The sequence below is a fragment of the bacterium genome (assembly GCA_016708315.1).
Taxonomy (GTDB): domain Bacteria; phylum Zixibacteria; class MSB-5A5; order CAIYYT01; family CAIYYT01; genus JADJGC01.
On the sequence record JADJGC010000024.1, the window covers coordinates 173014 to 230684 of the forward strand.

At 52.0% G+C, this 57671-nt stretch carries 44 protein-coding genes and 1 pseudogene (2 of these 45 only partly in view); 15 read left to right on the forward strand and 30 right to left on the reverse strand.

The genetic code is table 11. From position 1 onward, the window contains the following. The 13 genes from IPH59_16890 to IPH59_16950 all read right to left on the reverse strand — a co-directional run. Positions 1-1259: the 5' end (the start) of a TonB-dependent receptor gene (locus tag IPH59_16890; GenBank protein MBK7093363.1), read on the reverse strand. 2125 nt of this gene lie to the left of the window's left edge; 1259 of the gene's 3384 nt are visible here — the first part of the coding sequence; its start codon is at positions 1257-1259; its stop codon lies beyond the left edge, outside the window. 368 nt (positions 1260-1627) lie between these two features. Beyond that, the gene (locus IPH59_16895) at positions 1628-2344 is read right to left on the reverse strand and encodes a lipoate--protein ligase family protein (protein MBK7093364.1); all 717 of its coding nucleotides are present in this window, start codon (positions 2342-2344) and stop codon (positions 1628-1630) included. A gap of 291 nt (positions 2345-2635) precedes the next feature. After that, positions 2636-5554, reverse strand: coding sequence for a sigma 54-interacting transcriptional regulator (locus IPH59_16900; protein ID MBK7093365.1), 2919 nt, complete (start codon positions 5552-5554; stop codon positions 2636-2638). A 767-nt stretch (positions 5555-6321) separates the two neighbouring features. Next, positions 6322-7107, reverse strand: a complete 786-nt coding sequence (locus IPH59_16905; protein ID MBK7093366.1) for an electron transfer flavoprotein subunit beta/FixA family protein — start codon at positions 7105-7107, stop codon at positions 6322-6324. A gap of 14 nt (positions 7108-7121) precedes the next feature. Further along, positions 7122-7883 (reverse strand): ribonuclease III, encoded by a 762-nt coding sequence (rnc, locus tag IPH59_16910; protein MBK7093367.1) that lies wholly within the window; start codon positions 7881-7883, stop codon positions 7122-7124. Between the two features lie 3 nt (positions 7884-7886). Then, on the reverse strand, positions 7887-9134 hold the full coding sequence (gene fabF, locus IPH59_16915) for a beta-ketoacyl-ACP synthase II (protein MBK7093368.1): 1248 nt from the start codon (positions 9132-9134) through the stop codon (positions 7887-7889). A 37-nt stretch (positions 9135-9171) separates the two neighbouring features. Then, positions 9172-9414, reverse strand: coding sequence for an acyl carrier protein (gene acpP / locus IPH59_16920; GenBank protein ID MBK7093369.1), 243 nt, complete (start codon positions 9412-9414; stop codon positions 9172-9174). A gap of 42 nt (positions 9415-9456) precedes the next feature. Next, complete coding sequence (fabG, locus tag IPH59_16925) at positions 9457-10194, reverse strand: 3-oxoacyl-[acyl-carrier-protein] reductase (protein MBK7093370.1); 738 nt, start codon at positions 10192-10194, stop codon at positions 9457-9459. After that, positions 10191-11135, reverse strand: a complete 945-nt coding sequence (gene fabD, locus IPH59_16930) for an ACP S-malonyltransferase (GenBank protein ID MBK7093371.1) — start codon at positions 11133-11135, stop codon at positions 10191-10193. The genes fabG and fabD overlap by 4 nt, the downstream gene beginning before the upstream one ends. Before the next feature lie 3 nt (positions 11136-11138). After that, a complete protein-coding gene (locus tag IPH59_16935) occupies positions 11139-12122 on the reverse strand; it encodes a ketoacyl-ACP synthase III (protein MBK7093372.1) in 984 nt (327 codons plus the stop codon). 10 nt (positions 12123-12132) lie between these two features. Continuing rightward, entirely contained in the window at positions 12133-13161 is a 1029-nt protein-coding gene (gene plsX, locus IPH59_16940) for a phosphate acyltransferase PlsX (protein MBK7093373.1), read from the reverse strand. Between the two features lie 8 nt (positions 13162-13169). Continuing rightward, positions 13170-13352, reverse strand: coding sequence for a 50S ribosomal protein L32 (gene rpmF, locus IPH59_16945; protein ID MBK7093374.1), 183 nt, complete (start codon positions 13350-13352; stop codon positions 13170-13172). A gap of 31 nt (positions 13353-13383) precedes the next feature. Beyond that, entirely contained in the window at positions 13384-13902 is a 519-nt protein-coding gene (locus IPH59_16950; protein MBK7093375.1) for a DUF177 domain-containing protein, read from the reverse strand. A gap of 209 nt (positions 13903-14111) precedes the next feature. On the opposite strand from IPH59_16950, the gene IPH59_16955 reads away from it, so the two are divergent. Both IPH59_16955 and IPH59_16960 read left to right on the forward strand, forming a co-directional pair. Then, positions 14112-16136, forward strand: coding sequence for a right-handed parallel beta-helix repeat-containing protein (locus IPH59_16955; protein MBK7093376.1), 2025 nt, complete (start codon positions 14112-14114; stop codon positions 16134-16136). Positions 16137-16644: 508 nt separating this feature from the next. Continuing rightward, positions 16645-17433 (forward strand): DUF4388 domain-containing protein, encoded by a 789-nt coding sequence (locus tag IPH59_16960; protein ID MBK7093377.1) that lies wholly within the window; start codon positions 16645-16647, stop codon positions 17431-17433. Positions 17434-17538: 105 nt separating this feature from the next. Here the strand turns inward: IPH59_16960 and IPH59_16965 are convergent, their stop codons facing one another. The 4 genes and pseudogenes from IPH59_16965 to IPH59_16980 form a co-directional block, all read right to left on the reverse strand. After that, positions 17539-18741: an acetate kinase gene (locus IPH59_16965; protein ID MBK7093378.1), complete on the reverse strand. Its 1203-nt coding sequence runs from the start codon at positions 18739-18741 to the stop codon at positions 17539-17541. A 2-nt stretch (positions 18742-18743) separates the two neighbouring features. After that, a complete protein-coding gene (locus IPH59_16970) occupies positions 18744-19622 on the reverse strand; it encodes a 3-hydroxybutyryl-CoA dehydrogenase (GenBank protein MBK7093379.1) in 879 nt (292 codons plus the stop codon). A gap of 60 nt (positions 19623-19682) precedes the next feature. Beyond that, positions 19683-21512 (reverse strand): annotated as a pseudogene (locus IPH59_16975) (cation-translocating P-type ATPase). A gap of 238 nt (positions 21513-21750) precedes the next feature. Continuing rightward, positions 21751-21939: a hypothetical protein gene (locus IPH59_16980; GenBank protein ID MBK7093380.1), complete on the reverse strand. Its 189-nt coding sequence runs from the start codon at positions 21937-21939 to the stop codon at positions 21751-21753. Between the two features lie 889 nt (positions 21940-22828). Between IPH59_16980 and IPH59_16985 the strand changes: the two genes are divergently transcribed. The 5 genes from IPH59_16985 to IPH59_17005 all read left to right on the forward strand — a co-directional run bounded on the left by IPH59_16985 (position 22829) and on the right by IPH59_17005 (position 30535). Continuing rightward, positions 22829-23560, forward strand: a complete 732-nt coding sequence (locus tag IPH59_16985; protein ID MBK7093381.1) for a hypothetical protein — start codon at positions 22829-22831, stop codon at positions 23558-23560. Continuing rightward, complete coding sequence (locus IPH59_16990; GenBank protein ID MBK7093382.1) at positions 23514-24230, forward strand: Ig-like domain-containing protein; 717 nt, start codon at positions 23514-23516, stop codon at positions 24228-24230. Before IPH59_16985 ends, IPH59_16990 begins: the two co-directional genes overlap by 47 nt. Beyond that, on the forward strand, positions 24227-28024 hold the full coding sequence (locus IPH59_16995) for an alpha-2-macroglobulin family protein (protein MBK7093383.1): 3798 nt from the start codon (positions 24227-24229) through the stop codon (positions 28022-28024). The genes IPH59_16990 and IPH59_16995 overlap by 4 nt, the downstream gene beginning before the upstream one ends. A 152-nt stretch (positions 28025-28176) precedes the next feature. Beyond that, positions 28177-28911 (forward strand): transglycosylase domain-containing protein, encoded by a 735-nt coding sequence (locus IPH59_17000; protein ID MBK7093384.1) that lies wholly within the window; start codon positions 28177-28179, stop codon positions 28909-28911. Continuing rightward, the gene (locus tag IPH59_17005; protein MBK7093385.1) at positions 28889-30535 is read left to right on the forward strand and encodes a hypothetical protein; all 1647 of its coding nucleotides are present in this window, start codon (positions 28889-28891) and stop codon (positions 30533-30535) included. Before IPH59_17000 ends, IPH59_17005 begins: the two co-directional genes overlap by 23 nt. Positions 30536-30752: 217 nt before the next feature. On the opposite strand, the gene IPH59_17010 is transcribed toward IPH59_17005, so the two are convergent. From IPH59_17010 to IPH59_17065, 12 genes are all read right to left on the reverse strand, one after another. Next, positions 30753-31895, reverse strand: coding sequence for a hypothetical protein (locus IPH59_17010; protein ID MBK7093386.1), 1143 nt, complete (start codon positions 31893-31895; stop codon positions 30753-30755). A gap of 16 nt (positions 31896-31911) precedes the next feature. Further along, positions 31912-33165, reverse strand: a complete 1254-nt coding sequence (gene hybB, locus IPH59_17015) for a Ni/Fe-hydrogenase cytochrome b subunit (GenBank protein MBK7093387.1) — start codon at positions 33163-33165, stop codon at positions 31912-31914. Continuing rightward, the gene (locus tag IPH59_17020) at positions 33152-34057 is read right to left on the reverse strand and encodes a 4Fe-4S dicluster domain-containing protein (GenBank protein MBK7093388.1); all 906 of its coding nucleotides are present in this window, start codon (positions 34055-34057) and stop codon (positions 33152-33154) included. The genes hybB and IPH59_17020 overlap by 14 nt, the downstream gene beginning before the upstream one ends. Before the next feature lie 379 nt (positions 34058-34436). Beyond that, a complete protein-coding gene (locus IPH59_17025; GenBank protein MBK7093389.1) occupies positions 34437-37772 on the reverse strand; it encodes a hypothetical protein in 3336 nt (1111 codons plus the stop codon). A 241-nt stretch (positions 37773-38013) separates the two neighbouring features. Next, positions 38014-40971 carry a TonB-dependent receptor gene (locus IPH59_17030; GenBank protein MBK7093390.1) on the reverse strand — a complete coding sequence of 986 codons (2958 nt, stop codon included), beginning with the start codon at positions 40969-40971 and terminating at the stop codon, positions 38014-38016. Between the two features lie 285 nt (positions 40972-41256). Next, positions 41257-41748: a response regulator gene (locus IPH59_17035; protein ID MBK7093391.1), complete on the reverse strand. Its 492-nt coding sequence runs from the start codon at positions 41746-41748 to the stop codon at positions 41257-41259. A gap of 16 nt (positions 41749-41764) precedes the next feature. Next, complete coding sequence (locus IPH59_17040; protein MBK7093392.1) at positions 41765-42931, reverse strand: fused response regulator/phosphatase; 1167 nt, start codon at positions 42929-42931, stop codon at positions 41765-41767. Positions 42932-43046: 115 nt separating this feature from the next. After that, positions 43047-43493, reverse strand: a complete 447-nt coding sequence (locus tag IPH59_17045; GenBank protein ID MBK7093393.1) for a cyclic nucleotide-binding domain-containing protein — start codon at positions 43491-43493, stop codon at positions 43047-43049. Between the two features lie 90 nt (positions 43494-43583). Then, positions 43584-44828: a HEAT repeat domain-containing protein gene (locus tag IPH59_17050; protein MBK7093394.1), complete on the reverse strand. Its 1245-nt coding sequence runs from the start codon at positions 44826-44828 to the stop codon at positions 43584-43586. Next, positions 44812-46332: a hypothetical protein gene (locus IPH59_17055; protein MBK7093395.1), complete on the reverse strand. Its 1521-nt coding sequence runs from the start codon at positions 46330-46332 to the stop codon at positions 44812-44814. The genes IPH59_17050 and IPH59_17055 overlap by 17 nt, the downstream gene beginning before the upstream one ends. 49 nt (positions 46333-46381) lie before the next feature. Beyond that, positions 46382-47263, reverse strand: coding sequence for a hypothetical protein (locus IPH59_17060; protein ID MBK7093396.1), 882 nt, complete (start codon positions 47261-47263; stop codon positions 46382-46384). After that, complete coding sequence (locus IPH59_17065; protein ID MBK7093397.1) at positions 47202-48695, reverse strand: response regulator; 1494 nt, start codon at positions 48693-48695, stop codon at positions 47202-47204. The genes IPH59_17060 and IPH59_17065 overlap by 62 nt, the downstream gene beginning before the upstream one ends. Positions 48696-48872: 177 nt before the next feature. On the opposite strand from IPH59_17065, the gene IPH59_17070 reads away from it, so the two are divergent. The 7 genes from IPH59_17070 (at position 48873) to IPH59_17100 (ending at position 57373) form a co-directional block, all read left to right on the forward strand. Further along, positions 48873-50171, forward strand: coding sequence for a BamA/TamA family outer membrane protein (locus IPH59_17070; protein MBK7093398.1), 1299 nt, complete (start codon positions 48873-48875; stop codon positions 50169-50171). Beyond that, complete coding sequence (locus IPH59_17075; protein ID MBK7093399.1) at positions 50165-51889, forward strand: hypothetical protein; 1725 nt, start codon at positions 50165-50167, stop codon at positions 51887-51889. The genes IPH59_17070 and IPH59_17075 overlap by 7 nt, the downstream gene beginning before the upstream one ends. Positions 51890-51901: 12 nt before the next feature. Further along, positions 51902-52762: a phosphatase PAP2 family protein gene (locus IPH59_17080; GenBank protein MBK7093400.1), complete on the forward strand. Its 861-nt coding sequence runs from the start codon at positions 51902-51904 to the stop codon at positions 52760-52762. A gap of 115 nt (positions 52763-52877) precedes the next feature. Beyond that, positions 52878-54182: a HAMP domain-containing histidine kinase gene (locus IPH59_17085; protein MBK7093401.1), complete on the forward strand. Its 1305-nt coding sequence runs from the start codon at positions 52878-52880 to the stop codon at positions 54180-54182. Then, positions 54179-54886 (forward strand): response regulator transcription factor, encoded by a 708-nt coding sequence (locus IPH59_17090; protein MBK7093402.1) that lies wholly within the window; start codon positions 54179-54181, stop codon positions 54884-54886. Before IPH59_17085 ends, IPH59_17090 begins: the two co-directional genes overlap by 4 nt. Positions 54887-55348: 462 nt before the next feature. After that, positions 55349-55834 (forward strand): hypothetical protein, encoded by a 486-nt coding sequence (locus IPH59_17095; GenBank protein ID MBK7093403.1) that lies wholly within the window; start codon positions 55349-55351, stop codon positions 55832-55834. Between the two features lie 417 nt (positions 55835-56251). Further along, positions 56252-57373 (forward strand): NHL repeat-containing protein, encoded by a 1122-nt coding sequence (locus IPH59_17100; protein MBK7093404.1) that lies wholly within the window; start codon positions 56252-56254, stop codon positions 57371-57373. 36 nt (positions 57374-57409) lie between these two features. Here IPH59_17100 and IPH59_17105 read toward each other — a convergent pair whose 3' ends face one another. Further along, positions 57410-57586: a hypothetical protein gene (locus tag IPH59_17105; GenBank protein ID MBK7093405.1), complete on the reverse strand. Its 177-nt coding sequence runs from the start codon at positions 57584-57586 to the stop codon at positions 57410-57412. A gap of 5 nt (positions 57587-57591) precedes the next feature. On the opposite strand from IPH59_17105, the gene IPH59_17110 reads away from it, so the two are divergent. Then, positions 57592-57671, forward strand: the start of a protein-coding gene (locus IPH59_17110; protein ID MBK7093406.1) for a hypothetical protein. Its footprint extends 787 nt past the window's final position; only the first 80 of its 867 coding nucleotides appear in the window; the start codon lies at positions 57592-57594; its stop codon lies off the right edge, out of view.

The window sequence follows — 57671 nt, forward strand, 5'->3', positions numbered from 1 at the left end:
ATTTCAGTGTAGTTACGATTATAGCGAGACAGCGTAATCGTGTAGAAGGTTGACTTGTCGATCTGGTGGGTCAACTGCGCGGAATAAGTTGCCGACTCTTCATTAACGACCGGCGCATAGGACGGGACGTTGATGTGGGTCCAGGCAAACGTGGTGTTGTTATCCCACGAACCACGGAAGCGCAAATTCAAACGAATATTGGCGCTAGCTTCATAGCGAACGTTGACCTGGGCTTCATACGAATTCTGCATTCTATCTTCCAAGTCGAACAGACCAAGGATCGAGCGAGTCTTGAATCCACGCTGAGTAGTCGGCGTGAAGTAATCCTTGTAGCTGATGTAACCGTCAGTTTTTTCAGCAGCTGCTTGAATAGAATAGAACACCTTGTCGGCAAACCAATTGATGCCCAGCTTTGGAAGCAGGCGATTGGCAAGAATTGGATCGGGGCCGGAAAGATTGAATTCGCCGCGATCGTAGTTGTTGGAGTTCTTATTCAGGATGCTGGTTCCGAAGTCATCGGTGAAGTATTCGAATTCGGCCTTGGTAACATCCGAACCGGCCTTGGTGGTGATGTTAACGATACCGGAGGTAGCGTTGCCGTACTCGGCATCGAAACCGCCCTTGATGATCTGAAGATCTTCAACGACGTTGTTCGAGATATTCATGGCCTGGTCAACAGCGCCACGGCCACCCAACGGATCTTTAACAGCGACACCGTCAACGACGTAGGTGACTTCGTTGGAACGGCCGCCACGGAAGTGGATTTCGCCGAAACGCTCGACAACACCGACCTGCGCTTTGAGCAGTTCGGATACGGTCGCTACCGGCATGTTCTTAATGCTCTCCGCCGTGATCTGGCGAAGGTTGGCAGTTTCGGTCACGCGAAGCAGGTCGCGATCGGCAGTGACGATCTGAGCTTCTGTTTCGACAATGGACTCTTCCATTGCGAAGTCTACAGGAATCGTCGCATCGACGCGAATTTCGACTTTCTCAGTACGCACCGAAATCCAGCCGGTGAGGGTAGCGGTGATCGAGTACATTCCCGGGGGAACGTTAATGATCAAGTATTCGCCGTTAGGATCGGCCTGGGCACCCATGGTGGTACCGTCGATCTGAACCACAGCAAACGGCACGGGTTCTTTGGTCTTCTTGTTAGTGATCTTGCCTTTAACTCTACCAGTCGAGCCGGCGAAAACGCTGGCTGCGGTAAAGAGGCCAATCACCATTAAGACCAATGCGCTCTTAAAAACGTTAGCCATCCGCATGGACCTACCTCCTTCTCGCTTGGAAGCGAGATTATCTTGAAACATGATTGTATTTCTCATAATGAAAGATTAAAACCGCAACTTTCCGGTTACAAAAACGTAAACTCTATTGTCGCCCGATGAGAACTTGTGTTGGCGGACATTAATGCTGTCGATCTCCCAAAGTGCCTGTAAGGCATTTGCCTAACAAGGCTTTCTGAATTCCAAAACAATCCCTGAATAAAGCATTTTGGGCCGCTAACAGTCAAGTGAAATTTGGCTCCTCTTCATTGCTTTTGTTTCCCAAGTAAAAGACTCTCAACCCCTTATTTTGTTTAATCATTTCCGCGAGTTTTTTGGTGATTGCCCATAGCCTGGACTGATCATTCGTCGTCGAATGACACGGCGAAGCTGTCTCGAATTGCCTGTTCGAAGGCTGAAACGACGTCATTGATGACCGGTCGACTCTGAGTTTCGAGTTCGATCGAGGTGATTTGGCTTGAGTCGAGACGGTGACCTTCGGGCCAAAGGGAGCAGAGATCGGATTCGTTCCAGTTGTCGAAGATGCGGACAGAACCGTGCTGAAGAAAGAAGTCGCCGGTACGAAACTGAGCGCTGCCGCAGATTTTGCGTCCGCGGACTGTAACTTCAAACGGGTTAAGCATTGCAAAACATGGATTTAGGTTGCTCCGGGCCGGAGTACCGGTTTGCGGCAATTCGGTTGTATTGATACCGAGCGACGCAAGCATTGCGGCTATGGACTGGGCAATGGCGCGGTATGTGCTCGTAAGCGAGAAGAACGCGGGATGACTTTTGCGATTGGCGATGATTGCATAGCAGATGTCGCCCTTGTGGAGAAGCGCTCTTCCACCGGTCGGCCGGGTTACCAGTCCGTAGTTGAGGCGTTGAATTTGATCGGGGATGACGACTTCTTCGGCAGTTTGATTGGTGCCGAGACTAATTGTCGGTCGGTCCCAGCAGTAGAAGCGGAGTGTCGGAGTTTCGGATTTGCCGGATTGGAGGTCATCGAGCAACTGGCGGTCGAGCGACATATTGTGTTCGCCGGTGAAAGTTCCAAATGGAAGGTAGCGCCAGTGCATTGGGGGAAGTTAGTGAAAAGGGTTGTTGGGGCAAGGGGCAAGAGAGTAAGGCGTTAGTTGTGGACGGCTGCCGCGCACAGAAGGAATTGGCAGGTTCCAAGGTTCCACCGACCGCTCCGGGGGTAAGTGAGCGACTGAACTGAACGTGAGGGCGCAGAGAAGAAGGTTCGACTGAAGTCGAAGCCCACAAAAGCTGGATTCCCGCTTTCGCGGGAATGACGGAACTAAAAATGAGGGCACAGAGAAAATGATGCGACTGAAAATGGTTTGACTGAAGTCGAACTCACAAGACTATTCTTGGGCGAGATGATATTGTTTCATCTTGAGGCGCAAGGTCGATTCGGGAATCGCGAGAAGTTCGGCGGCGTGTTTCTTGACCCACTTGGAATTGCGCAGAGCTTTGAGAATGTACTCGCGTTCGAGGCGGCCGAGGTGTTCGTACAGAGAGAAGCTGCCATTTTGAGTTGAATGGTCGGGTGACTCGCTGCGAGTTTGCTCAGTGATTCGGCGAGAAATCATGTAGCTGGAGATGACTTTGCGGTCGCCCGAAAGCAGGACCAGTTTCTTAAGTTCGTTTTCAAGTTCGCGAACGTTGCCGGGCCAATCGAAGTCGGCTAAGCAGTTGAATGCTTCGGGTTCGATTTTGACCTCGGCATCAAGTTTGGCGAGGAAATGCTTTATGAGCAAAGGAATGTCCTCGCGGCGTTCACGCAATGGCGGAAGACGGAAAGCAAATGTCGAGAGACGGTAGTACAAGTCCTGGCGGAATTGTCCGAGGTCCATCAGTTCGCGCAGGTCTTTATTGGTCGCAGAAATGACGCGGACGTCGACTTTGCGCGGGAAGGTTTCGCCCAAGCGAACGACTTCTTTTTCTTCGATGACGCGAAGCAGTTTAACCTGGATTGAAAGCGGCATGTCGCCGATTTCATCGAGGAAGAACGTGCCGCCATCGGCCTCTTCGAACAATCCGACCTTCTCCCCTTCGGCGCCGGTGAAGGCACCACGCTTGTAACCGAACAATTCGGATTCAAGCAGCGTTTCGGGAAGAGCGGCGCAATTGACGGAGATGAAACGACGGTCTTTGCGGTTCGAATTATAGTGAATGGCTTTTGCCAAGAGGTCTTTGCCGGTACCGGTTTCGCCTTCGATCTGAATTGAGATTGGCGAATCCTTGACTTGCATCACGCGATCGAGAATATCAAGAACATCGTGACTGGCCGTGATGATATTGGGGAAAGCGAGTTGTTTCTGGAGTTGATCCTTGAGGCGTCGATTGTCCTGAGTGAGGCGACGCTTCTGTTCTTCGGAAGACTTGAATCCAAGAATATCTGAGAAGGCGATGGCAAAATCAAGATTGGCTTTGGTGAAGCCGGACGCTGCCGGATCATCTTTGTCAATGTAGACCAAGCCGGAGACTTCTTCGGACAATTGGATCGGCAGTGAAATAAAGGCGCCGACACTTTCGGAGTTGAGCATCAAATAGTCGAACATCCGCTTGCGATCGCCGCCAAGATGAGTGACAAGCAATGGACGATCAAGCGGCAAGGAACCGCCGCGGCCATTGGCAAGTGATTTGGCGACCTTAGCAAGAGTCGTCGGTTCAAAGTCGATTGAAGCTAAAGTCTCGAACGAATGCTGATGGGTGTCATACGAGAAGATGAAAGCGCGATGACCGCCGATTTTGTTGCGGAGGACTTTGAGAGTGTCTTCAAGGCTTCCGCTCTTGAGACTGCCGTATTCTGCTGCAGTCAGGAATGAGCTGAAAAAGCTGTATTCGTTATCATTGGAAAGACCGGCATCAACCATATCGTCTTCGATGGCGAGACGCATGATGCGGCATTCTTCGATGGAGCGGTCATCCTGATATTTCGCAGAGAGCGATTCGCAATGCGCAAGATATTTGAGAGCTTCGTCATAATTGCGCGATTCGAATTCAAGTTGGCACAACTGGAAATGAGCATGAATTTTGAGCCAAGTGATTGGCAACTGATTCGCGAGACGAACGGATTGATTAAGGTATGACAGCGCCTTCTTATGAAATTCTGGCGACTTCAGAAGGGCTTTGCCGGCGGTGAAGTAAGCATAGGCAAGCTCGCGCAGTTCACCGGTTAGTTCGAGAGTCGCGACGGCTTCTTCGAAAAGCGCCACAGCCTGTACATATCTGCCGTTAGCGGCTTCAAGAGCGCCGAGGATTTTCTTGCAAGACGCGGTTTCGACAACTTCGCCGACGTGGTTAGCAACTTCAAGTCCGCGATTGGCGTGATCTAAAGCGAGTGCATAGTTTCCTGAGAAATATTCGAGTTCAGCGAGACGACGTTCGGTCTGGCTGATAATGGCACTTTCGGGAGCGATACGATTGCCGATTTCCAGAGCATAGGCGTAGTGTTGGCGCGCCATACGGCTGTCGCCCATTGCGTGCAATAACTCACCCATGTATTCGTGGTAAATCGAGCGTTCGCGCAATAGGTCATGCTTGCGAATCACATCGTAGGATTGCTCAAGAACACTGCGCGCCTCGGTGAATTCCTCGCGAAGATAGAGAACGTATCCGAGTGAAAGCAGATTCTTGGCAAGAGACGGCCCGCCGTCTGTGTGGCGGCAAAATTCGACACACTCGACCAAGGTCGCGTGAGCTTGATTCCATTCACCAAGGAGAATCTGGATACGAGCGCGGTTACCACGAGCACGGACGAGTGCCGTTTCGGAAACAGATTCGGTCTTCTTGAGATAGTCGATAGATTCGGAGAGAAACTTGTCGGACTGCTTGAACTCACCGCGGATGAAATAGATCTGTGCGAGTTTGTTGTAACAGCTGGTCAATTCGCTGTCGTTGTCGATTCGGCGGAAAGAACTGATGGCGTCGCGAATAAAGGCCTCGCCGGAACCAAGGTCGCCGAGCGCGACATAAAGTTTGCCGATGAGCGCCTGGATGCGGCCAATGATCAAGTTCTCAGCTGTATTGGAGACTATCGAGTAGGCTCTGCGTGCGAGTGAAAGGACTTCCAACGGCGGTTTTTGATGAATCTCAATCGCGGCTTGGAGGTAGTAGTATTCTCCGGCAATGACAGAGTTAGGCTCTTGCGCAATTATGGGCGCAAGTGTCCCTATTTCTAACTTGGCTTCAACAAACTTGTTTTCGCTGATTAGCGATTGGATAAACTTAAGTTTGTCAGCCGTCTCCGTAAGTGCATTACCGATTCTGCTACTCATTAAAAGACTAACTTAGTTTAAAAGGTTATTTTCTTTTGCTATCGTACGGGAATCGAGTCTTAGAATCTTTCCCCGTAGGTGGCTTAACGCTCACTTCACTCTTCTCACTGTAACCAATCAACACTCTCTTTACCTCAATGAAGAACAACCGTGTCCAGTTCCCAATGCTTGAGATAATAGTTGGAGTGGTGGTCTCGGCTGGCTCATTGCCTACATTAGGATGAGAGCCGACTGTCGTCGTGGTATCGCCCTTCATGTCATCCCAAGGATGATCCACGGCTTGTAGTGGTTTAGTAAGGAAGAATGATATTGAGGCGGTTATCACCACTGTGATAAGCAATCTAAGCAGGTTCATACCTACTGCCTCCGAAAAACTGTTATTAACAATCCTGAGGTCAAAGGCGTACAGGGGACAAAGGTAAGCACGTCTTTGGCTGTGCTTAAAGCTAACCCGAAGCGAGTTGTTTGTCAAGCATTTTTTGCGTTTAGTTGTCGCAATCGGAGAGAACCTGTTCAACGTATTGTGTTGTAATGTGTTAACGTTATGGCGCAGGACCTGCGCTTTGGCGAATTGACATTATATAGAAATCTGCGGCAGGAAACGAAAAGGTCAGGCAAGAAAAGGCTGTCCTGGAAGTTTGATTCAGAAATATCTGACCACAATGTGTAGTATTTGAGGTGCTACTATCCCACCGCAAGCGGTGGGGCACCTGTCTCTAACTTGACTTGTGGGACAGCCTTAGAGTGCCTGACCTACCTAACATGTGTTAGATCACTTGTGATTCGCGCAATTTGTTGAAAAGCTTGTCGGCGATCTCCTGCGGGGTAGCGCCGGTAATCATCTCGCCTTTCGGACGAGCCGGAGGATTGGCGGCTTTGACTGTCTTGCTGGAAGAGGTCATTGCTGGAAGGCTCATATCGACACCGAGATCGGAAGCGGAATACACTGCGACAGTTTTCTTCTTGGCATTCATCTTCCCTTTCAAAGAGGGCAAACGCGGCTCGTTGATTTCCTTTACAACGGAAATCACGACCGGAGTCGGAGCTGTGACTTTGTCGAAACCGTCATCGGTCATGCGTTCGACAACGATCTTGCCATCCCCTATCGACTCGATCTTGCGGACATACATGACAGCGGGCCAGTCGAGCACGCCACCAACGGCTGCACCGAGAGAGGAAGAATCATAGTCGACGGCTTGTTTGCCGAAGATGACCAAGTCGGCCGATCCGATCTTATTGATGCCAGCAGCGAGTACGAGCGCCGCGGCGGTGGTATCAAGGTCGGCGAATTTGTCATCCATAAGATGAACGGCTTCGTCGGCGCCAAGCGCCAAGCCTTCACGAAGTGCATAGTCGGATTCCTTGCCGCCGAGAGAAATCACCCAGACGGTACCGCCGAGTTTTTCTTTGAGGCGAAGAGCTTCTTCGATGGCGTAGGCATCGAATGGATTAATCATGCCGGGGCTTTGCGGCAGGCTGAGGGTTCCGGCATTGGCATCGACGCTGACGAGGGCGATTTCCGGGACTTGCTTCACACATACAATGATGTTCATCTATATCCTCCGAATTATTTGTCTTCTTCAAGTGAACTGAGTGCGCTCTCAGCGGCACGCTGTTCAGCGCTTTTTTTGGAGTCGCCGCGACCGGTGCCGAGCCGTTTGCCGGAGACGAAAACTTCGACAGTGAAAACTTTGCGGTGATCGGGACCGTCTTCGTCGCTGACGGTGTATTTTGGCATACCGCCGCCACTGGCTTGCAGCTTCTCGAGCAGTTCGCCTTTGTAGTTTCGCAGTGAAAGAATTTCGCTGGTCTTGGCGAAGTTGAACGAGACCACACGCTTGATGACTTGCGCAGTGGCTTCGAGACCGCCGTCGAGATATACGGCGCCAAACAATGCTTCGAGGCAATCGGCAACGATGGATTGGCGAGTACGACCGCCGGCGCGTTCTTCGTCTGCCGACATCAGAATGTATTTGCCGAGATCGATTTGCATGCCGGTGTGGGAGAGGACCTTCTTGTTAACGAGCAGTGATTTGTTCTTGGTCAAGAAGCCTTCGCTCATATCGGGATACTTTTGGAATAGCTCTTCGGCAACGACGAGGCCGAGGACGGAATCGCCGAGGAACTCGAGGCGTTCGTAGGAGCGCAGATTGCGAGAGTCATCGGCGCGCAGATAAGAGCGATGAGTGAGTGCTTTGGTCAGGTAGTAATTGTCTTTGAAAACGTAGCCGATTTCGTTCTGAAGCTGCATTTGCGCATCGGCACTCAGGGTCGCCTTGGCTGACTTTTTCGGTTTCTTACCGAAGAGTCGGGCGAGAAATTGCAGCATCAGTTACCTCGCGGCGTTATCGTACCTGGCAAGAATGAGGGTGATATTGTGTCCGCCAAATCCGAAGGAGTTGCTGATACCGTACCTAATGGGAACGTTGCGGCCGCCTTCTTTGCAGTAATCGAGATCGCATTGAGGATCTTGATTCTGGATATTCATAGTGCGGTGGACGTAGCCCTCTTCCAATGATAGCGCAGTAGTTGCGGCTTCGATAGCTCCGGCACCGCCGAGCATATGACCGACCATTGACTTGGTAGAGTTCACCAGCAGTTTTTTGGCGTGTTCGCCAAAGACGCGCTTGACGGCCATGGTTTCGGCGATATCACCGAGCGGAGTTGACGTGCCGTGAGTGTTGACGTAGTCAACCTGTTCCGGCTTCAGATTAGCATCCTTGAGTGCGGCAATCATGGCACGGGCGGCGCCATCGCCATCCGGAGCAGGAGCGGTGATGTGATGAGCATCAGCCGACATTCCGGCGCCGACGACTTCGGCATAGATGTGTGCGCCACGACGTTTGGCGTGTTCTTCTTCTTCGAGGACAATAATCGCTGCGCCCTCGCCCATGACGAATCCATCGCGATCGACGTCAAATGGACGCGAAGCGGTATGCGGGTCGTCATTGCGGGTTGAAAGTGCTCTTGAGGAGCAGAATCCGGCAAAGGACATTTCGGTGATTGAAGCTTCGGAACCGCCGGTGACGACGACATCCGACTCGCCGCGCTGGATGATGCGCAGGGCATCGGCAATCGCGTGAGCAGATGAAGCGCAGGCACTGACAGTTGAGTAATTGGGACCTTTGAATCCGAAACGAAGCGAGACCAAACCGGGCACCATATCGATGATCATCATCGGGATGAAGAACGGCGAAACCTTGCCGGGTCCCTTATCGCGGAAGGTCCAACACTGGTCTTCGAAAGTGGCGATGCCGCCGATACCGGAACCGGTAACGACGCCGACGCGTTCTTTATCGATAGTGTTGAGGTCGAGTTTTGAGTCATCGACCGCCATTTGAGCGGCGGCGATGGAGTATTGCTGAACGAGATCGCTGCGACGGACCTCTTTTTTGTCCATCCATTTGGTGGCATCGAAGTTCGTGACTTGTGCCGCGAAGTGGCAGTCAAATCGCGAGATGTCGAAGCGATCGATGGCCGACACTCCGGATTTTCCAGATTTGATGCCGGCCCAAAACTCTTCAGTGGAATTGCCCAAGGGCGAAATAATGCCGAGTCCGGTAATTACTGCTTTTTTCATAGTTGTCGTCACAAGATTCCCGGACTAAGCGAGAAACTTAGGCTGTTTCCTTTGCGTTAGCTTTGATGTAGTTGATGGCATCTCCAACGGTCGCGATCTTCTCGGCTTCTTCATCCGGAATTTCGAGTCCGAAGGCTTCTTCAAGAGCCATTACCAATTCGACGGTATCGAGCGAATCGGCACCGAGGTCGTCGACGAACTTGGCAGCCGGGACAACTGCGTCCTTGTCGGCATTGAGCTGCTCGACGATAATTTCCTTTACTTTGGCTTCGACATCCATAGTATCATCCTCCGATGAAAAGTTAAATTCCTATTCTCTCCCTTACATCAACAATCCGCCATCGACCTGCAGAACCTGCCCGGTGATGTAGGCAGCCTCGTCCGACGCCAGGAAGGCGACGGCATTGGCGACATCGGCGGGAAGTCCCGGCCGTTTGAGCGGAATGTTGGCTAAGAACGCTTCTTTGGCGGCATCCGACAAGTGCTCGGTCATTTCGGTCTGGATGTAGCCGGGCGCCACCGCGTTGCAGGTAACATTACGACCTGCTAACTCTTTTGCAACAGTTTTGGTGAGTCCAATAAGGCCGGCTTTGGAGGCGGAGTAATTGGCCTGGCCGAAGTTTCCCATAAGACCCACGACTGAGGATATATTGACAACGCGCCCCGAGCGCGCTTTCATCATAACTTTGACGGCGGCCTGCGACATCAGGAAGGCGCCTTTGAGATTGATATTGAGCACCCGATCCCAAGCGGATTCATCCATTTTGATAATCAGGGTGTCTTTGGTAATACCCGCGTTGTTCACAAGGATGTCAATCTTGCCGAAGCGTTCAACTGTCTTTTCGACGGAGTTCTGGGCATCGGCGGCCGAGGTGACATCGCAATGGACATAGGCAGTTTCGCCGCGTGCCGAAAGTTCGGAAGCGGCCTGATTGCCAACCTCATCGAGAACGTCGGCGATCATAATCTTGCAGCCGGAATCGAGGAGTCTCTCAACTATAGAACGACCGATTCCGCGCGCACCGCCGGTGACGAGCGCGACTTTACCCGTTAATGTCAAACAACCTCCAACAATTTCTCGCCAACCAAATCAAAGTCTGCGAGTTTGTCAAGGCTCATGATTTCAATGTCTGCCGGCAAGGTCCGCTTTGCGAGACCGGAGAGCACTTTGCCGGGGCCGATTTCGACATAGCGACGGACTCCGAGTTGATAGAGCTCGTTGAGAGAATCTGCCCAGAGAACCGGCGAAGTGATTTGCTTAACGAGCAGTTCCTTGATCTTGACAGTATCGGATTCGCGCTGAGCGGTAACGTTGGCGATGATTGGACAAGTCGGCTGATGGAATGTCAACTGACCGAGGGTGACTTCCAATTTTGCGGCGGCGCTTTGCATAAGCGGCGAGTGGAATGCTCCGCCGACCGGCAGCAGGATCGCGCGTTTGGCGCCGAGTTCCTTGGCAACGGGGAGTGCTTTTTCAACAGTCTCGTAGTCGCCGGAGATTGCAACCTGATCGGGTGAATTGAAATTTGCCGGGACGCAGACGCCGACTGGTTTCATGCGATCGACCAGTGTCATGATGGCTGCTTTATCGAGTCCGATGATCGCCGCCATGGTGCCGCGATTAAGTTCGCAGGCTTCCTGCATCGCTTTGCAGCGGGTGTTAACGGCGCGGATGGCATCTTCCGGTGTGAATATTCCGGCAGAAGCAAGCGCAGAGTATTCGCCGAGCGAATGTCCGGCGGCGAAGTCTGAAGTCAGATTTTGTTTTTTGAGAACTATCTGCCATGCCAGCGAGTGGACAAGAATTGCCGGCTGGGTTACGACAGTTTCTTTGAGACGATCTTCGGGACCCTGGAAACTGACTTGGGCGAGATCGTAGCCGAGAATTTCGGAAGCTGATTTATAGAGGGCTTTGACTTCGTCATATTTGTCGAAGAGGTCCTGCCCCATTCCGACGTATTGCGAGCCCTGCCCTGGAAAGAGAAATGCGACTTTACTCATTAATTACATCCTGAAAAGAATTGCACCCCAGACCAATCCACCACCAAATGACAAGAGGAGAACGAGGTCTCCCTTTTTCATTTTGCCCTGCTGTTGGGCTTCCACCATAGCGATTCCGATCGAGGCTGAAGAAGTGTTACCGTATTCCTGAATATTGACGAAGAGTTTTTCATCGGGAACGTGAAGGCGTTTCGCGAGCGAATCGATGATGCGGATATTTGCCTGATGCGGAATAACCAGATCGATGTCTTCGGGACTGACTCCGGCATCAGCGATAACGCGCTTGGCGGCATCTTCCATATTGCGCACGGCGAATTTGTAGATTTCGGAGCCGTTCATATAGATACCGGTTGCGCCGTTGTTCATGTTTTCAACGGTAACTTTCTGACGAGAACCACCGGCACGGACATAGAGTAGCTCGGTGTGACTGCCATCGGCGGCGATATATGCAGAGAGTATTCCAGTATTGGCATTGTCGTCACGGCGAAGAACTGCCGCTCCGGCGCCGTCGCCGAAAAGAACGCAAGTTGTGCGGTCCTGATAATTGGTAATGCTGGTTAGTACCTCGACACCGACGACGAGTACAGTCTTGTACATGCCCGATTCGATAAATGCTTTAGCTGTGGTAAGGCCGTAGAGAAATCCGACGCAGGCGGCATTGATGTCCATCGCGGCGGCGTTTTTTGCACCGAGGGCTTTCTGGACAATAACCGCGGTTGACGGCGTTTTCATGTCGGGAGTAACAGTGCCGATGAGAATGAGATCAATTTCTTCGGGAGAAATGTTGGATTGGGCAATGGCATCTCGCGCGGCGGCAATTGCCAGATCGGACGCGGCTTCACCAGAATCGCCGACGATATGACGGCGCTTGATGCCGGTGCGACTGGTGATCCAATCATCGGAAGTGTCGACCATTGTTTCGAAGTCGGCGTTGGTCAGGACTTTCGCAGGCGTATAGGCACCGATGCCAATAATCTTTGCCGAGATGGGAGCGTTTTCACTGCTCAACCACCTTTCCGGAGCTGACTTCGATTCTCTTTTGAATATGCGCGGTGACGTTCGTGGAAATCATTTCCGCGGCTGCTCTAATTGCATTCATAATAGCTTTTTCCGAGGACTTGCCATGTCCAATAACAACGTTTCCATTCAGTCCGAGCAGCGGCGCGCCGCCGGTCTCGGAATAATCAAAGGAGCGGCGCATGCGTCTGAGGAAAGGTCCCATCAAGATCGCGCCGGCTCTTGAAAAGAAGTTCGAGCTAACCTGTCTTCTGATTCGCCACTCGAGGAACACTTTTACTGACTCGGCGAATTTGAGCAGGATGTTGCCAATGAATCCGTCGCAGACGACGACATCGCATTTGCCGTCGAGAATGTCGCGGCCTTCGACATTGCCAATGAAGTTAAACGCGCCACTCTTCAATAAGTTGTGGCTCGAAAGAATCAAATCGTTGCCTTTGGTGGGCTCTTCGCCAATCGAAAGCAGGCCGACTTTGGGGGAACGGATCTTGAGGATGTCTTCGGCGTAGGAAGCGCCCATCTGTGCGAACTGATAGAGATTGTCCGGCTTGACATCGACATTGGCGCCGACATCGACGATGAGAGTCGCAGTTTCGTGCTTGTTGGGAAACATCGCGGCGATTGCGGGACGGGTTACACCGGGGATTCGGCCCAGGGTGAACATCGCGGTCGCCATGACAGCGCCGGTATTACCGGCGGAGACCACGGCATCGACCACGCCATCTTTGTGCATTTTGATGGCGACGGCGATGGAGGAATTTTTCTTGCGCAGTGCGTCGGTCGCGAACGAGTTCATGTCGACGATTTCGGGAGCATGCGCCACCGTGATCGGCATGTTGCCATTAACGCCAAGAGAAGCCAAATGCTCTTTGAGCACGGCTTCATCGCCAACCAGGACGATGGAATCATCCTGATTACCGGGCAGTTTGAGATAGCTGACGGCGCCGGCAACCAGTGGGAGCGGTCCCAGGTCGGCGCCCATGCAATCAACGGCAATACGTCTTTTCAACGCTTAAGCTAAGCTTCCTTTCCTTCCAGAATCTGTTCGCCGCGGTAGAAACCGCAGGAGGGGCAGATGTGGTGGAGCATTTTCGCTTCGCCGCAGTTGCCGCATTCGGTCAACGCCGGGAAAGTAGCTTTGTAGTGAGTGCGACGTTTGCGGCCGCGTTGCTTGGAGTGTCTGCGTTTTGGAAGTGGCATTGTACTCTCTCGTATCTAACTGTTAGAACAACTAATTGTTATTGGACAAATTCTTAAGCGCATCCCAACGGGGATCGTCTTCCTTTATTATACAATTACAACCCTGCTCGTTGAGGTTTGTGCCGCAACGGGCGCAGAGACCGGCGCAATCCTCCCGGCAGAGGGGTTTGAGCGGATTTTCGAGCGTGATCAGGTCGCGAAGCTGTTGATCGAGCACGAAAGTCGTCAGCGAACTGGAGATCATGATGAATTCCTCTCCCTCGTCGGCTTCCTGACGGAGGAGGTCATCCTGTACCATTTGTAATACGAGATCCATCTTAAGAGAGTAAGGAACTTCGTATTCGACGAGGCAGCGGGCGCAGGTCTGCTGCATGGTATAAGTCACTGTGCCGTTGAGGAATATCTCATCCTCCATGCGCCATGCGGTCAGCTTGTAATCGACTGGTGTAACCAGATTAGCCAGTTCGAGATGCAGCTCAAGTTCTGCGGCATCGGCAGTCAATTCAAGATCGCTGGGGTCGGCTGTAATGGAATCCAGCAGTATCTCCATAGTCGGCCAAAGTATTAAGACAAAGCGGGGATGTCAAGGGGAAATGAGGGGGGTGGCGGCAACCAAGTCGCCTTGACAGAATCGGAAATCTGGTTATATTGGGTCGTAAATTCAATATCATAATGTCCCGTATTCAATTGACTGGACCTGAGGTGATTGGGGATTCGTATCATCGAACTTACTGACAATACGAAAAGGAGAACCCAGAGATGAAGCTGATTGTCATGGCGGTGATACTGATGGTGTCAGTATTGCAAGGAGCAACGATACAGGTGCCGCTTGACCAACCGACGATTCAGGCGGGGATTGATGCGGCGATTGACGGAGACACGGTACTCGTCGATGATGGTCACTACTACGAACGAATCAGTTTCCTTGGCAAGAAGATCGCTGTAGCCAGCAAGTACGTGGTGGATGGCGACACGACGCATATCCATCAATGTGTTATCGATGGTGATACCAGCGTGGTCCCAATGGTGGCGGATACAGGGAGCGTGGTCAGGTTTGTGAACGGGGAGGACAGCCTATCAGTTCTTGCCGGCTTTACGATTCAGAATGGAGTCGGGGTTGGAAACGAAGGCGGTGGAATATACTGCAATAGTTCATTCCCGAGACTCAAGGTAAATCGAATAACTAACAATGGTTCGAATAGTGCCACCAGACTGAATGGCCCGTTGGCCTCGGGTAGTATAATTGATTCCTGTTCGATATTTGGGAACTCAGGATCTGGTTCGTTCGTCATGGGACAAGGTGTTCCGGTATTCAATGGTTGCCTCTTTGAAGCGAATGGAGGTTCAGGAGTAAGGATAGGCCACGATTCGAGGATCAACATATATGGCGGAAGAATAGCGAATAATGCGGGTAATGGAGTTCTGTATATTGGTTCGTATTTCGAGACTATTCGCGACTGTGTTATTGAGAATAACGGGGGAGCTGGAGTCGGGGACTTGGGCTTTCTAAAGTGGAACAAACCCGATAAGTCTGTTGACCCACGTGATTCAAAGGGTATTCCGAGAAACCTAATTAACTGCGTTGTTCGCGGGAACGGCTCTGGTGCCATGTTCTATAACGACGTGGATTGGACAGTGGACAGCTGTCTATTTGAAGAAAACGATGCCTACGCCATCGGGATGGCAATGGATGTACGACTAATCCTCCGCAACAGCGTGATCCGAAGAAATGGTAGCATGAACTCAGGTTCAAATGGTGGTGGAATTAGACTATTCGGAGGCGGGCAGTTCCTGGGCATCAACTGCTCCAATTCCCTTTTTGATGGAAACATGGCGGATCAAGGCGGAGCGATCTTCGCAAGAGCGAGCTATTGCCCGACCACCATTTCATCGTGTACGTTCGTGAATAACACCGCCAACGATGGTTCTGCAATTTACCAAGGCGGATGCTTGAATCAAGTCATGGTCGTAGATAGCTGCATATTCGCCTTCAACAAGGGAGGCGACGTAATTCAGAGAGAGGCTCCCTGGCACGAGGGATGTGCGGATTCACTATTGATAGCCTTCAGGTGTTCTGATATTTATGGTAACGATTCAGGCGACTGGACGGGGCAACTCGCCAACTACCTGGGCACAAACGGCAATTTCTCCGCGGATCCATTGTTCTGCGATACTGCAAACAGCAACTACCTCATTACGGATACATCGCCTTGTGCACCGGCGAATAACAGTTGTGGGGTTTTGGTCGGCGCCTATGGAATCGGTTGTGGTAATGCCGCGCCGTCGCAATTTGATCTCTCGAGTCCGCCGAATAGTTTCATGCCACCGATTGCGACAAGAACACCGATGCTCGAATGGACCGCGGCTACCGTTAGCGATCCATTGGCTCATGTGATCTATTCGCTCCATCTGTCAACTGACAGCAGTCTATTGTCGCCAATTGTCGTTCCCGATATTTCGTCAGAATATTATCTCATCGAACAGCCGCTGAACTGGGCCAGTAAGTATTGGTGGAATGTCAAGGCCGTAGGATCGAATGGCGGCGAAACGTGGTCAAGTCAGATCTTCCGATTTCGAACCATGACTCTTGGTGATATTGACGGCAACGAGACGGTGACGGTATCGGACGTGGTCTACTTGGTCAATTACATTTTTGGAGGCGGATCGGAGCTGAACCCGATCGAGTCTGGTGATGTCGATTGCAGCGGGATTGTCACGGTTTCGGACGCAGCTTATTTGATCAGCTACCTTCTTGGTGGCGGGCCGGCGCCGTGTGAGGGGTAGGCAGTGAATCGGTTATAAAACCCCACCGTTCCGGTGGGGGACTGAGCCCCTACGCGTTGCATTAGGAAGTTGGCGGGTCTCCGCGAGAGCCGGTACTTGAGAATTGCGATTCGTTCGGTAAGGAGACCCACCCTACGAACTAAAGGTGAACCCGCTAAACCTGGATCCCCGCCTTCGCGGGGATGACACGCAATTTGTGTTGAAGTAGAATCGGTAAAAGCTGGTCGCCTTCGCGGGGATGACACGTAGTTTGTGTTGAAGCAGAACCGGTAGAAGCTGGTCGCGTTCGCGGGGATGACGGTAGTTGGGGCATGCATTCTCTAATTGATTCAAAGTGGAACTGGGGAGTTCTTAAGGGGGGTAACAGATTTTCCGACAATATAATGAGAAGCGCAGATTCGACGGACCGAGTGGAACCGTCGGTGTGTGACGGCTTTGCATTGACTTTGCAGGCGACACACAGCGGCGAAAGATTGATGCGCTTCAAGGAAGCTTCGGAGAAACTAAATTGGCTGACCCAAATTCCAAAGTTGAAGCTGCTCATATTGTTGTCTACTCAGACAGCACCGATCGCGACTATGCGCTTAAGGTGCGTCTTGGCAAGGAGGGCTATCAGATCACGCACGTGCGAGCGCTTGATGTGCTGGTGGCGCAATGCCGGCGACTTCGGCCGCAAGTGGTTTTGATCCGGTCGTTGGCAATTCCCCGCGATGTGGTGAAAATTATCAGACAGTTGAAAAACCTGGGAATGGATTTCGCACGGTTTCCGACGTTTCTGGTGCTGCGTGGACACGTGGCGCGGTCGCTGATGCCGCTTTTGGCGATCGGATTGGAGGATATCATCGACCTCGACGATGGCATGGAGATTCTTGTGCAGAGAATCAAGGAAGTCGAAAAACGCGGCAGCACAGAACAAGGGCGGGCGAATGAGACACGGTCAGGGTCGCGCGGGAATTTGAGCGAGATGAGTATTATCGATCTTGTGCAAGCGCTGGGACCGAGTCAGCGGACGGCGAAGATTACAGTGAGTTCGAATCGCGGCGGCGAGGACAAGCTGGTGATGTTTCTGAATCGGGGTAATATCTCGTTTGCGAAATTGGGTGAACTGGTCGCTGAGAAGGCGATTTACGAAGCGCTGGCGTGGGAAAACGGGACGTGGCTGCTTGAGCCGATCACTGAGAGTGATCTTCCGGAGGCGAATAACAATCTCCCGAATGATTTCATCCTGATGGAAGGGTGTCGGTTGATTGATGAGAGGTCGAGGGAGGGTAAAATGTCAGGAGCACAGGGCTCCTGACCTACGAAGCTGATTTCGAAGCCACAAACAAAAAGGGCGCGGAAACCGCGCCCCTACGATCGTTTAATGTCGCGGATGAGTACATCCGCGACACACGAATAACGTCTATTTCTTGTTGATGATTTCGGCGGTGTCCATGGCAATGACGAGTTCTTCGTTAGCCGGGACGACGACGACTTTGACCTTGGAACCGGCAGTCGAAATGATCGACTCCTTGTTCTTGGCGGCTTCGTTGAGACCCTTGTCGAGTTCGACGCCCATAAATTCCATGCCTGAGACACATGCCTGGCGCACGACGGCGGAGTTCTCGCCGATTCCTGCCGAGAACACGATGCAGTCCAACCCACCCATCGCGGCGGCGTAGGCGCCGAGATATTTTTTCACACGATAGCAGTAGATATCGAATGCGAGTTTGGCGGACTTGGTGCCGTTGTTCATCTCTTCGATGATTTCGCGCATGTCGGATGACACACCCGAGACACCGACAAGGCCGGAGTGCTTGTTGAGCATGGTGTTGGCCTCGTGGAGCGAGAGTTCTTCCTTGCCCATCATGTGGAGGATGATTGCCGGGTCGATGTCGCCGCAGCGGGTGCCCATCATCAAGCCTTCCAGAGGCGTGAAGCCCATGGTCGTGTCGACGGAGATGCCTTTGTCGACCGCGGACATGGAAGCGCCGTTACCGAGATGGCAGGTGATGATCTTGATCTTCTCGCGAGTAGTGTTGAGCATTTCGGCGGCACGCTTGGAGACGAAGTGGTGGTTCATGCCGTGGAAGCCGTAGCGGCGGATGCGATACTTGCGATAGAGAATGTACGGCAACGGATAGATGAACGCGTGTTCCGGCATCTTATGGTGAAATGCCGTATCGAAAACGGCGACATTAGGGACGCCGGGAAGATTTTGCAGTGTGGCATTAATACCGCGGATGTTATGCGGGTTGTGCAACGGAGCGAGTTCGATCAACTTGCGCAGTTCGAGCATGATCTCCGGCGTGACCAGACACGAAGCCGTGAACTGCTCACCGCCATGAACGACGCGATGGCCGACTGCGGCGATTTCTTCGCGATTCTTGATGACGCCGTGATTCGGCGAAAGCAGGATGGCGATGACGTGTTCGATAGCGATAGTGTGATCGAGAATTTCGGAAGAGATTGTGACCTCCGGCCGGTCGTGCGGTTTGTGCGTGAGCACGGCGCCGGACATGCCGATGCGGGAGACCATACCTTTGGCAAGACAGAAGTTGTCGGGAAGCTGGAAGAGCTGGTATTTAACCGACGAGGAACCGCAGTTGACAATTAGAATTTTCATGATCAGGCTCCTTCTATCCTGTTGCCGTCTTCATCATACTTAAAGAATCCCTGGCCGGTTTTGACACCGAGGTGGCCGGCGCGGACCAATTTGCGCAGCAGCGGACACGGGTTGTACTTGTGCTCAGAGAGCTCATTCAGAAGATTTTCCATCATAGCCATGACTTCATCGAGACCCATCATATCGGCAAGCGCAAGCGGACCCATGTTGAATCCGAAGCCGAGTTTCATGGCGTTGTCGATTTCTTCAGCGGAGGAAATGCCTTCCATGAGGACGTGCATAGCTTCGTTAAGGAACGGCACGATGATACGGGTGGTGACGTAGCCGGGGTACTCATTGACCGGAATCGGTTTCTTATTGAGTTTGACAGCGAAGTCCTGCGTGAAGGCATAAGTTTCCGTCGAGGTCTTGAGCCCGCGAACGAGTTCGACCATGGGAATTTTGTGCACGGGATTAAGAAAGTGCATGCCGATGAACATCTGCGGACGATTGGTCGCAGAGGCAAGTTGTGTAATCGACAGAGTCGAGGTATTGGAAATAAACACAGTCTCCGGCGGACAGAGTTCGTCAAGCTGTTTGAAGAGTTCGCGCTTCATTTCAAGACTTTCGGGGATAGCTTCGATAATGACGCGGGCTTTCCGAGCGATCTTCACATCGGTGCTGGTCTTGATCCTCGAAAGGATAGCTTTCTTCTCCGATTTAGTAATGCCCCATTTTTCGATTTCGCGATCGAGCGAGTCGGACACGAAGTCGAGAGATTTTTTCAGGATTTCGTCGCTGAGGTCGTAGAGCACGACCTCGGTACCGGTCTCGGCGATGGTGCGGGCGATTCCCTGCCCCATCGTTCCGGCGCCGATAATGACTATTTTGTCTATTGCCATGATGTCCTCATAGTGCTAAAGTCGTTGACCGATCTTACCATATTATAGTAAGGATATCGGCTAAAACATCGTGGCGAATATAACCAATTGAGTTTGGTATGCAAAGAGTTTGTGAAATTTGTAACGAACGGTTGGCCCGGGAACGAACGGGTTTAGGATTTCGAGCATTGCGACGCAGGCAATAGCGGCAGAAAGGCATATCATCAAGTCAGGTGTATGAAGAGGACCAAACCTGAATAAGGTCTGAAGAAATGGCACAGTAAGTGCCAGAGTAAGAAATAAGACCGTACCGACGACGACCCACCAGGTTGTAGGATTGGGCACGAAAATGGTCTTCAGAATTGACCGGGACTGAGAGCGATTCGAAAGGATAAGACCGAGGTTTGAAATGACCAATGTGATAAACGCGAGAGCTCTTGCCGAGTCTTGGTTGTGCTCGCCCATTTCCCAATAATAGACGGTTACCACAACGGACAGAACAATCAAGCCTTGCAAGAGGCTGAAGATGACCGCCTTTTTGCCAAAGAGTGATTCATCGATCTTTCTGGGAGGGCGTCTCATGATGCCTTCTTCGGAAGGTTCAGCCTCGAAGACGACCGAACAGGCCGGGTCGATGATGAGTTCGAGAAACACGATGTGTACCGGGTACAGCGCCAGCGGCCACTCAAGGATTACGGGAATCAACGTAAATCCGGCTATTGGTACGTGTACCGAGAAAATAAACATCATCGCCTTCTTGAGATTGTCAAAGATTCTTCTTCCCATTTTGACGGCAAGGACGATGGAGTCGAAGTCGTCCTCGATGAGGACGATTGCCGCCGACTCGCGGGCGACGTCTGTGCCGCGCCCACCCATTGCGATGCCGATGTGTGCAGATTTAAGAGCAGGAGCATCGTTGACGCCATCGCCGGTCATGGCTACGACTTCACCCATTTCCTTGAGGGCTTTGACCAAGCGAAGTTTTTGTTCCGGAACCATTCGCGCAAACAAATTCACTGTTTTAAGGCGAATCATCAGTTCGGCATCGCTCATTACCGCCAACTCAGCGCCGGTAATGAAGTCCTCAGGATTTTTCAACCCAATCTGGCGCGCGATGTTTCTGGCAGTTCCCGGATAATCACCGGTGATCATGATCGTACGGATGCCGGCATCATAACATTCGCCGATCGCTTCCCGGACTTTGGGGCGAACCGGGTCTTCAAGGCCGAGAAGACCAGCGAAAACGAATTCAAAGTCGTGTTGTCCGGGCGGCAATCCTTTGGCACGAAATTCTGTTTTGGCAACCGATGACTCGAGTCGCGCCGCTCATTTGGTCGATTACCGGGCAGGGTCAGCCAACTGCTCGTCGAAAAGGACATAGGTTGGCGATGCTTCCGGTGCGCCCTTGGCGGCGACGACATATTGCGGCGGTCGGGCGACTGCCAGACGAGTCGGCGAAGAGTTCATTGGTGAGGGATACTCGCGAGGAAGGTCAGCGTGTGGATATGTTCGGTATTTGCGGGGTTAACTGGCGAACTCGCGCATGGCTTTTTCCATTGGATCAAAGGGGTCGGCGGGGCTGGCGAGAATGCTGAATTCGACAACCTCGTGGAAGTCTTCGGGGATGACCTCAGGAGAGACTTTGAAATCGTGGAATAGCCCATCGGCATACAGTTCACGAACGGACATGCGATTCATGGTCAGAGTGCCGGTTTTGTCCACACAGAGGACGGTTGCCGATCCGAGAGTTTCGACGGCAGGAATCCGGCGTGTAAGTACGCCGACGCGGGAAATGCGCCAGGCGCCCAAAGCGAGAAAGATGGTAAGTACGACCGGAAACTCCTCGGGCAACATTGCCATGGCAAGTGACAGCCCGGCAAGAAAGCCCGCCATCCAGTCACCGCGAGTCATTCCATAAATGACGACGACGAGGACACAGAGAAGACAGATGGTGGGGGCTGTTCATTGTTTCGTGATTCCAGTAGCCCTGGCTTCGACATGCCCTTGTCCACGAACGACAAGTGTCCGAAAAGAGCTGGGAGTTCGTCCGGGGCAGACATGTCGGTTGTGGCGGCAGCGACCGAGACAGGATCGATTCGGGTCAGAGACTTTCGTCGACGGAAAGGTTAACGCAATCAGGACGATGGCGTCAGCGGAACGGATCGCCTTCGACAGAAGCATGATATCGCCCGGACGACGTCACGCCCGGCAATTCGCTGTTTGATCCGTCGCGGACACGAGGGCGGGCTCGAAGGTCGCGCAGGGCTTCGGGCGCGCTGGTTTTGCGCTCTGAAGAAGGTATGCCCATGACCACGAAGACAAATCCAAGCAACATCATGGCCTCTTCGGTGTGGCCGGAAATCAGATAGACGAGAGGGCATCAGGAAAAGGAACATGGCTCGCGCACGATTTCATGCGGTTGCCAGCAGGCCGCGTTTTTGCCGAGGCAGGACATTGTCTACGCTTTTGCGGTCTTGCGAAGAAGCCTTTATTTGGCCAGGCGATTTCTACTCTGGCTGCTGGTCGCGGGAAGAGAAGTGTATCATCAAATGCTTCTTTCCTTCGCTCCGGCCAAACTACGTCCGACTTGCCAAAACCAATGAAATTCGCATGATTGTCACTTCATCCGATTTGATCTCGTGGTGAGATGATGCCAAGCGGAAACTTGTTCGGCAATTCTCGCTGTTGTGGCGTTTGCTGTCGTGGATATTGCGATGTTTAGGCGTGTTTGTCTGTGGGGGCAGTCGTTGCGCGGTCGTCGCGTATGGGGACTTCGCGTAACTCCGGATCCGGCAGACACGGGGCTAATAACCGGGATCTACTCCAAGATCAGGCACGGCCGCGGGCGTGTTGGTCTTCAAAACCTGGTGAAGTCATTATCTGTCACCACTTGGAAGAGTTCCAGGGGGAGCAACCGAGAACGATGCGGCTTACCGGTTGCGCACCGGACGGTTTCTGCCAAGGCTGCTCCGGCAGAAATTTTAGGGCATCACAACAAACTTTCATCTCCGAATAGTCAAATCGTGTACAATTCGATAGCAGTTGACCAGTGCAGATTCAGTTAAGTCTGCGGGTTAACATTCAACAGCGATTTCGCAAAGGGCTTGTAATTTCGGTAAGTGGACGACTATTATTTCTATGCGAAGGGGCGAACAAGTCGGATGGCTTTTCGTCGCGCAAATCTTGAAACGAGAATCAATCATTAACTTCTGAATATGGGGTGTGTCATGAAGACGCTTGTGGGCAACGAACGCGGTGGAATGCCGAAATCGGCGCTGGTGGGAATCATAGCGGTGCTGGTACTGGTAATCGCGGCTGGAACAATCTATGTGCTGCAAAATGGTGTTGGCGGTGAATCGATCAAGGTCGAGCTGTTCTCTCCGACAAACGAGGTTCCGCAGACGACAAATTTCACGATCGTATTCACGCGCGAACTTGTCGGCGATTCGTTGTTGAATGTTCCGACGACGCTCATTCCCTGCAGTTTTGAACCGAAGATACCGGGGCGGTTTGAGTGGATTGCGCGCGATAAAGTGAGATTCTATCCGAGCGTGCAGTTGGCGCCCTCGACTGAATATCGTGCAGAGGTAAGTTCGAAATTTGCCGCAGAGTTTGGATATGCGCTTCGCGGCGACCGGTCGTTTTCGTTTTACACACCGCGCTTTCGAGTAGTCAATGCGGTATTGAATTACAATCTGACGCCGGACTCGGACAAGCGGGCGGATTTGGCGGGATCAGTGGAGTTTAACTACCGCGTCGATCCGATGGAAGCGATGAAGTATATCAGCTTGCAGTATGAAGACGGCAGCGAGATAGCTTATGAGATTGTGACCTCGGCGGTGTCGAATTACATCGGCATCGTAGCCAATAACGCCGAACGCGGGCAAGACGAAAAGCAGATTCAGCTTCGCATTGAAAAAGGGATTGCTATGCGACGGTGGCAGTCTGGGATTACTTGATGACTACGTCACGCCGTTGAGCCTGCCCGGCAAGACTGACCTTCGCGTAGAAAGCGTGCTGCCGCTGCATACAGACATTACTGATAAGGCGATACGTGTGCAATTCAATCTTCCGGTCAACTCGCAAACGGCTGCTTCATTCATTACGATTGAACCGCCGATTGCTTTCAAGATGACGTCGGGGCATACGCATCTCGATCTGCGGGGGAGTTTTGATCCGGCGAAGACATATCAGGTCAAAATCGCGCGCGGCATCAAGGCAATTGACGGATCGGAAATGAGGAGAGACTTCGCCGGCGCGGTGAATCTGATGAAGGAGAACATCGAACCGCAGGTGGATTTCGTCGGCGGTGGGTTCTACTTGACGCGGACTGGTGAACTGAACGTGGGAGTCTCGACGATCAACGTCGACAAGATCGTGCTTGAGGTTGAAGAGGTTTTCGCGAACAATCTCGTCTACTTGCTAAGTACCAATGATCTCGGTGAAGGTAGCCGCTACAACGATTGGGTTTACAACATGGAAGCGATGGGACGAATGGTGCACGAAGAGCAAATTGCGCTAGCCAATCGCACCAACGATGAAGTAGTCACGCCAATCAATATGCGCGAGTTTCTTGATGCAGAGCGGCACGGGATCTACCGAGTGAGTGCGCGAGTTGCGAATCATTGATTCCGACGACTGATTTTGATGTGGCCGGTGCGGCATTTCTCGCAGGTGGGTTGGAAGGATTCGTTTACTTCGAACGCGACATCTATCGACCTGGCGAGACGGCAAATATTGCGGCAATTGTGCGCGGTCCGAATGCAGCCAAGACGGAGCCCTTCCCTATTCGGTTGAAAGTCACGGGTCCGGATGGAAAGGTATTATCTGAGCAACGAAAGACGCCTAACGAGCAAGGCGCGTTTGAAGCGGCGATTGTGGTGCCTGATTATGCAATGACAGGCAGATACAATGTCAGCTTGTTGATCGGCGAAGAGGAAGAGATCGGGTATGGGCGATTCAACGTCGAAGAGTTCATCCCAGACCGCATGAAGGTGACGCAGAAGACTGATCGCGCTGATTACTTCCCGGGAGACAAGGCGACGATCAATGTCGATGCGGTAACTTTGTTTGGACCGCCGGCAGCGAAACGTCGAGTACAGGGCAAGGTTGAAGTCGAGCCGTTCTTGTTTACAGTGCCGGAATATAAGAGCTATGTCTTCTCGGACGCAACCAAGGCATTCGAAGAAACCGAAACCGCGCTCGCGGACACACTCTTGGACAACGAGGGGCATATCGGATACAAGTTTGAGATTCCGGTAGGTCAGAATCCGCCATCGATGTTGCGCGGCGTAATCTCAACGACAGTGCTTGAGCCGGGCGGACGAGGAGTGACGGCATACGGCGGGATCATGATTCACCCCTATCGATACTATGTCGGATTGAGGCAGGCGCAGGCGGGTTATGGACAGCCGAATGCACCGATGAAGATTGATTTCGTGTCGACGGACTACGCGGGTAAGGTCAGCGGCGGGCGCAAGATTGAAGTGACGCTGTCGCGCATCTACTGGCAGAGCATCTTGAAGTATGACAACAATCGCGGATATCACCGCTATGTGTCGGAGCAGGTGGAGTCGCAAGTTGACAGATTCAATGTTGAATCGGCGGCGGCAGCGAGTAGTTTCGATGTCGTGCCTGATGATTACGGCAAGTATCGCGTGGTAGCTCGCGATATCGAGAGCGGAGCAACATCATCGCTGACGTTTTATTCGTCGGGATGGGGATATTCGCCTTGGGCGATGGACAATCCGGAACGAATCGAAATCGATCTCGACAAGGAATCGTATCTTCCGGGAGAAGTTGCCACGGTGCAGATTCGGGCGCCATTTGGGGGCAAGCTGTTGTTGAGCGTCGAGCGAGAGAAGGTGTTTTCGCATCAGGTGGTGACGATGAAGGAAAACACGGCGACGATCAGGGTGCCGGTCGGCAATGATCTTAAGCCGAATGTTTATATCTCAGCACACTTGATACGCTCAACCGACAAATTGGAACGCGACACTCCAGTGCGGGCATTCGGAGTGGTGCCGCTCAAAGTGAGCGCCGAAGCAAATCGGCTGACGGTTGAGTTGACGATACCTGCTGAAATCAAACCCAAAAATGATCTGACGGTGAACTACAAGATTTCCGGATTCGCAAGTGGCCGGGCATTCGTGACGATTGCCGCTGTGGATGAAGGTATTTGTCAACTGACGGATTTGAAGGTTCCCGATCCGCATGGGTTCTTCTTTGGCAAGAAACAACTCTCGGTGGAGACATATGATGTGTACAGCGTGATATTGCCCGAGATCACATTGAAAAACTCCCCTGCCGGGGATATCGAAGCGGCACGTCGCCGGCAATTGACGCCGGTAGCGCTGACGCGGGTGAAGCCGGTGGCGTTTTGGTCGGGATTGGTCAAGGTTGCGGCGGATGGAACGGGGAAAGTGACGTTTGCAGTACCTCAGTTCAACGGCCAGTTACGCGTGATGGCAACGGCGATGCTCGAGGACAAGTTCGGCAGTGCAGAGAAGAATGTGTTCGTGCGCGAGCCGTTGATATTGACGCCGACGTTCCCGCGATTTGTCAGCACCAATGATGAGTTGACGATTCCGGTGAGCGTATACAACGGGACGGGCACGGAGTCGAACTTCGATGTCAGTATTGAAGCAACCGGGCCGGTTGCAATAGTCGGCAACGCGACGCAAAGTGTCAGAGTTGAAGCTGGACGAGAGATGGCGGTGTATTTCCGAGTCAAGGCTGGCGAAACGATGGGAGCGATCAAGTTTAGCCTTGCCGCGAAAGGCAATGGCGCGAGTACTTCGATGAGCGAAGAAGTGCCGCTTCGTCCGGCGGTGCCGTTTATCACGCTGGCGGGAATGGGGTCGGTTGTTCAAGGAAGCGCGGCGACATTCCAGTTCCCTGCCGAGTTCGTGGCTGGGACGAGCGACTATACAATGACAGTATCATCATTCCCGGCAGTGCGGTTTACGGGGAGCCTGCAGTACTTGCTGGGATACCCGCATGGTTGCGTCGAGCAGACGGTGTCGCGACTGTTCCCGATGCTGTACTTCGATGAATTGGCAAGAATTGCCGAGCCGGAGTTGTTCAAGAAGAATAGCGTCGATTATTACATCGAAGAGGGACTTAACAAGCTCGCAAGTTTGCAGCAAGTCTCCGGTGCGTTTTCGTATTGGCCGCAAGGCAACTACCAGAACAATTGGGCATCAGTATACGCGGCGCATTTCCTTGTAGAAGCGCGCAAGAGCGGCTACGTCGTTGCTGATCGTGTTTATGATCGCGCGATTTCAGCGCTGCAGACTTATGCGCGGTCGTACCCTTCGCGAGGAGGAAAGGCACCGGGGTATGAGGAAACCGACCGTTATCATTACTACTATGACTCGGATCAGACGCGATGGTCAACCGCCGTCTATGCCAACTATGTATTGGCGCTGGCGGGCAAAGCCGACCGTTCGACGTTGACGTACATGCGCAACAGCGCGGTGGAGCGACTGCAGATTTACTCGCAGTACCAGTTGGCGGGGGCATTGATTTTGTCAGGCGACGTCGCTGGTGGAAGAACATTGCTTCCGCAGACATTGGCGCCGGCAGACAGCATCAAGCGTTGGGAGAGCGGCGGGAATTTTGATTCGCCGATTCGCGCGCAGGCAATCATGCTGGATGTTTTGGCGGAGACAGACCCGTCATCGCCGAATGTAATCAAGCTGGTCGAGAGTTTGACGAAGGCGGCGAATAGCGAAGGCCGTTGGTATACGACGCAGGAAAATGCGTTTGCGCTGTTGGCATTGGGAAAGGTGTTCGCGAAACAAGGTTCGAGTAATTACACCGGAACGGTCAAGGTAGATGGAGTGACGGTTGGGAGCCTGACGACTGATGATCACAATTTCCGCGCCAAGGACTGGGGCGGGAAGAATGTCGAAATCAGTATTAACGGTACCGGAACAGCATACTATTTCTGGCGCGCTGATGGTCTGCCTTCGACACAGCGCGTTGACGAGTACGATCACGACATCCAGGTGAGGCGGCGCTATCTCGATGAGAACGGCAATGCGCTGCGATATGATGACATGCATCAGGGCGACATGATTATCGCCGAGATCAGCGTGAAGGCTCTGACCGAGGCGGTGCAGAACGTGGCGATTGCTGATCTGCTGCCGGCGGGGTTTGAGATCGAGAATCCGCGGTTGCAATCGAGGCGCGGAATCGGCTGGATTGGCGATAAGATGTATCAACCGCAATACATGGATATTCGCGACGACCGGATGGTGATCTATGGCGATTTCCAGCTCGGTAAGGAAGAAAAGTTTTACTACGGAATCCGCGTTGTGAGTGCGGGCACTTTTGTAGTGCCGCCGGTGCGAGCGGAGGCGATGTATGCGCCGATGATAAGTTCAGTGGCATCATCGGGGACGGTGGTGGTCGAGTAGTGACAGCGCTTATCAAGATGGAATGGAACATAACACACCCCGCCTTGGTCGCGCTCATACTTCGCGCAACCAAGGCACCCCTCTCGAGAGGGGAATTTAGCTTGAGGAATCTATTGCCCAACTCTCCAATCGCTAAATGGAGCTTATCGTGAATGAATAACCTCATTCTCTTTACGTTTAGTTCAGAGGCAGAGAAGAAAACACGAACGGCCCTCAAAACAATGCTATTGGTGTGTTTCGCTTTGCCATTGGTTGCGATAGCGATTGATCGGTTGTTTCCGCTGCCGCAGGAGAAGTTGAATCCGCCATCTTCAACGCTGCTGCTGGATAAGGATGGCAATTTGCTAAGGGCGTTCCTTGCACCTGATGAGATGTGGCGACTGCGGGTGGAGTCGGATGATATCTCGCCATTACTGAAGAAGGCGACGTTGGCATACGAGGATAGACATTTCCGATATCATCCGGGGGTGAATCCAATCTCGATTGTTCGAGCGGCAGTGGCGAATATTCGCGCCGGCAAGGTAGCGCAAGGCGGATCGACAATCACGATGCAAGTTGCGCGGCTGATTGAGCCGAAGGAGCGGACAATTGGCGGGAAGCTGATTGAAGTGTGGCGAGCGTTGCAATTGGAGGCGCACTATTCAAAAGACGAGATACTCACATACTATTTCAATCTGGCACCGTATGGTGGAAATCTCGTCGGTATAGGGGCGGCATCAAGGGTGTATTTCAATAAGCCGCCTGATAAACTGAGTCCGGGTGAAGCGGCACTGCTGGCAGCAATTCCGAATTCGCCGAATCGGAATCGGCCGGATGTGAGTTCGTCTTCGGCAACCAAGGCGCGCGACAAAGTTCTGAGATCTGATGCGCGAACGCGGCGTGATTAGTGATGAAGTACTGGCACAGGCGACGGCGGAACCGGTGCCGGAGCGGCGATTTGACTTGCCGTTTGAAGCGCCGCATCTGGCGGAATATCTGCGCGGCAAGTATCAACGAAATGAAAAGCTCGAGTCGACGATAGACAGAAATTTGCAGAATCTGGCGGAGACGAAACTGCAGGAGTTCCTGCGGCCGCTGGTGAATCGCGGCATTACCAATGGCGCAGTGGTGATCATCGACAATCGCAATCAAGCAGTCAGGGCACTCGTGGGATCGCAGGAGTTTTTTGCATCGAGTGGGAGCGGGCAAGTCAACGGAGCGATGGGGTTGCGGTCACCCGGCTCGGCGCTGAAGCCGTTTGTGTATACTCTGGCGATTGGCAACGGGTTGGTGTCGCCGAGAAGTTTGCTTTTCGACGTACCGGTGGATTATTCGGGATACAAGCCGGTGAATTATGATGAGCAATTCAACGGAGCGGTGACTGTCGAGGATGCACTGATCCGTTCGTTGAATGTGCCGGCGGTAAATATGACGGCAAAGTTAGGCGGCGAGACATTTTATACGGCGCTGAAGCAAGGCGGTATCAGCTCGCTCAACAAGTCGTGGGCGAAGTACGGACTGCCGCTGGCACTGGGCGGGTGCGAAGTGAGTTTGCTCGAGTTGACGAATCTCTATGCGACGCTGGCAAATGGCGGCAAGTATCGACCCTATCGCCTTCTGAGCACCGAAGCTGAATCAGAAGGCAAAGCGATCTTCGATGAAGGGGCGGCGTACATCATCACTGAAATTCTCAGCCAGTTGCGCCGACCGGAACTGCCGACGGTTTGGGATGCGGCAACGAATATGCCAAAGGTAGCCTGGAAGACCGGGACTTCATTGGGCAAGCGCGACGCGTGGAGTATCGGGTATACACCGGCATTTACGGTTGGCGTTTGGGTCGGAAATTTTGACGGAAAAGGAAATCCGAGTATTGTGGGGGCTGAAGTTGCGGCGCCGATTCTCTTCTCGATGTTCGAGGCATTGGCAGCACAAGAAGAGGCGCGATGGTTTGTTCAACCGAACAGCGTAGGGATGCGGCAAGTATGTGCTACGAGCGGGATGCCGGCTACGGAACGATGTGCGTCCACGGTCGATGAGATGTTTATCGAAAGCATTTCGCCGAATCTTCCCTGTACAATGCATGAACTGATACTTGTCGACGGTGCGACCGGCGAAAGACTGTGCAACCATTGCCGAGACGGACATAAGATTGCCGAGCGAGTTATTACCCATTGGCCGACACAGATATCTACCTGGATGGAGCGGAATGGATTCCAAGTCGAGAGAATACCGGAACACAATATGCACTGTGCGTTGATTGGGACAGGCGATGCACCGATGATAGTCTCGCCGGCAGATAATTCGCAGTTTAAGATTCGCGATGGGGTGAAATTGGACTATCAGAAGATACTGCTGGATGCGTCGGTGTCAAACGACACACACACGATTTACTGGTTTCTCAATAGGAAGCTGATCTTTACGGGCGACCCAAGTGAGCGGGTATTTATTACTCCGACTCCGGGAGCGCACACGTTGATTTGTATGGATGATGCCGGGCGGTCATCGCAAGTCACAATGACTGTTAAAGATTAGTCCCTAAAGAGGAGAAGCCCGCACCCTACGGGAAGATGCGGGCATAAGGACAGAAGTCCTTAAAAGAGGCGGCAGGAATATCAGGGGCAATTGTTAAAGACAAATTAAGGTTTGACTACTTGGCGAAAAAAAACCGGGATGGCGCCATCTGCCATCCCGGTGAGCCCGTCTTTTTCTGAAGCAATTTTCAAGACGTCATTTGCGACCAGTCGAGCCGTTAGTTCGAATGCTTTGACCGCATTCCCGGAGGAGCAGTCTTGGCAGTGCGACCGTCATCGTGGCAGTCGTCGCACTTCGGATCGGCGTCGTATTTGTTGTCAGTATGACAGTCAGCGCATTCCATTTCGGAGTGAACTTCATCAAGGTGCAAGCCGGTCACGGCGTGTTTGAAGTTCGCCTGATTCCAACCCTTATGGCAACTCACGCACATTGAGTTGAGTTTGGAAATCTGCTTGCCGGTCGGATGACAGGCCCAGCAATCCAGTTGTTTATGGTATTGATTAAGCGGCCAACCGGTCTTGTTGTGTGAGAAGCCAGGGCGCTCCTTGGTATCGTGACACTTGGCACAGGGATCGGCTTTGTGGCAATCATTACAGATTGCGTGCACCTGTTCTTGAGTCTTCTTGACCTTGCTGGTTTGTTCGATGTCATGACAGTTGCCGCAGTTTTCCTTTTCATGGCAATCAACACAACGGAATCCAAAGAGGTCGATATGTTCCTTGTGCTGGAATGTTACGACTGGTGCGCTCGGGTATGGAGTCTGGTAGACCTTCTTTACCGGTTCGGTAATCACCGGGTGCGGTTTGCCGATGATGTCGGTCGGATCTTCGCCTGCGACACCCATTGCACCCTCGGCATTCGGGATATGGCACAACACGCATTTCGTGTCGTGACTCCATTCGCGGTGGCAAGACAAGCACTGACGATGGTATGCGCCCTTGAGGTTCGGTTTCTTGAGATCGGTAGATTCCGAAATTGGGCTATGGCAATCCGCACAGGGCGGAATGACGCCCTTGGGACTATAGTGGTGACAAGTCGCGCAGTCGGTGCCCATTTGCGCCATCGAAGCGTGGACCTTGTGGTTGAAATGTACGGGCTGATAGAGATCTGACAATTGAGACAGGAGCATCGAATCAGGAGCTTCCTGCAATGCATGAGCACCCTGTTTGTGAACCATCTCAACGCGAGGGCAGGATTTCAAGCATGGGTCCTTCAGAGTAGGAACTTCACATGTATGGCAAGCTTTGCAGTCAGTTGTCGGCATTGGCGACGAGCTATTGCGTTGAGCTAACAACGGCAATGCTACTATGACGATGGTGATTGTGACCGCAATCGATATTAGTAAGCGACTTCTTTTCATTTTATCTTCCTCTCCCCTACGCCGTTTTCACTGAGCTAATAGCTGCTTTTTCACCGCTGTGTTCACTGGGCGGAACAGCAATGACGGGCAGATTGAGAACGATGAATCGGTAGACGAGTACAAGTGCACAAATCAGCCCGACAGTCACAAGAATCTCGAAGAGAGACGGGAAGTATGTTTTCTCGGGATAGAGCGGCGTATACGCCGTCAAGAATACATTGATACGATTGAGGGCGACGCCAAAGATGACGAGCGAAGCCGAGGTGAACAAGCCGGCGACAGAGTTTCGGATCTTGCGCTGCGAGAGCAGGACAATCGGAGCAACAACGCCGAGCAGTATTTCAATGCCAAACATCAGCGACTCATAGGTGCCGGTGAAGACCAGCGGCCATACTTCACGAATGGTAAGATCGCCAATTTTGACGGCAAGATAGGCGCCGAGCAAGACTGGAGTGTAGGTGGCTATTGATGAGAGAATCTTGGTTTCCGGTTTGAGTTTGAAACTGCGCGAAGCCAGCAAGGATTCGAATATTACCATCGGGAAACCGACAGCGATCGCTGACATCAGAAACATCAGCGGCGAAATCGGCGAGTACCACAGCGGGTGCATCTTGGTCGGCGCTATTACCATCAAAGTTCCGAGCGATGATTGGTGAAGGCAGGAAAGAACGACGCCGGCGATGATGAACAAAGAGATGAAACGCCCGAGGAACTTATGACAGATGAGAAGCCAGGAGTCGAGCAGCTTGTTGAAGATTCTCAACGGTCCGGGAAGATTGACCTTGCCGCCAAATCGTTCGGCGACGATCGGCAAGAATTCGATGTAGAGAACTGTTAGGTAGACCATAACGCACATACCGACCTCAAAGAGGACGGAGTTGCCTTGCCACATGCTCGGAAGCATCGGATGCCAGACGTTGTAGTAGCGTCCGAGATCGGCAAGCAAGCCGATGACGACAAAGGTATAGCCGAGCAGAGCTGTTAACAAAGCCGGGCGAACGATAACGTGATAGCGCTCTTTATGGAAAATGTCTGCCAGCGCTGCGGTAGTGAACCCGCCGGCGGCCAGCGCCACACCAGAGGCGACATCGATAGCGATCCAGATACCCCACGGGTATTGGTTGTCGAGATTGGTGGCGGCTCCAATACCGAAGATCAGGCGATATACATAAGCGAAGACGCCCATCCCGGCGATAGCGGCGACGATGGTAGTTCCCTTAGTGAAGAATGGGACCTTGGTAATAGGAGTCGGGATTTCATGAGCGGTCATCGTCTGACTCCTTGTCTTCCTTGTTCTCACGAAGTGAATGCATGATTAAGCCGAGCAGTCCATATAGTGCCAGCGGCGGAACAAATGATTTGAAGACTCCGTGCTGAATTGTCTCGGTGGTATGTGGAATCGGGTCATTTGTAAGTTTCGGCAATTCGGTATTGATGAAGTCGGTGGAAGCGAGATACATCCAACTGGTGCCACCGATTTCGTTTTCGCCGTAAACGTGATTGTGATAGAGCTCAGGTTTTGCTTTGATGCGCTCATTGGCCAAGTTGATCAGTTGCTCGCGAGTGCCAAAGGTGAGGGCTTCATTGGGGCAAATACCGACGCAAGCCGGTTTACGGCCTTCTTCGAGACGTCCGAGGCAGAAGGTGCATTTCATCACGCGCGGTTTCAGGGCTTCTTGATACTCGTACGCGGGAATCTGGAACGGACAGGCTACCATGCAGTAGCGACAGCCGATACATTTCCAAGCATCATAGTCGACGGACCCCAGTTTGTTTTTCTTCAGGGCACCAACAATACAAGCAGAGACGCACGCCGGATGATTACAGTGCATACACTGGACTTTCATCGTATATGGCTTGGCGTTTTTCGGATCCTTGAACTCGTTTACAACCGTGTAAGCGTTATCAACCGGTCGACGATGGGTCTTGTAGACGGATTTGTCTTCAAAGGTCTGAATGTCGGTCGTTGAAAGTTTGTGTTCGTTGTTGCAGGCCCATTCGCATTTGCGACAACCGATACAGACGACGGTATCAACCAGAACACCATAAGTCTGGCTGCAATCGATCGGATAAGCATCGTCGCTTGCCTGAAGGCTTCCGCCGACGGAAGTAGCTGCTCCGACGGCTGCCATCTTGAAGAGGTCCCTACGTGTGAAACTCATCTAAGATCACCTCTATTCTTCCCTATTCCTATACGTCGAATCGAGAGAGAATGTGAAACATTTCACAAGACTCGACGCAATTTCTCTCATATCCGCGAGTATTCATAACTATCTGCTTTAGGTTTGTCAAGCCTAAAGTAGACAATTTCTACTATTTATTGTGTCGACTTTACCCGCAATAGACTTAACTAAGTTTGTCGTCTTTTTTAAATGACTTCATTTTTCTCCCCTTTATGTTGGATGGACCTATCGATAATTGACGAGGGAATCAAGAGATTTCTTGCCACGATTCGTATACTCCCTTCTCTCCCAAAAACTAAGCGGCAGTCCCCGAGAGGACTGCCGCTGTAGGTGTTATCAGAGACCTACGAGAGGTTTCTTATGAACAAGAGGCTGGCGGGCAGAACGGAGCCGGGCCGCCACCGAAGATGTGAGCAATGAGATACACAGCGTCAGAGATGCTGATTCCACCGCTACCATTGGCGTCACCAAGACACGGAAGAGCCGGTGCCGGGCCACCACCAAAGATGTGGGCGATAATGTAAACGGCATCAGAGATGCTATAACCGCCGCTGTTGTTGGCATCGCCACAGAGGCAGGAGCCAGCCGGAGGAGCGGTATTCAAATAGTTAGCCTGCCAGAGAGCGGTCCAGCAAAGCAACCAGTTGTCGTTTGAATTGAAGGCGCCAGCATACGGAGCAGACGCGAACCAGCTGTTTTCAGCCGGAGCATCTTTGAGTCCGATCGAGAAGGCCGGACTAGCGGCAGACGGTCTCGGATCGAGAGCGTTCTGGCCAGCGAAGCGGCTGCGAGCGCGATCATTGCCCGTGAAGAGCGGCTCATCAATTACGTTGTCCCAACGTCCGCCCGGTACGGAGGCAATGGCGCCACCTGCAAGCGGATAGTCGGTGAACAGACGCTGTTCGGTCCAAGTTTGAGCACTGGCAACAAGCGCCGGAGTGATCGCCGCTGAGTTGACTGCGCACCAGATGGTTCCGAAGATATCGAAGTCAGCCACGGCGTAAGCCGGGTTGACGTTGGAGTATCCACCGACCCAGTTCGGGTTGGTGAAGGCACCGGTCAAGCAGCGGCTATGGTATTCGGCATCAATCTGGCCGCCGAGGATCGTGCAATCCGGAAGCGGAGCCAGGCTGAATGACGGGCCGGACTGGTCTTCGATGAAGACGCCGTTGCGCGGCCATTCGTAGAAGATCGAATTGCGGATATGTCCACCGGTGTTTTCCTTCGCATGAATGGCAGCATTCTGATTCGAAGGAGCGGCAGCAAGGACCTCGCCGCGACCGAATGCGGTCACGTTGTAGACGGTCGGACGAGCATAAGGCTGGGTATCAGCGTTGGCATCGTCGCCATCGATTTCGAAGGCGCGGTCGCCGTTGGTCGAATCGTAAATCGCGAACAGGAATTGGAGATTACCAGTGTAGCCCTGATCCCAATCGAAGGCATCGTCGTCATTGAAAGCAGAGACAAGATAGCGGCAGTTCACAGTACCGCCGAACCATTCGAAACCGTCGTCAAGATTAGCAAATACTTCGATGTGATCGATGGCAGTACCGTTGCCGACGCCGCCCATGGTCAGACCATTGATTTCGTTGGCAGCACCGATGACTGATCCACCGTGCTTAAGCTGAACCCACTGGATCACGCCAGAATTGTCGAAAGCGTTGCAGCCGCCATACTGAGTAAGCGGGGATGCCGTGAGGCCTTCGATAAAGTTAGTGGCGCAGATTTCCGGGGCGGTGACGGTGCCGTTGATCGGAGCGTTACCAAGTACGATGAGCGAACCCCAGAGGCCACGGTCAGAGCGACCAAGGTCGTTCGGATCGTTGACATCGTCGGTTTGCGCAGTGAAAATGATCGGGCAGCAGGAATCGCCAAGAGCAAAGATCTGGGCGTTGCGCGTGATGACCAAGCTGGAAACTGATCCGGGCGGAAGGCCGGTGACACCCTTGACGATGGTGCCCTGCTCAATCGTCAGACGAGCGGAGTCGGTGACGAAGGTTGGACCCTGGAGGATGTAAACATTGTCGTTAGTCCAGTTAGTATTCGCGGTGATATTACCAATCGCAACGTTCACGATAGTCTTACCGGTTTCGTCGAAGCAAGTGGTCGTGCGAGGAGCACAATTGAAGTAATTAGCTTCCCAAAGTGCTGTCCATTCGCAGGCCCAGTTGGTGGTAGCATCAAAGGCGCCTGCATATGGTGCGGGCGAGAAGAAAGCATCTTCTGCCGGAGCATCGGTACGCGGCTCAGTGAAAGCCGGGCTATTCAATGCCGGGCGCGGATCAAGAGCGTTTTGACCGGCAAAGCGGGCGCGGCTCAGATCCATACCGAAGAAGAGCGGATTGTCAATTATGTTGTTCCAGCTCTGGCCAGTCAAGGTCGCGGCAAGAGTCGGATAATCGGTGAAGAGACGCTTCTCGGTGAACGACTGGTTGGAAGAGAGTTCGTTCGGAAGAGTCTTGGCGTTGCGGCCAATGTTCCACCAGATGGTTCCATAGATTGTGAGGTCGGATCCGGTTCCAGCGCTGCCGGCATAGGTCGGATTTGCGTAAGCCGGAGCTGCCGGAGTGAAATTGGTATTGTACGAACCGGTGAAGCAACGGCTACGGTATTCGCAGTCTTTTTGCGTCAGGATCGAGCAGTCGGGATAGTTCAAGCTGAATGACGGCGACGACTGATCTTCCATGAAAGCGCCGTTACGCGGCCAGTCAATGATGATCGAGTTGCGAATATGGCCGCCGGAGTTTTCCTTGAAATGGAATGCAGCGTTGGCATTTGACGGGGCTGTCGGAAGCTGTCCGCGACCGATTGAAGTCACGTTGTAGACAACGGGGCGAGCCGTCGGGTCAGTGTCAGCGTTGGCATCGTCGCCATCGGATTCAAACAAACGGTCGCCGTTGGTGGAATCCTTAATGGCGAACAGGAACTGAAGCTTTCCGTGGTAGCCTTGATCCCAATCGAAATCGTCGTCGTCGTTGAAGGCGGAGATGAGGTACTTGGCGTTGACATTGCCGCCGAAGAATTCAAAACCGTCGTCAAGGTTGGCGAAGACTTCGACGTATTCAACGGTCGTGCCAGAACCAACGCCACCAAGGGTGAGACCGTTGATTTCGTTGGCAGCACCGATGATTGAACCACCGTGCTTAAACTGGTTGTAGCGAATGATACCGGAATTATCGGTCGGATCGCAGCCACCGTAGGTCGTCTTGGCCGAAGGCGGAAGACCTTCGATAAAGTTGGTCGGGCAGATTTCCGGAGCGGTGACCGTTCCGTTAATCGGCGCCTTGCCAAGGACGATGAGCGAGCCCCAGAGACCGCGGTCTGAGCGACCAAGATCGTTCGGGTCGGAGACATCGTCGGTACAAGCCGTCCAGATGATCGGGTCTTGCGCAGTACCGTTGGCGATGATGGTTGCACCGCGCTCGACGATAAGCGACGCTACGGCACCCGGAGCGAGACCGGTGATACCTTTAATGATGGTACCCGGTTGGATAGTCAACGTAACGCCAGAGATGACATAAGTCGGTCCCTGGAGAACGTAGACGTTGTTGCTGGTCCAATTCGTGTTGACGGCGATATCGCCGATCGGCACGAAGACAAGAGTCTTGCCCGGCTCGTTCGTACACTGTCCGAACGCGTAGGACGCAGACATCAGCAACATCAAGATTACTGACAATAAGAATTTACGATGCACTGGTTACCTCCTGTGGTAGTTGTGCACAAAGGTTTTGGTTCTTGTTTTGTGGTAAGTAAAGAGATGTGATGCGATGCCTGCGGCATCGGAAGTTTTGCCTGCCTCCCACACGACAACCTGAGAGAGAAAACGGGAAGCGGAAAGGTGCTTCGAAGTATGTAAAACGTTCAACCATGACCTTCGTAAATTCGTCCGTGAAAGTTAGTATCCGATAAGGGAACTATTAATTCTCACCTATTGATTACAGCGAGTAGCTGAGTCCAAGGGAGAAGGTCCGGCCCACACGATAGAGCGAGCGGACATACTCCTGACCGCCGGCTTCCTGAATCGTGTATTTGTCTTCATTGAGAATATTCTTGGCTGCGAACTTCGCAGTCAGCAAGCCGAAGACTCTCTGCGAGAGTGAAAAGTCAACAAGCTGTCTTGATTTTTCGAAGATGTCCGGGCTCTGGTAGCCGACTTCTGCCAAACGGTCGCCGAAGATATTATAGAAAACCGCGACTTCGGTTGCACCGCTCGGGCTGGAATAGAAGAGGTCCAGATTCACGACATAAGGCGACTGACCGCCAAAAGCGCGGGTTGTATTCGTGGAATCGGCAAGGCCGTTCGAAATTCGATATGACAGTTCGGTCGGGTCGATATCCACTTCGGAATGAACCAGCGTCAAATTGCCACCGATTTGGAAGTTCTCGAGGAACTTGATTCCGGTGTGATCAAGACGGCGACGGAATTCAAATTCGGTTCCGTAGACAATGGCTTTTGGCACGTTCAAATAGCTGACGTCGCCATTAAGCGAACGATTGAAGCGTTCGATAGGATCCTGGAAGTTCTTGTAGAAGCCGCTGACTGCGATAACTTCGCCGGGGCGGGTGAACCATTCCCAGCGCAGATCCCAGTTACGAATCAGTGTGCGCGTAAGTTTGTTGTTACCAACGTTGATGTTTCCAACCAAAAACTCATAGCTGGCAAAGGGAGCCATTTCACGAATGGTGGGACGGGCGGTCGTGATGCTGAAGGCGCCGCGCAGATTCATCGTCGGGAAGAGATGATATACAAGGTTGAGCGACGGCAACCAGTCGGATGCACCATAGGCACCACGAAAATCCGCGGAAGCACTATCGAGTGATTCGACCCACTGATCGGTCTCTTCAAAACGGGCACCAGTAATGATGTCGAGTCGAGAATTCAGTTTCCACTCGACCATACCATAAAACGCTGTGATATTCTGCTCGCCTGAGTATGTGTCCGTCTTGTTGCTCAGATTTTCCGGCAGAATGCCCCAAGTGTAGCGCCAAGCGTCGATTCGCTGATCATAGGTCGAATCGATAATACCGACGTTTTCATCGATCAGTACGTCGGTTGGTTCCGTGTAGCCAGAGTAGAGGGATGACGATTGAGTCGGATTTAGTCGCAACATCCAGTTATCCTGATGGCGATCCTTGGCGAGATAGGCACCGCCGATTTTGACTTTTGATCCTTCGCGCGCGAATGAGATTGGTATCGTCAGGTCGGCTTTGAATTCGCGATTTTTCTCGGTGAGATATCTGAAGTAGTGGGTCGGATAGGGATATCCAGAAGTGATGCCTGCAGAAATCAGACTGTCATTTTCATCGTAATTGGCAATATCCGTCCAATAACGAAGATCGGGATCATCTTGCTCGTTCTTGGCAAATGAAGCGCTCCAGTCAAGGCGGGATTTCTTCATCAAAGGCAGCTTCAGCGCGTGGTCTCCAGAGTACTGGAAAACTTGCATCGAACGTTCAGTATACTGCCAGACGCTACTGCGCAAGCGCTGGTTTTCTTCAGTGTATATTGACCAGTAGCCTTCGAGATGTCGCGATAGTTTTTCGCCATGCTGATTTCTATTGAAGCTGAACCGCAACTTGTGCTGAGGGCTCACAGCCAAATTGGCAGAAAGCAGTCCGCCCCAAAGGACCTCTTCGGATGCTCTTTCGTCGGTGTAATCTTGAAAGCGGTTAAGGCCAGTCAATTCTCCGCCGTTGTTGATAACTTCCCACCGACGCGAAACACCATCACCACTGTATGAGTAATTGCGATTATAGGTAAGCGAACCCAGAACACCGAGCGGGCGGCCAAACATCGTATAGAGATTGCCAAACGAAAGAGAGTAGCCCTGATTGAGCGGGACTTTTCTTTCAGAGAAGTTGAAATCGCGGTTGAGAGAGTTTGCAATATCATCGAGATAGTGTGCATAAGCTGCATTGCGACTGTCTCTTGCAACGGTGTAACCGCCGCGAGTGCTGAAGTTCGAGTCAACGAGAAGTTGCGGCGCATCGCGGAAGCCGTCGTCAAAGCCGAGCCACTCCTTGGAGCTGCCGGCGTGTGTGAGAACGCCTTCCTTGAGCGAGACGTTATCATTGTATGAAAGCGAAGTTGAGAACTTGAGTGTGAGCTGTTCCGGAAGGTCCTTGGTATTGATATTGACAGAGCCACCGGAGAAGTTGCCCTGTTGATCGGGAGTGAAGGTCTTCTGAACAACGATGTTGTCGAGCAAGCCGGCGGGAATGAGATCCATTTGCACTGCCGGACGATCAGGATCAGTGCTGGGCATCTGCGAGCCGTTGAGCTGAGTATTGGAATAGCGGCCTTCCATGCCGCGAATGACTGAGTACTTGCCGTCGACGACAGATGCGCCGGTGATTTTCGACATGGCGGCGGCGGCATCGCTGGCGCCGGAGCGGGAAATAGCTTCAGAACTAATAGCGTCTTGTGCTGCGGGCGCTTGCTGACGGAGTGAGAGCATTGCGGCTTCGCTGTTTTCGAGGCGAGTAGCTTCGACAACGACGACCTCACCGACGACTTCTTCGACTTTGAGCGAGAAGTCAAGCTTGGTGGTTTGGTTAGCAGTGACAGCAGCGCTTTCGACTGACAGCTTGGCATAGCCAATCATCTCTATAATGAGGCGATAGGTTCCGACCGGGACATTACTAATGAGGTAATTTCCATCGAGATCGGCCTGTGCGCCTAATTTCGTTCCTTCGAGTACGACAACAGCGCCGATGAGCGCCTGGCCGTTGTCCTTGTCAACAATCTTCCCCATGATTCGGCCGGTCTCGACTGTCTGCGCGTATACGTTGGACATTGAACCAACGCAAATGAGCGCAAGCAGGATCGTAAACAGCGCGAGTATTAGTTTGTTTGTTTTGTGGGAAGATTTCATCCCTGTGACTTTCTTCATTGCATTCCCTCTCCGGTTATTTTCTTACCTGAAACTGACATTGTGAACGAGGCACGATCGAATCGAGTTGTTGCCTGAGGAGATTCGCTGGCTTCGGACACGCGGGGAAAGTCACCAATGCGTGTTAGGGGAGTATTAGGAACAATTTAGAATTGCGGTTTTTGGAAAGATGGGAGTGTTAGGAATTGGTTAAGAGGTGTCGCGATCGATGAAATCGGGAGCACCCTCACCCTGCCCTCTCCCAGAGGGAGAGGGGTTTGGTTGATATGTGCTTTGGGAAGAGCGTTACACGAAGGCTTTGACGATTTCGCGCTGAAGGACTTGCAGTTCTCCGTAGGCGCGATTGATCTCTTCGACCTTTTCCTGAAGTTTCTTCATGAGCTTGTTTCGTTCGAGGCCATTACGAAGAACAATCAGGATATCGGAATTGTCCCAGGGTTTTTCGAGATATTGAAATAGGCCGACATCGTTGATGGCTTTGATGGCGTTTTCCTTGTCGGCGTAGCCGGTTAGAATGATGCGCGGCACCTGCGGATAAAGGTCGCGGACTTTGGTGAGAAAGGTGATGCCGTCCATTTCCGGCATGAGATAGTCGGACATGACGAGATCGATTTCGTTCTTCTCGATGAAACTGAGCGCGGCGTTTACCGAGGTGAATGTTTTGACATCGTAGTTGGTTTCGAGACTAAGGAATGAACTCAGGCTCGACACGACCATTTCTTCGTCGTCGACGATCACGATGGTTTCCGGTTTTTCGACTTTATGTGAATCTGACATTAAGATACTCCTGTAATCATACAACTTCTATAGCAACAATCGTGATATCGTCCGGTTCCTGACCGTCATCACGGTATCTGATGGCAGTATCGGCGAGGAGTTCGACCATATCGTCGACAGTAATACCAAGCGCTGTTGCCAAATGTTCCGCCATAGCGCCGTCATCGAATTGCGAACCATCCGCAGCGGCGGATTCGCTGACACCGTCGGTATACAGCAACAGACGCTCGCCGGGTTTGAGCGTGATTTCGGCACACTCGCCGGGAGAAATTGCTCCCGGGAGGTCGACTCCCATAAACAGCCCATTGACGGGCACGCGCTCGATTCCCTGCCCTTGCGTACGAATCAAGATCGGGTGCGGCAGTCCGGCATTGACAATCTGCACTTTACAGCTCTCCGTGTCAAGGATTGCCAAGAGCCCGGCAACATAGATATTCTCGGGAAGGCCCTTTAGCAGGATGTCGCTCATGGCGGCGGCGATCTCGGTGATCGGTTTTCCGCTATCGATGGTGGTAGCAAAGGCGAATTTTAGCAGTGCTGTGCTAAGGGCGGCCTGGATGCCGTGACCCGTTGCATCAGCTACGATAATGCCGATGCGGCCATCGGGAAGGGTTTGCAGATCATAGAAATCGCCACCGATCTCCAACGCGGGCCGAAAAGTCGCGGCAAAACGGAAGCCTTCGACCAAGGGGAATGATTTGGGAAGCAGATTACGCTGGACCTGCTGGGCAAGAGACAACTCCTGCCGAAGAATGCCCTCGCGGTTGGCAAGTGCGTCAAAACTACGGATCGATTCGTCGAGTTCCTTGAGTTTCTGCTGGAGTGTTTCCTCGAGGGTCTTGTTTTGGATACCGTTGCGCAGAACCATTTTGATGTGTTCGTTTTCCCACGGTTTTTCGATGTATTGGTAGAGCCCGATTTCGTTGATCGCTTTGATTGCGTTGCCCTTGTCAGCATAGCCAGTGAGCAGAATACGCGGCACGGTCGGATACAACTTCTTGACTTCGGCGAGAAACTGCAATCCGCTAAGTTCGGGCATCAGAAAGTCGGAGATGACGGCATCAATGGATTGGCGCTGAATCGCGGAGAGCGCTTCCGTAGGCGAGCGGAAAGTTATCACGTTGTAGTCGGTGTCCAATTGCAAGAAGAGTCCGCAGACTGGACAAGACGATATCTTCGTCATCCACGATCAGGACCGTAGGTCGGTGAGGGATATTACGATGTATGAGCGTGTCTGCCACCATTGTCAATTCATTGCTTTCGTTGTTTTCGCGATTCCCGATTAGCGTTGGCCGTCGTTACACGTCAGCTCGCGAGCGGTCGATTTGAACGCGGTCGACAATATTACGGAGTCGACCGGCCAAAGTTTTCAGAATCCCTTGAGAAATTTGCACGTGATCAGCGAGAATCTCAACGAAATCCTCGCGGTCGATTTTCAGGAGCCGCGAATCTTCCAATGCCGTAGCGGTAACGAGCCGGAGTTCTTCATCGAATAGCGCCCAAGTACCGAAAGCGTGATTGGCAAGCGCAGTTGTTATCTCCTGCGTGCCTTTGTGTAACCGAACTGAGCCTTCGATAACGAGAAATAACGAATCGGCCGGGTCGTTTTCGCGATAAATTGTGTTTCCGGAAGAAGCTGACGTTTCCTTTGCGATGGCAGCCAGATATGCGAGTTGTTCGGTCGGCACCAGTGCAAAGAGATCGACGTTCTGCAGGAGTATGACTTTTTCAATCGTGGTTAACATTGGTCCTTAATAGATAGTCGCTTAGGTTAAACAATCAAGTGAATCATTACACATTATTCAAGTTATTCCGCTGTGTGTCGTTCCCCATCTTCATTTGCTCAACAAATACTGAGCGGTTTCGCTCAGGAACGGATCCGGATCAGAGAGGTACTTTGGAGCAATCGCCTTGAAGCGCGCCGAATTTAGCGGAGCGGCGCAAGCAAGTGCGAGCGTCTGCAGCCACGGATCGGGGACTTCCAAGATGCGAAGCAGAGTCAATTCCACAGTTGAGGCATCAGTAATCGTACGTTTCACTACTGTCTCGGAGCGCCGCAACTCGGTCCATTGCTCGATAACCAGAAGGAGACGCCAGCGCAACTCGCCCTGCAGGTAGTTGTCGAGATATTCGATTGCGCTCGAACGGGAGCTTTCGCGACTGCCTACCACTCCCCAGTAAGCGCCGAGTATGTCCGCGGTTGGGTGAATCAAGCCCAGTAGCCGAAAGACAAGTTCAAGGGACAATGCGCAACGTTCCTTGATCGCTTTGATAATGCAGCGCATTTCACGATTGAGTTCTGAAGCCGCCAATTCATGCATAAACGCTTGATTGCGATCAAAGTCGGCAATTTCTGCATAGATGAGTTCCTGAACCGCCTTGGAGTCGATTCGGAGGTTGGGTACTGCGCGGTGGAGCTTGTTCAAGCCCTTTACAACGAAGAACCGCAATGAAGGCGGAGTCGAACGGACTGCTCGCAGGAGCGTCTGGACAGATTCGGGATCGCGAATTCGCCAGATTACGCCGGGGAGATTGCGACGAATTGAAGCATCAGTGGCAGAATCAAGCAAACGCTGTGAGAAAAGCGGTAACAGCGACTTTCCGTAAGCGGCGAGGGCATCTTTGGTGACAGCGCGAAAACGGTAGTCCTTGAGGCGTTGTATCAACGGTTCAAGAAAATCGGGATCGCGGCGTCTACCACAAGACAGGATGGCGGCTGATTCGACTACAGGCGACGTATCGGCAAGCAACTGCGCGAGAAAGACGCGATAGTGGTCGCCGGGGAGGATTCCAAGGAGCTTGGCAACTTCGACACGGCCAGTCTCAGCATCGGAGTCGGTGCGGACCAGAAAGACCTCAAGGCGATCCTCGTCGAGCAGTTCGCGGGCTTCGGCGAGTTGATGCTCAGCCAAGCAGGCGACTGCGGCGGTTTGCAGACGCGGGTCGGCGTGGTTGAGGTACTCTTCGAGAAGTTTGAGACCCTGGTTCCCTGCTTTGAGGTAAAGCAGATAAATGACTTCGGTACGGACGCCCAAGTCGTCATCCTGCAAGAGAGCTTCAACTTCAGACAACAGACTCATGATAATCCTGTAGGAATTCAACTGCTTTGCGGCGGACTTCGGGCGATTCGTGTTTGAGCAACGGGGTGACTTGCGTAATCAACTCTGATGATTTCGCTGATTTTAGCAGGTCCAATGCGTAGGCGACCTGACGCGCATTGGGACTTGAGAGCGAGGTGGTGAGCGAGTTGAGCGTTGCTGCATCATCGATGCGGAAGCGAACTTCGCTCAGATCAATGTCGCGCCGTTCCAATGCAAGGCGAAATGCATTGGCATATTCGCGACGGACATTCCAGGCAATGATTCCCCAGCCGACGACCATAATACCGACGATAAGCGCTAACTGACGCGATGATACGGTCAGCGCCAGTGTTAGGACAAGAAGCAAGATGCCGGCAAGGCCACGGAACCAGCGGTCAACGAAGATATCGATGAAGACCTTTGTTCGTTTCTTGACATCAAGCGGGATTGGAAGGAAGAGCAACTCGCGTCCAATCCTATCAATCGAGTATTCGAGCGACCCTTCGGCGCCTTTCAAGAAAATGGCACTGAGGAGCGCAGGCACTGCCATGACGGCGACGGAGCCGGTCAGGACTGCGAGAGGCATCATCAATAATGCCCCGCCGACGCCGAGCGCACGAAGGATTCGATAGGACAAGAGAAGTTGAATCGCGAGGGAGATTAAGCTCACGCGGCCATAGAAACGACCAAAGAATGCGGTCATGCCGTCTTTATCACCCGCATAGTAGCTGTAGCCGATGTCTTTGAAGATGAAGTCGATGAAAGTAGAGACCATCACGGCGATAGCAATAAGGGCGATGATTAGCCAAAGCAGGCGCGACTGCTTGACAGCGCGGTAAACTCCAACAAGAGCCAAGGCTGGTTCAGACTGCGGTGTCGCAGGAGCAGGATCAGTCTTGCCAAGGCCGCGCAGACGCCAGATGGAAGTCACCAAGATCATTGAAGCGACCAAAAGCGCGGCGCAAATAGCAAGGAGGTTCTCGGTTGGCATTCCGAGGTTCTGAATCAGAAAGTTGGTCAATTCGCCGCCGGTGACTGCGCCAATGATGCCGGCGCTGCCAAGCAAAGTGAAGATGCGTTTTGCCTGCGCGTGGTCGTAGACGGCATTGGCAAGGAGCCAGAATTGAGCAGTGACAAGAATTCCATAAAGACCGACCCAGATATAGAGCAAGTAGAAGATCCACTCGGCATCCTGACGAATCAGAAGGCGCAATCCAATCAGGCAAAAGAGCAAGACGACTGTGGTGGCGTTGATCAAGCTTACCAGCGATAAGCGGGCAGCGGCACGGGAATAGAGCGCAGTTACAGGAACGGCTGCGATTGCGGAGAGAATGAAAACGAACGGGAGCTGCTGCGGTGTTAGCTTTATCAGGAACAAGCTGTCGCGCGCCGGTTTGAGAAAATAGAAAGTCATAAGCAAGACATAGTAGTAGCTCAGCATGAGAGCGAGTACTGCCCATTCGCCTCGTCTGACGTCAATAACTTTTCGGAGAAGTGCTTTCATTTTGAAGATTCTGTGTCACAATCGGCGGCGACGGAATTGCGGTTAGATCTCACTTGGCGGCAGCCTTTGCCTCGCGCTCGAGTTGTTCTTCCAGATCGAGCGGGAGGATCACTGTAAACGTAGTTCCAACTCCGACCTCGCTTCGGACTTTGATTTCACCGCGATGATCTTGCATGATTTGATAGCAAATCGCCAATCCCAAGCCGGTGCCAACGCCGACGCCTTTGGTAGTGAAGCCGGGATCGAAAATTCGCGCCAGATTTTCAGGGGGAATTCCCGAGCCGGTGTCGGAAAATTCGATGTGGGCGCGGTTATCTTTGAGATATGTCGTAATCGTGATTTCGCCTTTGTCCTTGATCGACTGACGGGCATTGATCAGCAAATTCAAGAATACTTGATTGAGACGCCCGGGATAACATGAACAGAGAGGCAAGGTGCCGAAGTTCTTCTTGATGGTAATTGCGTGCTTGATTTCGTGATGAATCAAGGTAAGCGTGTCTTCGATACCCTCGTGAATATCCACGGTCTTGACTTCGGCTTCGTCGAGACGCGCGAAACTGCGGAGGCGACGGACAATGTTGACAACGCGCTCGGTGCCGGAAATGATAACGCGATTTGCTTCCTGAATGACTTTGAGAGTGTCCTGAATCTTACGGGTCTCTTCCCTGCCCTGTTCACAGGTTTGGTCAAACATGGCGGCCAGTTTCTCCATGGCGCGGACCAGCGTATTGTGCATGCTTGAGACGGCGCCGATAGGAGTGTTGATCTCGTGGGCGATACCGGCAACGAGCATTCCGAGAGAGGCCATTTTCTCGGATTGAATGAGTTGGCCTTGCGTAAGACGCAAATTGTCGTAGGCGGCAGCGAGTTCATCGAGTGTGCGTTTCCGTTCGGTACCTTCTTTGCGGAGTGCTGAATTGAGATTTGCCAATTCGGCGGTTCTCTCCTGAACGCGCAGTTCCAAGCTGTTCATGGGCCGTGCGTAGTTCTTCTTCGGCGCGCTTGCGATCAGTGACATCGCGGACAATCACGAGAATCTCGTCGTCGCCGCATCGTACAAGTCGGGATTCAAAGTCGCGCATTTCCCCGTTATGAGGCAGTTGATAAACGACAATGCTCATAGCGCCAGTCTTTAGGACACTTTTAATCTCGATGTCGAGGGACTTGGCAAGTTCGGAAGGCAATAACTCCCAAAATGTCTTGCCGATGACGTCGCTTGCCGCGATTGCCAATGGCGAATCCTTGGGGCACTTGTAGTCAAGATAACGACCTTCGCTGTTAAGGCGAAACATCAAGTCCGGCAGCGCGTCCAAGATGGCGCGATTTTGCGCTTCGCTTTCGCGCAGAGCGTGCTCGACCTGATGGCGGCGATGGGCTTCGAGCGCTAACGCGACGAAGTCGGCGATGGAAGCTGCGAATTGTTGTTCTTGTGTTACCCAATGGCGCTTTGGTCCGGTGTGCTCGAAGCAGAGAACGCCAATCATGCTGCCCGATTGCCACAAAGGTGCATCGAGCATCGAGGTGATGCCGTGCTCGGGAAAGTATGCCGAAGCAAATTCGCAGGTGCGCGAATCTACGGCAGCGTCATCGGCGGCGATGATTCTTTCGGTTTCGAGGGCTACAAAATAGCTGGGGAATTCACTTGATGCGATGAAGCCGCCGCGCGAATGCATTTTGGGAGTTCTCTGGAAGAGGTGAACGCACTGAATTCCTTTGCGCGAGGGGTCAAAAAGCCAGACGCCGACGCGTTCGACCTCAAGGGTCTCTGATGCAACTTCGGTAAGCTCTTGGACAGAGGCTTCGAAGTCGCTGCCATGGGGAATTTGACGGCGCGCCAAGCGCGAAAGTACGGAATTCTGCTTGGTGAGAAACCGCTCGTTTTGGCGCAGTTCTTCGTTGATTCGGGCTAACTCGTGAGTTCGTGCTGTGACCTTATGCTCTAAGGATTCGCTATAACGGACTATCTTGCGTTCGAGAATAGCGCGTTCGACTGCCTGGAAGATTGTCAGCTCGATATCGGCGATTTCGCATGGCTTGAGGATGAAATGGTAGGCACCGTGACGGATAGCCTCGGTCGCCTGATCGACCGAGCCGTGAGCTGTCAATATTAGTACCGGCATTTCGGGTCGGAGTTTGTGGACGGTATCAAGCAATTCAAGACCGCCGCAGTCCTTCATGTCCAGATCACACAGTATGACGCTGAAGGCTGACTTCGCGATCAAATCCAGGCCATGTTTGGCTGAGCGCGCAGTAGTGACCAGCAGGCCGCGACTTCGCAGTTTGCGGGCAATAGTCTGGCGCTGTTTGACATTTTCCTCTAAGTAGAAGACGCTGATTTTTTGTTTAGTCCGTCGTGCTTTCATAGTCAATGATAGTATACGATAGAATCGTAAAAATGGATAATAATCGAACTATAGTTGACCGGCAATGGTGAATGCAAGATGCTTTGCATTCTCTTGACCGCGACAACGCGAGTTATTATATTCGCGATTCCGCGTAGAGGAAGTTTCGATGATTATATACAAAATGGAGACTGATTGTTGCTAAGAAAATCCGCATACATGCTCATCGTGGCTCTATGTTTGTGCTGGAGCGCCGTATCGAACGGAGCCGAAACGGAGACAGATTCAACGGTCGCAAGTTTGCCGCAAGAACCGGGAACTTCAGTCGGTGAGGCGATTCTTGTAGTACCGGAGACAATTCTCAAAAGCCCGATTTATGCTATCAAGGGGCTGACCTGGGTCGCAGTAAATGGTATTTACCGCAACGCAACTCTGCACAAGTTGGCGGGGTACGCGTTTGCATTCCGTCCGGCAGGTGGCATCGTCCCGGTTGTTTCTTTTGGTTCCAATGCCGGGTGGCGATACGGTTTGAGCTACACTCGTCTCGGTATTTTGCAGGCATCCGATCGTGCACGCTGGGTAGCATCACATTCGACCAATAAGTATCGACGATTGGAGATGACTTATTTTTCGCCGGAAGCATTTTCGAGTTCGGTTGGTTTGCAGTTTGCGGCAGGCTACCGGAAGCGACCGCGCGAGAGCTTCTATGGGCTGGGAAACGACACCAAGGACACCGAGCGTTCGGCGTTTACTATGGAGCGCAGTCAAATCCGTGCGTCGGTTCCGTGGCAGGCTCTCACTAATGTTAAAGTAAGTGCCGAGGCAGGATTTACCGCTTACCGCGTGTTTGATGGACTTTCTCCAGATTGGCCGACGAGTTTGAGCGAGCTTCGAGAGATGTACGGAATGACCCACGCGGATTTTCGTTCGGCAGACATCATTGAAACCGGTTTGACTTTGGATCACGATTGGCGAGACAGCCAGGGACAACCCTCAAGGGGTGGACGCGAGATCTTGTCTTTGCAGTATTGTCGCGGTGTAGGTCGGTCGGACGATATTGACTTTGTCGTGTCTCGAGCAGAGATATCGCATTACCTGAATATTTATAACAAGCGCTTGCTTGCGATTAAGATCGCCGCGCAATCGGTTGATGCCGACGACAAAAAGACGCCGGTACTTCCCTTCTATTTGAAGAGCAATCTTGGCGGCCGGGATGATCTGCGCGGATTCCTGAACAATCGTCTGGTTGATAACGACATGACGATGGCGGTCATTGAATATCGATGGCCGATCTGGTCAATGATCGATGCGTTCGTTTTTGCGGAGGCTGGCAGGGTGTACTCGTCGATTTCGGAAGAATTCACATTGAAGAATTGGCATGAAGGTTATGGCACGGGGCTGCGGGTTTGGCGCGAGAATTCTGTAATACTGAGCCTTCAAGTAGCATTTAGTGACGAAGAGCGCAGAATCTATTTGGAACTGGGGGGCGAATGGTAAATCGGATTCTTGCAGTGATAGGACTCGTTGTCCTGAGCATAGCGGTAGTGTCGAGTTGCAGCAGTAATCATCTGCAATATAAGCCCGGACCCGTGCGGACAGATGACAATGATCGTCAAAATATACCTGAGCCGGGAGTTTCCGATCCGGTGCTGGCTTGGCAGTCTTTGGACCGCAGCGCCTGGCAACAAGGCGAAGAGCTTTTGGATATTGATCGTGATTTCCGAAAGTTGATCGGCAGACCAAAAGAGTCATTCAACATGAACAGGTTCGACGAGGTCCCGAACTCCAGTTGGTTTGTCAATCGAATCGGTCAAACGAATGTCAGTGTCGACGATATTCTCGGTGTGGGCGCCGGATTCGATGGACCTGATACGTCGGGTACCTGGACTGTGTTTCGGCATAAAGCTCAAGGCAAGATGCCGGGGTTGTGGATCAAAGACTCGCGGGGCGAAAGCTACATTATCAAATTTGACCCGGACACTAATCCGGAGATGCATACAGCGGCGACGGCCATGGGTTCACGCTTCTTCCATGTGTGCGGTTACAATGTCCCGGAAGAGACAATAGTTCATTGGCGAACGGAGATATTGCAACTCGAGCCGGGAATCAAGTTCATCGATGCTAACGGAAACCGGCGCGAATTGCAGAAGTCGGATTTGGATGAGATACTGGCGCAAGCATATAAATTACCGGATGGTCGAGTACGGTCCCTTGCTTCGAAGTTGCTGGGCGGCAAAATTGTCGGACCATTTAAGTATGACGGTAAGCGCAGTGACGATCCAAATGATTGGTGCAAGCATGAATACCGACGCGAACTGCGGGCGCTGTACGTGATAGCCTCATTCATCAATCACTACGATACCAAGGATCAGAACACACTTGATACCTACATCGAAGAAGATGGTCGCAAGTTCATAAAGCATCATTTGATCGATTTTGGTTCGACATTTGGGTCAAACGGAGACCGTCCTAAGGATGGAAAGATCGGTTATTGCAATACATTCGACCTTCGCGACGTGATGGTATCGTGGGCTACTCTGGGGTTGAAGAAATGGGGATGGGAGAATGCGAAGCCGTATCAGTACGCTTCGATAGGGTACTTCGAGTCGGAGATTTTTGAGCCGAATAAATGGAATCCGATTGTTCCGAATCCTGCGTTCGAGAATATGACGCCGCGCGATGCATACTGGGGAACCAAGATCGTAATGGCTTGGCGGGATGAACATATCCGTGCGCTGGTGGAAACGGGTGATTATTCTGATCAAGCTGCAAAAGAATATTTGATCAAGACGCTGATCGAACGACGCGACAAGATCGGGAGATATTGGTTTGGCAAGGTTGCACCGCTTGATAATTTTGTGTTCGCCGATGATGGCAATTCAATGTCGATCAAATTCCAAGATTTGGCCGTTAAGTATGGACTTGAGGTAGATTCCGACACGAAGTACATGTGGTCGGTGACCTATAACGGCAAGAAATTGGTTAATGACGTGAGCCAAACAGGGCTGTCGCTCGATTTTGGTACTGAACTTCGAAATACGTTGGCAGGTGCTTATCGAAGCGACAAAGCCGGAGACGACAAGAGTCACTTGTATGAAGTGAAGCTGCGGGTGCAACGCGGCGATGCTTCACGGAGCCAACCGGTGGCGTTGTGGTTGTGGTATCATTCCGAAGAGGCTCGATTTGAGCTGGTCGGGATTGAACATCTTTATTGAGATTCATATCTAATGAAGATTGCTTCTTCTTTTTCGATCGCGATATGTGTCGCATTCGCCATCCTCACAGCGCCTGAGACGCTCAGAGCAGAAGATCGAGGAACAAAGGAGTACCTTTCCGGTGAGAAGTTGCTTCTGATTGGAGCGGGTTCGACAGCTCCATTGATTCTGAACTACGCTGTTCGCCATATCGATTCAAATCAAGCTTCACTGTTACCGAGGCCGATTCTTGCCGATGATTGGTTTGCGAGGAAAATTGGCGGCGATTTCTATATTGGAAAGAAGAACTTTCTATCGGGTAAGAGCGGCTCTGCGATAACGGCAGGATTCTGCGGAGTAGCTTTACTCGCAGCTAATTTCACGTGGCCCGAAGGAAGATCCGGAAAGGACGCCGGTCAAGATTTCTTTCTGTTTCACAGCGGACTAATGGCAACAAAGGGCGTGACCGGGATTTTCAAGGGATTGGTGGCAAGACCGCGCCCATTCCTTTACTACTATCCTGATTCGGCGGTCCAACATGATGATAAGTTCAGCGACTCGCGGCGCTCATTTTTCTCTGGGCACGCTTCAAGCGCTTTCTATTCGTCGGCATACCTCAACAAGCGACTTCGGGAGATAATGCGCCAGAGATTGAGTGGCGACGACTATTCGAATTGGCGGTGGGCACCTCCGGCGATATTGTTCGGTTGGAGCGGATTTGTCGGGTTGTCGCGGATTCAAGCTTACGATCATTACTTCTCAGACGTCGTGGTCGGAGCTGTGGCCGGGTATCTCCTTGCCGAGTTGTTTTTCAGGTTTGGTGACAACTATAGTAGCAACGGCGGTTCAGCCGAGCGCATCTCCCCTATTTTCCATTTGAGTTTTAGCTTCTGATTGCCAAGATTGCATTCTAATTGGTTTCGACAACCGGAACCGGCAAGGATGGTGATCAATCAGAAGGATTAAACAGAGTCTCGCTCGACCTCAGCGGCTGGCGCTGGCGATTTTCTTGGCCATTGCTGTCGTCTGTCTCGGGCAGATCATTTGGTGGATCTACTTCCAGGTAACCATTTCAGAAGAGCAATTGGAGTTTCACGCCCAGCAATCGCACGCATCGGCGGAGCTTGCGGCGTTCTTCCTAAATCGGAATTATGAACGATTGTCAATGGAAGCGGAGTCGTTCGTTAGTGTCGACAACATCAGGCACCTAACAGCGGCGCTTGACTTGTTGGCGAGTGATCCGGCAGTTAAGGGGTATCAGCTGTTTGACCGCAGTGGTCTGTTAGTAGCCTCGCAAGGCGAGCATGATTCAACGTTTTATCTTCCGGTAATGTCGGTCAACAGTGCGGTGATCTACCTGGATATTGCATACCCGGGCAAATTGACGGAAGAATTGAGCAAGGACCTAAGGTATTCGGGCTCGGAGAAGGTTGGCCGTTATCAGAAGCCGTGGTTCGACTCGGCGATGTTTGCGGTACGGGAAGAAGTAACGGAAAGCGTCGAGTACAAGGCGGGTCGGCGGGTGTTGATGTTTACGATGGAAGGATCATTCTTCGTCTTGTTGACTCTGCTTGGGGCATACATCATTTATAGAACGTTGAAGCAATCGGAAGAGCTTAAGCATCGGCAAGAGAACTTCATCCAGGCAGTGACGCACGAACTGAAGATACCGGTGGCATCGATAAAGCTGTATTTGGAGACGATGGCTACGGGAAAGTTCGACCAGGAGAAGGTCAAGGGCTTCATTCCGAGGATGATCGACGACTGCAATCGCCTTGAGGGGCTGGTGGATAATGTACTTGAAGCGGGCAGATTCTCGCGACGAGGGCATCAAGCGAAGTTGGTAGAATCGAATCTATCGAACGATTTGGTCGAGTATATAGAGGAGATGCGCCCGATGATTGAGCGATATAAGATGAAGCTGACAACGGAGATTGAACCGGAATTGATGGTGAAGTCAGATTACCACGCCATGCGGCGAGTGGTGACGGCACTAATTGACAATGCGATTAAGTATTCGCCAGAGAATCGCCGCGAAATGACGATTACTGCGCGTAAGATATCTAACCGCCGCTGCGAGATAGTGTTTGCAGATCAGGGAGTCGGAGTAGAGAAGCCGGAACAAAGCAAAGTTTTTGAGCGGTTTTATCGCACCGGCGAAGAAAACACGCGCTCCGTTAAGGGGACGGGCATTGGACTATTCCTTGTTAAGCAAATCGTTACTGAACATCGCGGCAAGGTGGAATTGAAGTCGGAAGGACCAAACAAAGGCAGTCAGTTCATAATCGAGCTGCCGTTAGCGAGCGAAGCATGAAGAAGATACTTGTAGTTGAAGATGAAGAGCATATCGCCGAAGGATTGCAACTCAATCTTGAAGCCGAAGGACATGAGGTTGTAGTCGCCGGCGACGGATTCGTGGCGTTGGATGCCTACCACAAGGGGCAATTTGACCTGCTGATACTTGATATAATGATTCCGGGCAAAGATGGGCTTACGGTTTGCAAGGAGATCAGGCAGGAAGGCGGCCGAATCCCCATTCTCTTCTTGACGGCACGCGACCGGCAGTCGGATCGGGTTGAAGGATTTCTTTCCGGCGGAGATGATTATCTGACGAAGCCGTTCAATCTTCAGGAACTACTACTAAGAGTGGCGGCGATATTCCGCCGTCAAGTTTGGTATGGCACTGTCGAGATTGAGCGATCACGATATGAGTTCGACAACAACTGGATCGATTTCAAGACCTATCATGCCATGGGTCCGGGTGGTGATACTGAGCTATCGCAAAAAGAGTGCATGACGATGAAGTTTCTGATCGAACATCAGAACGAAGTCGTGACCCGAGACATGATTCTGGACGCCGTCTGGGGATATCACGCATTTCCTTCCTCGCGGACGATTGATAACTTCATTCTGAGGCTGCGCAAGATATTCGAGCCTGATCCGGCGAACCCGAGGTACATTCATACAATGAGGGGTGCCGGGTACAAGTTCACGCCGAGCGGTGTTCCGGAATCTTAAGATTCCCAGATAGAATACTCGCTTTATCAGCTAAGTTGAATCACAAGCGCTTGCGGTCTGTTCAAAATTGGGGCGTTCGGAAGGTTAGATAATCCACCTAAGTTAGTAACTGCTATGCGTTTGCCTGACGATATGTCAAGTATGCAGGTCAGATCAGGCATCGCGCTGGGGACACTCCTTCTGCTATTGGGGCTGATGTACTTTGGCAGGTTCCTTCCAGAAGGAAGTGCGGGCCTTGAAAGCGAGCATCCACACACCAAGGTAGAATGTCAGACTTGCCACACGTTCGGATCAAAGGCTGACACAAGTGGTAGTTTGTTAACTGACAATCAGAATTGTCAAAGTTGTCATTTTTCCACTTTAGATTCGCACTCACCTTTTCACAGCAGCTCAACCACACGACAATGTGCGGACTGTCACTCGTTTCATAAGCCCGAGTTTGTCTTTGTTGCCGGCGACACTATGACACTTGAGTTTGCCGGCAAGGCTGGTGCGCTGTGCGCTGACTGCCACAAGGAAGACGGTCTGATGCCTGAGGTATCTGCAGGTCATCGGGAAGCAGCACGGCTGATTCATTCGCAACAGTCGCTGGCAATGGCAGAAACGCCATCCGAGTACTGTCTCGCCTGCCACAGCAATGAGAGCGGTGGCAATAATGCAAATGAGAACGTGAAGCCAGCACCCCGATTCCACTTAAGTGCGAGTCACGTATTCGGGCAGAGAGTGATAGCCGGATCGCAACAGTTCGGTTCTGCATTTCGAATACCGGACGAACTTCCATCGCATTTAGTTTTGATCGATGGCAAAATCGAGTGCCAGACCTGTCATTCGATGATTTCTGATGAAGTTTATCAGCTAAGTCAGACAATCGAGGATGGATTGTGCGGTGGCTGCCATCAACGCATTGGCGGCGAAAGAATGGCACTGGAGTTCTCCTCTAAACTATGATCTTTGATATAGTTGCATTGCCTTAGTCCTCACTAACTTCAATTCGATAACGCACTAATTCCCTATCCATTAAATCGACAGACTTCCGATATCTGACATCTTGTATCATCTACTCCATTAAAAAAGATACAAAAAGGTCGCATTTTCCGCTTGCTTTTTCTGACTATTCTGTCTATTATTGCCCCAAGTAGGTTTTGCTGAGGTTTTGAGGTAACTGAATTGTACAGTTTCTTCCGACATACTGAATACTTTTTTAGTCATCTTTGTGAAAATAATCACATAGAAAACTCCTATTTACTTTGCGTTGGCGCTGAGTCTCACTGGATTCAGCCTGTACGAGTTTCCCGTAAATCGTTTTGTGAATTAATTCACATATAGTCCTGTTACATAAGGTTAGTCATGCTTGTGGAAGTTGACATGTTGAATCGCAAGAATCAGATAAGCTCTGAGACTCGGACTATAATGACCGCGCTTAGCCTTGTTGTCGTTTTTTCCATTTTGATTCTGACCGCTTCAGTTATGGCGCAAAGCGAGCTTTCCGTCCCAGCCGAGTTTGTACGGGAGCTGGATCCTCCGGGCACCAGCAATTCCCTGCTCCGCCCAGAGCAGGTTTATATCGACAAGAAATTCAGCGAAGTCTATGTGACCGATACCGGCAACAATCGGATTGCAGTGTTTGACACTTCGGGAGTATTCAAGTTCGACTTTTCGGGGCGCGAGGAGTTTGGCAGCCCGACGGATATCGTCGTAAGCTCGACGGGATACATTTTTGTCGTCGGCACCAGTGTGCGCAACGGACGGTCGGTGTTTAAGTTTGATTATGACGGAAGCTACATGGGACGGCTTGAAGTGACTTCCCTGCCAGATTCCGTTCGGCTCGACATAATCCGCATTTCAATAGATGATTCAGACAACCTTTACCTGCTGATGGGATCGAACAATCTCGTCGTTAAGGTTGACGGTCAAGGGCAGTATCTGGGCGAATTCAGCATTTTGGGGGATCTGACGGAAAAGGAACGCCGGGAGATCATACTGGGATCGCCGCGGATTGATGCAGACTTTTTCTATCTACCGGTTCCGCTCTTGAGCAATGTGTACGTGTACAGCCTTTCAGGCAACTTTGTTCGGACAATTGGCAATCAAGGCAACAAAGTAGGCGAGTTGAATTTCCCCACGGCGGTCGATGTTATTGATCATTCAATCGTTGTGATTCTCGATAAGCATCGTTTCAACGTAGTTTGCTTCACGACGGAAGGCAGCTTCCTCGGCGAATTCGGCGGGATGGGATACAGTCTGGGGTGGTTTTACCATCCACAGTACTTGGCGACGGATAAACTTGGCAAGATCTACATCAGCCAAGGCTATTTGAGCCGAGTCCAGGTGTGTGGGTTGCCGCAATTCATCGCGGAAAAAGTGAAATCTTCCGTGAGTTTGCCAACATCATCACAAGTTCAGCCTTTGCTGCTTGAAGCAACTAAAGAGGAGGTGAGTCTGGAAATCCAAAATTCTTTGATGTATTCACGCTCGTTTAGTTTTTGAGTTTTTATTCGGAGGTTTTACATGCGTAAGCTTATGTTACTTGTTGTGTCGTTCGCGTTTTTGACGCTGTTTTCCGGCGCAGCATTCGCATTTCATGATGGCGGCGTAGCCTATTGCGGCGGTTGCCACACGATGCACAATAGCGTTGACGGTGCGTTGGTTGATCCAGCCCATCCAAACGGCAATCCGTACCTGCTGAAAAAGCATCAGCAACGGATATGTGCCTCTCCTGCCATGCCACCGGCCTTGGCGCGGTGTGGGGTAACGACCCGTTGGTTCCGCCGGCACTTGCTGGCGC

What these genes read in the sequence shown, in the direction of transcription:
- IPH59_16895 (MBK7093364.1), bottom strand. Translation starts at nt 2,344, where the DNA reads ATGCACTGGCGCTACCTTCCATTTGGAACTTTCACCGGCGAACACAAT.
- IPH59_16980 (MBK7093380.1), bottom strand. Translation starts at nt 21,939, where the DNA reads ATGATGTTGCTTGGATTTGTCTTCGTGGTCATGGGCATACCTTCTTCA.
- IPH59_17010 (MBK7093386.1), bottom strand. Translation starts at nt 31,895, where the DNA reads ATGAAAAGAAGTCGCTTACTAATATCGATTGCGGTCACAATCACCATC.
- rnc (MBK7093367.1), bottom strand. Translation starts at nt 7,883, where the DNA reads ATGCTGCAATTTCTCGCCCGACTCTTCGGTAAGAAACCGAAAAAGTCA.
- IPH59_17090 (MBK7093402.1), top strand. Translation starts at nt 54,179, where the DNA reads ATGAAGAAGATACTTGTAGTTGAAGATGAAGAGCATATCGCCGAAGGA.
- IPH59_17030 (MBK7093390.1), bottom strand. Translation starts at nt 40,971, where the DNA reads ATGAAGAAAGTCACAGGGATGAAATCTTCCCACAAAACAAACAAACTA.
- rpmF (MBK7093374.1), bottom strand. Translation starts at nt 13,352, where the DNA reads ATGCCACTTCCAAAACGCAGACACTCCAAGCAACGCGGCCGCAAACGT.
- IPH59_17005 (MBK7093385.1), top strand. Translation starts at nt 28,889, where the DNA reads ATGCGCGAACGCGGCGTGATTAGTGATGAAGTACTGGCACAGGCGACG.
- IPH59_16950 (MBK7093375.1), bottom strand. Translation starts at nt 13,902, where the DNA reads ATGGAGATACTGCTGGATTCCATTACAGCCGACCCCAGCGATCTTGAA.
- IPH59_17095 (MBK7093403.1), top strand. Translation starts at nt 55,349, where the DNA reads ATGACACTTGAGTTTGCCGGCAAGGCTGGTGCGCTGTGCGCTGACTGC.
- IPH59_17000 (MBK7093384.1), top strand. Translation starts at nt 28,177, where the DNA reads ATGAATAACCTCATTCTCTTTACGTTTAGTTCAGAGGCAGAGAAGAAA.
- IPH59_17055 (MBK7093395.1), bottom strand. Translation starts at nt 46,332, where the DNA reads ATGAAAGCACTTCTCCGAAAAGTTATTGACGTCAGACGAGGCGAATGG.
- IPH59_16900 (MBK7093365.1), bottom strand. Translation starts at nt 5,554, where the DNA reads ATGAGTAGCAGAATCGGTAATGCACTTACGGAGACGGCTGACAAACTT.
- IPH59_17080 (MBK7093400.1), top strand. Translation starts at nt 51,902, where the DNA reads ATGAAGATTGCTTCTTCTTTTTCGATCGCGATATGTGTCGCATTCGCC.
- fabF (MBK7093368.1), bottom strand. Translation starts at nt 9,134, where the DNA reads ATGAAAAAAGCAGTAATTACCGGACTCGGCATTATTTCGCCCTTGGGC.
- IPH59_17100 (MBK7093404.1), top strand. Translation starts at nt 56,252, where the DNA reads ATGTTGAATCGCAAGAATCAGATAAGCTCTGAGACTCGGACTATAATG.
- acpP (MBK7093369.1), bottom strand. Translation starts at nt 9,414, where the DNA reads ATGGATGTCGAAGCCAAAGTAAAGGAAATTATCGTCGAGCAGCTCAAT.
- IPH59_16970 (MBK7093379.1), bottom strand. Translation starts at nt 19,622, where the DNA reads ATGGCAATAGACAAAATAGTCATTATCGGCGCCGGAACGATGGGGCAG.
- IPH59_17065 (MBK7093397.1), bottom strand. Translation starts at nt 48,695, where the DNA reads ATGAAAGCACGACGGACTAAACAAAAAATCAGCGTCTTCTACTTAGAG.
- IPH59_17050 (MBK7093394.1), bottom strand. Translation starts at nt 44,828, where the DNA reads ATGAGTCTGTTGTCTGAAGTTGAAGCTCTCTTGCAGGATGACGACTTG.
- IPH59_17035 (MBK7093391.1), bottom strand. Translation starts at nt 41,748, where the DNA reads ATGTCAGATTCACATAAAGTCGAAAAACCGGAAACCATCGTGATCGTC.
- IPH59_17040 (MBK7093392.1), bottom strand. Translation starts at nt 42,931, where the DNA reads ATGACGAAGATATCGTCTTGTCCAGTCTGCGGACTCTTCTTGCAATTG.
- IPH59_16955 (MBK7093376.1), top strand. Translation starts at nt 14,112, where the DNA reads ATGAAGCTGATTGTCATGGCGGTGATACTGATGGTGTCAGTATTGCAA.
- fabD (MBK7093371.1), bottom strand. Translation starts at nt 11,135, where the DNA reads ATGAGTAAAGTCGCATTTCTCTTTCCAGGGCAGGGCTCGCAATACGTC.
- IPH59_17020 (MBK7093388.1), bottom strand. Translation starts at nt 34,057, where the DNA reads ATGAGTTTCACACGTAGGGACCTCTTCAAGATGGCAGCCGTCGGAGCA.
- IPH59_16905 (MBK7093366.1), bottom strand. Translation starts at nt 7,107, where the DNA reads ATGAACATCATTGTATGTGTGAAGCAAGTCCCGGAAATCGCCCTCGTC.
- IPH59_17075 (MBK7093399.1), top strand. Translation starts at nt 50,165, where the DNA reads ATGGTAAATCGGATTCTTGCAGTGATAGGACTCGTTGTCCTGAGCATA.
- IPH59_16985 (MBK7093381.1), top strand. Translation starts at nt 22,829, where the DNA reads ATGAAGACGCTTGTGGGCAACGAACGCGGTGGAATGCCGAAATCGGCG.
- hybB (MBK7093387.1), bottom strand. Translation starts at nt 33,165, where the DNA reads ATGACCGCTCATGAAATCCCGACTCCTATTACCAAGGTCCCATTCTTC.
- IPH59_16965 (MBK7093378.1), bottom strand. Translation starts at nt 18,741, where the DNA reads ATGAAAATTCTAATTGTCAACTGCGGTTCCTCGTCGGTTAAATACCAG.
- IPH59_17045 (MBK7093393.1), bottom strand. Translation starts at nt 43,493, where the DNA reads ATGTTAACCACGATTGAAAAAGTCATACTCCTGCAGAACGTCGATCTC.